Below are 48656 nucleotides of genomic sequence, written 5' to 3'. Positions count from 1 at the left end.
GCCCTATTTGCGCAGGGCAATCTGGTTGGCTGCGAGCGTCGCAAAAACACACAACCCAATTCTAAAAGCCTTTTACGAACAGAAGCGGGCGGAAGGAAAGCATCCCCTAGCCGCCACTGGAGCCGTTGCACGCAAGTTAACGTATGTGATTCATGCGGTATTGCGAGATCGCAAACCGTATGAACCGATAGCTTGAAAAAGTGCAAATGAATATTCGGATCACCGTCTGTTTCCCTGAAACAGGCTTGGTTCCGTGCAACCTAAAACTCATCCCCTTCATTGCTCTAAGACTCGATAAAGGACTTGACATTACATAGCTGGTCTACTCGATTGGAAACGAACGTGAGAGCAGCGCGGCAGAAGGTGTTTACAAAAATAAAACAACCAATAATAACCTCATCCAAACATATTATGGTACACTGCCGCTATCATGTATAGAGAATACATTGTGGGTTGGGGAGGGTTTCTATTTATGGTGGTCGCGCTTTCTGTCTTTTATATGATTGCTGCCTATCTCATTCACAGTGCGACAAGTTTTCTGTTGTATCGTAAGGCGGGGACGGCTTTACGGTGGTTTGCCTGGATTCCCTTGTTAGGTGCGATTCCGTACATGTGGACCATCCGAAAGTCGGCATGGAATCTGTTGTTTCTCTTAATCCCGATTGCCAATATCGTGTTTGCAATCATCTGGTATGTCAAATTCCTGAACGCCTTCGGGAAGAGTGGTCATTGGCTGTGGTTCATCCTGTTGCCGTATGCGGGTGAAATCGTTCTGTTCATCTTGTGGATCTACATGGCCGTTTCCGATAAAGTGAAATACGTGCTTGGTGAACCAAGGCATAAGGGTGGCAAAGGGAACATTTCCATTTCGATTACCATCAACTGAATGCTGGCACACAGTGGCAAGCGATGATGACCCCAGCCGGTGACGGGTGGGGCTTTGTGATGTTGAAGCAATGTAGGAGAAAGGACGCGTGAGCGCGATGGCGTTATTGGACGCGGCACGGAACATGTTGGTGCATGCGATGGACTTGAAGGCGGGGGAAAGCCTGCTGGTTGTATCGGATGGGACGCGTGATCACATTTGCCGGAGCCTGTGGCAGGCTGGTAAGGAAATCGGCGCCGAGGCGATGATCATAGAAATGGTGCCGCGTGACAAGAACGGAGCAGAGCCACCTGTGGCCGTTGCCGTTGCGATGGCCGCGGCGGACGTCGTCGTTTGTCCGACCCTGCGCTCCCTCACGCACACACAGGCGCGCAGGCGCGCATCGGAATGTGGTGCGCGGGTCGCGACAATGCCTGGCGTGACGGAGGATATGTTTGAGCACGGCCCGATGACGGCGGACTTCGATAAGGTGGCCCAATTGACCGAGTGCGTGGCGAAACGGCTGACGGCAGCGAGGGATGTGCGGATCGAGAAGGATGGGGCGGTATTTACATGTTCGCTGGCGGGGAGGCGTGGAATTGCGAGCACGGGTGTCTATCTCAATCCAGGCGAGGCTGGCAATGCGCCGTCGGGGGAAGCGTTTATCGCGCCAATGGAGGGATCGGCACAAGGTGAACTCGTGGTGGACGGATCGCTCGCTGGTCTGGGGCTGGTCAAAAGTCCGCTTCGCCTGGTGGTGCGAGATGGACTGCTCGTCACGGCGGAGGGCGATGGGGCAGACAAGTGGCTGGAGATGCTTGGAGATACGCCTGCAGCCAGGAATGTGGCGGAGCTGGGGATTGGCACGAACGATAAAGCCAGGCTGACAGGTGTCATTTTGGAGGACGAGAAGGCACTTGGCACCGTACATGTGGCGTTTGGCAGCAATGCGACATTTGGCGGTACGGTCAGCGCGGGGGTGCACTTGGATGTGGTCATGCTGGCGCCGACGCTGTACCTGGATGGGGAGATGATTATGCAGGAGGGGAAACTGTTGGTGTGACAGGGAAAGACGCCGCTAGAGGATGTGGTCTGTGCGTGATGGTGCAAAGATGAACGCGTCATTCACACTCTGGCTAGTGGATGGCGCGTTTCGTTACAGGCTGCTCATTTCGTCTGCTTTCCCAGAAGCGGCATGTGACACGTTACCATCCTGCCGTTGCTGTACGATAAAGGCGATCACGGCACCAGCGCATGCGCCGACAGCGATCCATAGAATCGGTGGTAGACCAGCGTGATCGAATAACGTTCCAAACAAAACTGGGCCAATCAGGCGGCCAATGCTGCCGATGCCTCCGGAAACACCCAAATAAAAGGCGGCGTTGTTGCGTGCGGTGTCGGTGATGAGTGCAGGAATGGCGGGTGCCATTAGCATTTCGCCAAATGTGGCCACCACCATACCAACGACGAGCAACGCATAGGTGGCATGGGTTGCCCAAATCATCACGTACGCGCATCCATACAAGACAGCGCTTGCAGTGAGCCGGGATGCAAGGGACTGCGTAAGGCGCCGGTTGAGAAAACCAATGACCGGTTGGCCCACGAGAATGAGTATGCCGTTGACCGTCCATAACAGGCTGTACACAGCAGGTGGCTGCCCCGCCTGATTCAGATACGGCGCGACGCCGGAGTTCCAGGTGGATGTCGCCAAATTCACCAGCATCGAGCCAATACCAATCCAGGCGTACAGGTGGTATCGCGAGAGCAAACGCGCGGGGCTGTCCTGTCGCGTGGCGCCAAAGCCCCCTCGCCACTCCTCCAACTCATCGTTTGCGAAACGGCGCATGAATATCGTGAGAAATGCGGCAAACAACAACGTTGAAACGCCATTGATGAAAAACGTTAATGAAAATGAGATGGACGCTAGAATCCCCGCAAGTGTGGTGCCGATGGCCACGCCTACGTTGTTACTGACATACATCACATTAAATAGCCGCGTGCTCACCGTTTTCCACCTTTGTCCAACAAACCCGTTCACTGCGGGCATCGTGATCGCAATCAGAAAGGCATTGGCGGTCATGGCGCAGACATAGGTCGGCCACGTGTGGGCCAAGATGAGCGTCCACTGCGCGCAACCAGTCAATACGAGCGAACCGATGATCAGTTTGCGGGGACCAAGGCTGGCATATAGCGATCCGCCGATCACCTGGCCGACGATGGAAGCGAGTGATTGGAAGAAGAGCGCAACCCCAGCATCCGCATAGTTGCGGTGGAGAACATTGTGCACATAAATGGTCGTAAGCGGCCAGATGAGGGCACTGCCCACTGAATTGACCAGACTTGCGAGAACAAACGCATACGACTCTTTCGGAAGTGGTTGTGCATGGTTTTGGCGGCGTAATCCATTCATACGTGTGGGCTCCCACATCCCAAATTGACACCACGACCTTTCCGTGAGTGCCAGCTTCCAACTTAGCGTTTGCTGACGCCAAGCGCAACGGGGTACCGCAAATCACCTTGGTTTCCTGTTCAAAAACAAACGTGTCGATTCGCCGTCAACATGCGTCCAGAGGGTGGTTGACACCCTTCAATCGCAAGCTTATATTGGGTCTATGGAACCGGTTTCATGCATTCGCTTGCAACGCAGATTGACATAGTCCAACGAGAATGCAGCCATCCACACCGAGGTGATTGTCCTGTGCGGGAGAGCCAGCGGCGACCTACCATTGCCGACGTAGCAAGAAAAGCGGGCGTGTCTAAGACGACCGTGTCGCGTTTTCTGAGCGATCAGGCCGAATATATTTCTGAAGAAACATATCGTAAGATTGAGCAGGCCATTCAAGCTTTGCATTACGAGCCGAGTCAAATGGCGCGCGGGTTGAAGGCAAAGCAAAGCAGGCTGATTGGCATCCTCGTCGCGGACATTGCCAATCCGTTTACAACCGCCATTCTTCGTGGTGCAGAGGATGTTTGCCACAGGCACCATTACAGCCTGCTCGTTTGCAATTCTGACAACGATCCCATCAAAGAGCAAAACTATATTCGCACCCTCCGGTCGCATCACATAGACGGTCTGATTCTTCATACAACAGGCGCCAATCAGAGCGTGTTGCTTGCTTTGCAAAAGGAAAAAACGCCAGTCGTATTGCTCGATCGCGAGGTTGCCGGCATGCATGTCGATCTCGTCGGCATGGACAATGCGCAAGCGACATATGATGCTCTCAACTACTTGGTTTGCCAAGGTTACAACAGCATAGCCTATGTGACAGCGCCGACTGCCGATATCAGCACGAGAATGGAACGCGTTCAAGCATTCCAATCTTTTATGGCGGACCGCAAATTGCAGCATACAAGCATTGTCTTCCAAATCGAAGGCAAGGCATCTGCATTACCTGATTTCCTAACAACATTTATGGAACGCGAGGATGCTCACGCAAAGGCGATATTTACGGGTAACGCGGTGATATTGCTGCAAGTGGCATTGGCGATGCAACAACTTGGCTATCGTGTTCCGGACGACGTGGCGCTCATCAGTTTTGATGACCCGGATTGGGCTCAAATTGTGGGCATCACCACGGTATCTCAATCCGCGTATGAAATGGGCGTCCTGGCGGCGGAGCGGCTTGTTGCACGGTTGGGTGGTGATGCGGGTGATCCACAGCGCTTGTATGTCACCTCCACACTGCAAGAAAGAGACTCAACCCCAAAGGTTGCCAAAGGATAATCACTTTCCCTTAGCAAGGTGAAGGAGTGGAACAGGCCTTTTCCTCTATGGAACCGATTCCACAAAAATTGCGGAACATCGTCTGAAGGGAGGTGAGCAAGTATTTGCTGAACCATGCGCCAGTTGGTGTGTGATGGTACTTCATCAGGGGTTCCTGGTGTGGCTCTGAAACATTGGTCAAAGGGGCGAGAACCATATGGAGCATCAATCGTTGCCAAGCTCAAGATGGTCAAGACTAATTCCCGTGATATTCATTACGTACAGCTTGGCATACCTCGATAGGTCCAACTACGGGTTGGGTGCGGCGGCTGGACTGAAGCAAGCTCTACACATGAGTGCGGCATCATCATCGCTATTGGCCTCCTTATTTTTCTTAGGATACTTTTTCTTCCAAGTGCCCGGCGCTCACTACGCAAAGAAACACAGCGCCAAAAAGCTGGTCTTCTGGGCACTCATTCTATGGGGGATCTTTGCATCGTTGCAAGGCGTGATCACCAACTTGCCCTTGCTCTACGTGGATAGGTTTTTGCTCGGTGTGGTTGAAAGCGTTGTCATGCCTGCGATGCTCATCTTTATCAGCCACTGGTTTACCAATGGCGAGCGATCGCGCGCGAACACGTTTCTGATTCTTGGCAACCCCATCACGGTTTTATGGATGTCGGTCATATCCGGATATTTGATTCAATGGTTTCATTGGCAAGGCATGTTCATCATTGAAGGCGTACCCTCCATCATTTGGGCGGTGATTTGGTGGGCGGTGGTCAAAGATAAACCAGAGCAAGCGAGGTGGCTAAATCAAGCAGAACAACAGGCGATTATCACTACTCTCGCTGCCGAGCAAGAGGGTATGGCACAGGTAAAAAACTATCGGGAAGCGTTCTGTTCCCGACCGGTTATTCTGCTCAGTTTGCAATACTTCTTTTGGAGCATTGGTGTCTATGGCTTTGTTCTGTGGTTGCCCTCGATGATTAAGGCGGCGTCACACGTGGGCATTGTGAGCACAGGCTGGCTGTCGTCCGTGCCGTACTTATTGGCCGCGATTCTCATGTTGATGACCTCGTTTCTGTCCGACCGGCGGCCACATACGCGAAAGGCTTACGTTTGGATCTCGTTGCTTATCGGTGCGGTGGCATTCTATCTCTCGTATTTGCTTGGATCTGGGCATTTTGCGATGTCATTTATTCTTCTCGTTATCGCAGGTGGTGCGATGTATGCACCTTACGGACCGTTTTTCGCGATTGTCCCAAGCATTTTGCCGAGCAATGTCGCTGGTGTGGCGATGGCGCTCATCAATTGCATGGGAGCTTTGGGTTCGTTCGTTGGTTCATACTTCGTTGGTTATCTGAATAACGTAACCGGTGGCCCGAATGCTTCCTACATCTTCATGGCCCTTTCTCTGGTATTGGCTGTTTTGCTAACGATGGCGGTCCGCGTTCGCAAATCAGGCTCGGGATTGAACCAAGTGATGTCCGAGCGGCAGATGTTTCGGTGAGGGTGGGGTTCCTCACAAACGACCTATGCGGCAAGGGATGAAATCTATGAAAGGGCTACCTCGAGGCCGATACAGGCAAAAGAGGTAGCCTTTTCGCTGGCACTCGGTAGACAAGGGCGACGTGTTTCGGTTGTGCCAGCGACTATGCAAGAAACACTTTTTCGCGCAGGCGACCAATCTCTGCCGCATGCCAGTCGAGGCGCTTTTCCGTAAGGGCGAAGGTCTCGTCCATTCGTTTCATGGTTGTTTGCACGGAACCTATAACATCTGCCGAGTTGGTCACCTTGTTATCCAAGTTGTAGACCTGTTGGCTTAGGTTCGTGACTACGTTTGTCAGAGCGTCCGAGCAACCGTTCAGACCATCGACGCGCTCAGTGAGTTGGTCAACGCGGACTGTCAGCTCATCGACGCGCTCGGTGAGTTGGTCAACGCGCACAGTCAGACCATCGACGCGCTCAGTGAGTTGGTCAACGCGCACGGTCAGATCATCGACGCGCTCGGTGAGTTGGTCAACGCGGACTGTCAGATCATCGACGCGCTCGGTGAGTTGGTCAACGCGCACGGTCAGACCGTCGACGCGCTCAGTGAGTTGGTCAACGCGGACGGTCAGACCATCGACGCGCTCAGTGAGTTGGTCAACGCGGCCTGTCAGGTCATCCACGCGCACTGTCAAGTGATCCACTTTTGCGGATAGTTGATTCAATTGAACCGTCATGTCTGCCTTGGTCTTTCCGACAAAGTGGATAAGTCCTTCAATCATCTCCTCTAGACGGTCAAAACGCTGTTGTATCATGCATCATCACTTCCCGTTTCACGACGTTCTCGTCTTGTGGCCATAGTAGCCAATGCCGCAATCATTGACCAGTAGATATTGTGTGATTTGATTAGATCTTGTAGAGCATACATGGCTCTGCATTTGGCATGGATGTCTGATTGTCGACCGCTGGTGAGATTACCGTCTCTTCTGACTTGTCATAGGGCGTAGATGGGAGTAAGATGGCCTGAGGAAAACGCCGCGAAATGCGGTTTTCAGCCTTGACGACAGCACAGAATGGGAAACGGAGGGGTTGGCGTGTTTCGCACGATGATGAAGTCGAAGATCCATCGCGCGACGGTGACGCAGACAAACCTCAATTATGTCGGTAGTATCACCATCGACACGCAGCTCATGGAAGCTGCTGATTTATTGGAAAATGAGCGTGTGCAAGTGGTCAATATTAACACGGGCGCGCGCTTTGACACATATGTCATTCCAGGCGATGCGGGGACGGGCGTCATTGGCTTAAACGGCGCGGCGGCACGTTTGGCAGAGCCAGGGGATTTGGTCATCATCATTTCGTATGCGATGTACGAAAATGCGGATGCTCTGCAGCATGAGCCAACTGTGGTACTGGTCGATGAAAACAATCGCATACAATTGCATTTGGACAGCGAGGCAGAGGAAAATCGGCGCTTGGCCGAAGCTCGGACGTAACAGGTGCAAACGGGCCAGTGACTGGGTGAAGTGGAAGGGCATCCCGAAGGGGTGCCCTTTTTTTAATAGAGCATTGACCAGGTATGGTCTTACATAATGGAGAGAGGCGGCGAGAGGCGGTTGGCAAATCAGGTGCGATTGGGGATTGTTGGATGTGGTGTCATAGGAAGCGGCGTGTTGCGAGTGCTGGCGGATCGGAAAGGGGCGTGGGAAGGCGTACAACTAGCGGCCACGCACATCGCCGTAAGGCATCTAGAGCGCCCGCGACCAGAGTATGTACCGCGCCACCTGTTGACAGATGACTGGCGGATCGTCTGCGAGGCAGACGACGTCGATATCGTGATCGAGGTCATGGGCGGGATTGACGTGGCGCATGATGTCGTGCGACACGCGCTCGAAAATGGCAAATCCGTCGTGACGGCGAACAAGGCCCTGATGGCCCTCTACGGCGAGGAATTGCGCGATCTCGCGAGCAAGCGCGGTCTGTTCTTGCGCCATGAAGCGAGTGTGCTTGGCGGCATTCCGGTCTTGCACACTTTGCATACATACTTCGAACTCAATCGCGTGCAATCCTTGCGGGGGATTGTCAACGGCACCTGCAACTACATCCTGACGCGCATGTGGGAGACGGGGGCGCCGTTTGCCGAGGCGTTGCAGGAAGCGCAGGCCTTGGGCTATGCGGAACCGGACCCGGCGGCGGACGTCGAGGGCTTCGACGCCTACTACAAGTTGCAAATTCTCCTGCAGGCACTGCGTGTGGATACGCATTTGTTGCAAACCGAATTCGTCGCGGACGGTCAGCCTTTCGTTGGGGCGGCAAACAGCGGAAAACCTTTGGCGACATTGACCAAGCCGCGGCGTGGCATCGATAGCGTCGATGCGGCACAAATCGAAGCGGCAAGACGGGCTGGTGCCAAGGTCAAGCACGTTGCGTCGGCGGTCTGGGGAGAGGATGGCATCGTCCATTGCACGGTTGGCCCGCAGGTGCTGCAGCCGGACGATCCGCTCTATTTCGTCGATGGCGTGAACAACGCGATTGCCATCACTGGGGACGTGGTGGGCACCATCACCTTGATTGGCCCTGGGGCTGGAGCCTTGCCAACGGCGAGTGCCGTGTTGGAAGACGTGCTGCAAATCGTGCGCGAATCCGCAGACAAGGGCTGAAAGGCGATAGGAGTCGGTAAATCCCAGTGGCAGTCGTGCAGGAAATGACCAGTTTGACACAGAATTACCCTACCAATCAAATTACGTAGCAGATTGCGTCTGAAGGTTATGTCCTTTGGACCATCTCGAGAAGGTAGGCATTCTTTGTGAAGACAGCTCGTTCTTTTTGGACTTCCCTGGTGGTTTCAGGACTTCTTGTGGCAACACCCATGGCTGCGACCGTCTCGGCCAAAACGGTATCTCCGCACACGGTGCAACATCGCGTAGCAGGTACACACGCGGCGAAGCCGTCAGCGAAGCGCGCGGCCGGCAAGGCGGTGCAGAAGGCTCCGACCAAGGCCGCTCTCGTAAAAACCAACGCGCTCGCGCACGGACATGTGCGCGCGCTCATTGGTGGCAAGCAGTACGACGCCATTGCGGTTGGCGATACGACGTATGTCGCGCTAAGCGGCATGGCGGCCATGAAAACGCCCTATGAAGACCTGGGCGGTGGCAAAATTGCGGTGACCGGCGGCTACGTGCAGGGCGTCGTCTACGGGGGCACCACGTATGTCCCTTGGCAAAAGCTTGCCGCGAAGGTGAAGGCTACGCCTCTTAAGGGCGGCGGGTTCACATTTAGCAGCTTGCCCGTCAACCATCATTATCAAATCGAGATCGATACCCAGAATACGACAGTGGGAAGCCCTGCTCCGCTGCAAATTGCGACCTTGGACGGGATGAACACTGTACCTAACCAGAACATCACCATCACGACGACTGGTTTTAGCACATTGACGCCTTCCAGCGGCAGCGCGACCTTGCATACAGCGACCGATTATTCGGGCATGTGGTTCAACGGCGTCGAAGATAACACGGCGGAAACGGCGTATGTCACGGTATCCTGGGTTGATCCGGCGGGGAAGACGGTGCAGCAGACGGCGGCGGTGAAGTTTGCACTGGCTGCATCGAGTCAAACGGCTGCGCCACAGGCCGCAGGTGAGACGTTGCTCGCCTCGGTGCCCATCACGACTTTCCAAAACGGCGTCTTTTTTAACGCTAGTAGTGGCAAGGACAATCTGACCCTGCAACTGGACACCGGCGCCTATGAACCGTTGTTCACAGCGGCCGATGCCAAACTGTTGCACCTGCCCAACCTCGGTAGCATTGCTGTGTCTGGCATTGGTGGCCAAGATCAAGCGTATATGAGCGAGGTTTCGCTCGACATCGGCGGGCAGCACTTCGCCGACATTCCCTGCATTGTCGATCCGAGCTATACCGGCATCTCGTTGCTCGGATTTGGTTTCTTTCAAGCGAACGGTTACGACTTGTTCGTCTCGCAAAAATACAATACGCTGTCCATCTTTCATTGATCGATAAGCAACCGTCATCTGGCCGCCACGGCGGCCGATTAGCTTCCTATTGCATCCGGTTAAGGGGTGAATGCCGGTGGCGCGCAAACGAATGGGCGAAATTCTCGTCGAGGCAGGCTTGTTGACGCCGGAGCAACTGCAAAAGGCCTTGGCGGATCAGCGCGAGTCGCAGTCTCGCCTTGGCGATGTGTTGATCAACAATGGCTATATCAGCGAAAGCCAACTCGTCGAGGTACTTGAATTTCAGCTCGGCATTCCCCATGTCGTGCTCAGCAACATGCGGATCGATCCCGCCGTTTTACATCTGGTCCCCGAACGGCTGGTTGAATCGTATCAAGTCATTCCCTACCGTAAAAGTGGCAATCGACTGTATGTCGCGATGGCAGATCCGCTCGATTACTATGCCATCGACGATTTGCGGATGACGACCAACCTCACCATTGAGCCTTCCATCGCGACGCGACACGATATCCAAGGTGCGATTCGCAAGTATTATCACCTGCAAGAGACATTTGACGAGGCCGTGCGCCGGGCGCAACCGGAGCCGACACCTGCCGCAGCCGAACCGGATCCGATGCGCAGCGATTCGCCAGTCGTGCGCATGTTGAATCAGATCCTCGTCGAGGCCGCCGCTGCGGGCGCGAGCGACGTTCATCTCGATCCGCAGGCGGACGGCGTGCGCGTGCGCTACCGGATCGACGGCTTTTTGCGGACGGAGCGCGTGGTGCCACGGCACCTGCAGAGCGCTTTGACGGCGCGCGTCAAGGTATTGGCGCAATTAAACATCGCGGAACAGCGGTTGCCACAGGATGGGCGCTTTGAGCTTGAGGAGAGCGGCTACAAACTCGATGTGCGCGTGGCGACGATGCCGACGGCGCACGGTGAAAAGGTTGTCATGCGCGTCTTCGATCTCTTGGGCCAAACGTTCGAATTGCAGAAGTTGGACTTCTCGCATGCACATCTGGCAGCGTTTGAACGGATGCTCGCGCGGCCGCACGGCGCCATTTTCATCACCGGCCCCACCGGATCGGGCAAGACGTCGACGCTATATGCGGCGCTTAAAGGCTTGGCCACGCCCGAGATGAACGTGATCACGATTGAGGACCCGATTGAATACCAACTGGATGGCGTCAATCAGGTGCAGGTCAACATAGCGGCCGGATTGACGTTTGCGCGCGGCTTGCGCGCCCTGTTGCGCCAGGATCCGGATATTGTGATGATTGGCGAAATCCGCGACGAAGAAACCGCGGAGATTGCCCTGCGCGCGGCCGTGACCGGGCATCTTGTGCTTTCGACTTTGCACACCAACGATGCGGTGAGCACCGTCACTCGGCTGCTTGACATGGGGGTTGCGCCGTATATGATTGCCTCGGCGCTGACCGGGGTCGTTGCGCAGCGCTTGGTTCGCCGCGTCTGTCCGCGCTGCCAGCAAGCGTATCGACCGACGCCGATGGAAGAAAAGCTATTGGCGCATTACGGAATGTCTCATGATGGACTCGTGGTGGGCCGCGGCTGTCCCGCCTGCGGCAACACAGGCTTTCGCGGGCGTATGGCGATTCACGAGGTGTTGGAGGCGGACGACGAGATGACGGGTCTTATCTTGACAGCGCAATCTGCCGATGATTGCAGGCAACGTTTGCGCGAGCGGGGGATGACGACGATGCTCGAAGACGGGCTGGCGAAAGCGGCACAGGGCCTGACCACGGTGCAGGAAGTGCTGCGGGTGACGGCCGTTGAGGGAGCGCTGGAATTTGTTTGATTCGGTCGTAGGTTGAGGAGAGAACGAAGTTGGGTGTGTATCAGTACGAGGCGATGGCTGTTCGTGGCAAGCGATCGCAGGGGCGCATCGAGGCCGAAGACGAGGCGGCGGCCGTGCGTCAGTTGAGCGAGCAGGGCTTGTATGTCGTCGAACTGCGGCCGGTCGACGAATCGCTCTGGACGCGCGAGATCAACGTCGATTTAGGGCTCTTTAGCGGCGTAAAGCGGGAACAGTTTGTCCCGTTCTGCCGGCAGTTTGCGACGTTGGTGCGCGCAGGGGTACCCTTGGTCACCGCGCTTGAGGTGCTTTACGAACAGACGGAAAAGGGCGTCTTACAGAATGCCATTGCCCAGGTTGGGGCAAGCGTTCGCGACGGGCGTCCGCTTTGGGAGAGTCTGGCTGAGTACCCGCGCGTTTTTCCGGCTTTGTTTGTGCAGATGGTGCGGGCGGGCGAGGCGAGCGGTACGCTTGACGAGGTACTCGAGAATACGGCGGGGTATCAGGAACGCCAGCGGGAGACGGTGGAGAAGATCCGCTCTGCGATGATCTACCCCATCGTGGTAGCCGTGATGGCGATTCTGGTCTCCATTTTCCTGCTGTTGCGCGTCATCCCGACCTTTGTCACAGTATTTGCGGCGCAACACCTGCAACTGCCCTGGCCGACGCGAGTGGTGCTTGGTGCTTCGAGTCTCGTCTCGCACAGGTGGTATATCGGCCTCAGCGTGTTTGGGGTGTTGGTGGGCGCTATTCTGTTTGTCAACCGACATGGTCCGAGTTTGTACTGGCGGGATCGGCTGCTGTTGCGCGTGCCTGTGTTTGGGCAGTTGTTTGAAAAGCGAGCCATGGCACAGGTCTCGCGAACTCTGGCAATGCTCTTTCATGCGGCACTGCCGGCTCTCCAAGCCATCGCGCTCTCTGCCGATGCAGTCGGCAACCGCTATGTGGCCAGGGCCTTGCGCCAGGTTCGGGACGCTTTGGGCGATGGCGGATCGCTCTCTGGGGCCTTGCGTGAAACGGGCGCATTTTCTCCGATGATGGTGCAGATGGTGCGGGTTGGCGAGACAACGGGGCATCTCGACGAGATGCTCGGGAAGGTGGCAGACTTTTACGAATCGGAACTTGCGATGTTTGTGGACAGGTTGAAACAGCTCATGGAGCCGCTTTTAACCGCATTGTTGGCGGGAGTTGTTGGCATCATCGTCCTGGCGGCGCTGTTGCCGATGTTCTCGTTATATCAAGGAATGAGCAGTGCGACGGGCATGTGATACCCTTCGATGAAGTCGGTGGAGGAACGCATACGAAGATAGTGTACAATTCATTTCTTTGCAATTTATAATAGAGACACGGATGGCCAGGATCCGCTTGGATATAGAGGAAATGGCGCGTCCAACGAGGGTGTGAAAGGGAGAGTGTTATGCAAATATTAAAGGACAAGCTACAAAACCTATTGAAAAAACTAAAAGAACAGGAAGGCGTCACATTGATTGAGCTACTTGCCGTCGTCGTCATTCTGGCCATCCTGGCGGCCGTGGGCGTACCTGTCGTCATGGGGCAAATCAATAAGGCGCGTGTTGCCACAGATAAAGCAAATGAGCAAATGATTGCCGACGCTTTGCAGCGGGCGGAGTTTGATTATCAGTCGACAGCCGGCAACGCGGGGGCCCTGGAAATTGGCTCTGCTGGCGCTGTGGCGGATAGCGTACCTCCAGGCTCGAAGGCGTCTGGAATTGCAACCATCCTGCCTACGAACTCAGCTTCCACGAGCTCTTCCGGTTCGTCGAGCAATGTATATGACTTGCTCGTGTACGGGCTTTCTAGTTCGGTGACTGGTGGTACAGGCAACGGTACAGGCAACGGTACCAGTAGTTCAAGTGGTGGGTATCTCAATTCGGTGCCAACACCCCAATCGCAACAGGGGGCGTTTACCATCGTCACGTCGCTGAGCGGGTATTCAGGTCCATCTGTTCAATTTTCGTATCCAAACAGCAGCGGCGTTATGACAACTTATTATATTGTCATTCAGTAATAAAAAGTTGCGTGGAAGCCCCCGCCGAGGGGGCTTTCGTCTATTATTTGCCGGGGGCTCTGAGAAAGTGGGAATGCTCATCGATCGTATACGCAACGCCTGGAGAGCGAACAACTGTGAAGCCGAAGCGGGCCTGACCCTGATTGAGGTCATGGCCTCGGTCGTGATGATCGCGCTTGCCGGGACTGCAGCACTGCTTGCCGTCGGCGGTGCGCAGGCAGGAACGCTCAAAATGGCGCAGTATGATCAGGCTTTAGGACTGGCCACAACGATTGCTGAGGAAATCAAGGACAGGCCGCAAAACATCATTGGCTGGGTCATCGAAGTTCCGGGTGATGCGCTTGGCAACGAGGCGCAGTCGTCCATCATCCTGATTGTACCGCCGCCAGGGATCACGTTCTCTTGGACATATCCGCTGTACAACGGATTTCAGTGTACCATCTCTTCGAACGCCACCAGTAATTCTGCAAACGTGGACTACAAGGTGCAAGTGCAGACGCCGCAGGGGCTCACCGCCACCGTAACTGCACCCGTACTACCTTCGTCGTGAGGAGATATGCGGTGATGACGATGCAAACGCATAAAAGAAGCGGTGAGGCAGGGCTCACCTTGATCGAGCTGCTGGCGTCTATCGCCATCGCGGCGATGGTGGCGGGGGTTCTTGTCAACCTGGTGTGGATGCTTGCAGTGCGGGCGCAGCGACTGACCAGCTTCAACGTGGCACAAGAAAAGGTTCTCACGGTCAATCACGCGCTGAATCGCATGTTGCGCAGTTCTGATTTCGTACAGATGCAGTTTAGTGGCAATCCAGCCTCCTCCTCAGCGGTCGTCGTCCTTTGGCTTTACCGCGGAGGCTATCCGACGACCGCGGCTGTCGATGCGGACAGGCCCTGGATGTACAACACGACGACCGTCGTTCCTACGGTCTCCGGGGGACAAACTGCACAAGCGGCCATTGTCGGGGCAACATGTTTCAAAGTATTCGAGTTTATCCAACGATCCGCCTCCTCATGGGACGTATACAGCCTAAATGCAAACACTGCACAAGCGCAGACCCAAACGCCGCCTATGGTCAATGGGACGCCGCTTGCGAGTGGGGTGAACATCGAATGGATGTTCCCGGTCCTCTACCCGCAGGGAAGTGGGGCCGACTTTTCGTGGACGAACTATATTCTTGGGTTTTTGCATCCGTCCACCATCTCGTCCGGTACTTTTGTCAACAGTTTCATCATGCGATTGTCAGCGCCGTACCAAAGCAGCACAGGGCAAACGCTGACCTATGATTTGGCGAGTGGCTACCACGATGCGGATGTCCGCTGATGGAGGAGCGTGAAGTGCGTGTGGCGAAATGAAATACCGGAGAGGCGATCCGTGTCGATTTCCGCAGAGTCCGGATTTACTTTGGTTTGGTCCGTCGTTTTGGTCGTGCTTTTGGCCACTGTGGTGTCTGGTGCCATCGCATGGACGGATTATGCTTTGCATACAGGGGGACGCACGATGGTCAGCGAGATTGCGGCGCAATATCAAGCGGATAATCAAGTGGAATCCAGCTTCAATCAAATCGAGTCTGTCATTCAAAACATATTGCAACCACAAAAGTTCGTTTCCCCGGCTGCGGCGAATCTCGCGGTGCAGACAGGCGTGATCGGCGCCCTCAAGGTACAAGGATACGCTTCCGTCTACTTGGGGTCTTACTCAGATGGACAAGGCGTGTTGCATGAGATGGTACGGTCAACGCTGAGCGGTTCCTCATTAATCCTGGATATTCAGTTGCAACAGCAATCGCAGAAAGGGCCAAGCTCTTTGTTCTATACATATTCTTCCGTGCGTGCGGTGTAGGTGGGTGATGTTAGTGGCTTTGCGTGGCAAAAGCGTGTCGATTGGCGTCGAAGTGAGTGACACGAGCGTTCGCGTCGCGGAATTGGAGTGGGCAAAAGGACCCCGTTTGCGCCGTCTTGAGACCTATGAACTCGATGGCGAACCTGGCAGCAATTCCTCCGACCTTGATCTCGCGGCGTGGCAAGGCGTTTGGCAACGCGTGTTCCCACCAAGCGGTCGCAAAAAGCGGAAGTTGCACGTCGCGGTCCCGAACCGTTGGACGGTCATTCGCCAGTTAGGATTGCCGGACTTCTCCGATGAAGAATTGCGCAGCGTGATCGAATTCCAGTTGCAACACAACATCCATCTGCCTTTCGACGAGGTTACGTTTGATTTTGTGCGTTGCCCACGAGAAGAGGCGGCAGGCGAAGCCGGGACGGATGCGGAGACGAGTCTCATCCTGGTCGCGGCGGACAAACAGTTGGTCGCGCCGCTTGTGGAATCTCTTCGCCATAGTGGTGTGCGTCCCATTTCCGTCGACATCCATCCGCTGGCCGTGTATCGCTTATTGCGCAGATTCCATGGCGGCTTGCCACAGACGTTTCTCTTCATGGAAGTCAACGGCGATGTTGCAGATATGCATGTCTTTCATCAAGGGTTGCTTTATTTGACGCGCCAGTTCCCATTGCCAGTGCCGGCTACTGACGTATCCGCGGGCATGTTCGATAATCTCAACCAAATTGGCGTCGAGATCGAGCGGACGATGAACTTCTTTCGCTATTCGCTCAATCAGAGAGGTGTCGAGTTCGCGCAACTGTTGATTGCCGTGCCAGAGGGTGCCACAAGTGAGTGGTCGGCCCTTGAGGGGCAACTGGGCATCCCTTGTGAGATTATGTCTTTGTCGTCGCTCATCCGTAGCCACGTTTCGTTTTCGCGCAAAGTGACCATCCGCCCAGACGACCCATTTCTTCACGACTATGCGGCTGCAATTGGCCTGGCGCTTCGCGAGGTGTGAGACTTGGATATCAACTTATTGCCACGACCGCAAAAATCACACGGTAACCGTTTAGCGGCCGGCGGGCGCGGGCGCCTGCTTGTGTTTGGCGTGGTGACGCTGGCCGCCGCGGCTTGCGCGGCCTTGTTGGTCGTTTTACATGAGCAGGTCGCGCAGGTGGCTACACAGGTCGCCACCTTGAACGGCCAGGTGCAGACGGCCGAGCGTGGTAGCGCGCCTGCACATAGCGGGGGGGCTTCGGCGTTGCAGAGTGAACTTGCACAGGCGTCGGCTGCGCGGGTCGATTGGGCAACCGTTTTGCAGGAAATCGACGCCGCCTTGGTGGCCGATATGACAGTCGATGAGATCAAGTTGGCGGGCTCAGCGATGGAGATTCACGGGCGCAGTGCGAGTGTCGCCGAGGTGGCAGCTTTTGAGCAGAACTTGCAGAAGGATCCTTTTGCTGCATCGGTGACGTTCCAGGTTGCCAAAGAACCAAGCCAGTCGCCGGGGCAAACGCCTCAAGCTGTATTTGTCGGTGGCGGATCGAATCATTATATGTACGCGTATACCGTGACGTTGGCGATGGCGACGGGAGGGACGGCACAGTGAAGCGACAGCTTTCGAGGCGCGAACGTGTGTTGCTTTACGGCGCTGGCGTGTTGGCCGCCGTGGCGCTCGTCTATGTGTACGGCTTGGCGCCGATGCTGAATCGGTTGAGTGCGTTGCAGACGCAGCGACAATCGCTCGTCGCCACGATGAACTCGCTCTCAGAGCATCCCGCTACGAAGGCGAGCGGCAGCAAGGGCGGCGCGACCGTCGACATCCACACGGCTCTGCCTGTGGGGGAAAATGAGCCAAGCTTCCTACAGTTGTTGGCGGCGGCTGCGAATGCGAACAACGTCACTTTGCTGAGCGTGGCGCGGATGGATAGCGCAGGTGGGGCAGTGACATTAAGCAATGGTAGCTCTACAGCGGCGGCCGCGGCGGAGCAAAGCGCTTTGGCCAACAGCGCGCAGGCGCAAGCGGCGTTGCAGGCGTTAGAAGGTCAACTGGGCGACACCGGTACAAATAGCACTGGCCCGCTCGAGGTCGGCAGCGCGGGCATCCCCAGTCTTGATTACGCGGTCACGGTCAGCGGATCGGCCAAAGACATCGAAGCCCTGTTGGCCAATCTCTACCATAGTCAGCGGTTGCTTGACGTGTATGTCGCTGACCTTAAAGGGCTTGACGGAGCAACAGCGACGGCGAATTTGCAAATCGCCGCGTATTACCAGCCGGCCAATTGAGTCGACGACGTCCACTGCTTGAGCACGCTCGCTGCAATTTTGCCTTGCTGGACGAGCTCTTGCATGCTCATCTCCATCGTCTGCATCCCAAACTGCCTGCCGGTTTGCATCAGTGACGGAATCTGATGCGTCTTGCCTGTGCGGATAAGGTTTGCCACTGCTGGCGTATTGACGAGCACTTCAAATGAGGCGACGCGACAGGTTCCATCTGCGGAGCGGTGCAGGCGCTGCGAGACGACGCCCTGTAGCACGGAGGCGATTTGCAGGCGTATTTGTCCCTGTTGTTCGGCTGGGAAGACGTCGATGATGCGCTCGACGGTTTGTACCGCGTCACTTGTATGCAGTGTGGCAAACACGAGGTGGCCCGTTTCCGATGCGGTGATGGCCGTGCTGATGGTCTCGAGATCGCGCATTTCGCCGACGAGCAGGATATCCGGGTCTTGGCGCAGCGCAGCGCGCAAGGCAGGTGCGAAACCAAGCGTGTCAAGGCCAATCTCGCGCTGATCGACAATGGACATTTTGTGCGTGTGCAGATATTCAATCGGATCTTCGAGTGTAATGATGTGGCGGCGCTGTGTTTGGTTGATGGCGTCGAGCAGTGCGGCAAGAGAAGTGGACTTGCCGCTGCCGGTTGGCCCGGTGACGAGTACGAGGCCGTGTGGCTTTTCCATAAAGGTGCGGAAGACGCGGGGCAGGCCAAGCTCGTCCAGTGTCGGGATGCGCGCGGGGATGAGTCGAGCCGCCACGCTGATGCAACCGCGCTGGCGATAGGCGTTCACGCGATAGCGCGAGACGCCGCGGATGCTATATGAGAAGTCGATCTCGCCGCGCTCTAAAAACCGTCCCCATTGTTCCGCATTCATCATCGATCTCGCCATGGCATCGAGATCGTCCGGCGAAAGCGGCTCTCCTTGCGGCTCCAACTCGCCGTTCACCCGATACATAACTGGCGCATTGACGGAGAGATGCACGTCGGAAGCGTTTCGTTCTTTAGCCTCTACAAGAAATGCATCGATGTTCATGGAACTTCCCCCTGTGTTCATGGCGTGAGGTCGATGGCGGCATGTGCGCTACCATCCGACGAGTTGCATGTACACCCTCAGCAACGCGTGCCCGTACCAAGCCGTGACGATCACGCCGAGTGCGATAAACGGTACAAATGGCACGAGTTGTCCGGCTTTTAACTTTCCAGCAAGCCGCAAACCAAGGCCGATCACGCTGCCAAACAAGGCGGCGAGGACGAAGGAGAGCAAGCTGAGCCAAGGCCCTAGCATGGCGCCGACGGCGAGATACAGCTTGGCATCGCCAAGCCCCATGCGCCCACCCGACAGCAGACGTACGAGAAGTACCATCGCAAAGCCGACAACCAGACCCATGGCGGCATTTGGCCATGACTGGATGTGCGTCAAGCCGGAGGCGCAAAGAAAGATGACAGCAGCCGGAAGTGACAACACATTCGGGACGATCATCGCCGTCAGGTCCGTCCCGACAGCCATCATGATGTATAGCCAGAAGAGCGCCCAGACGACCACTTGCGCGATGGTATGTCCCTGCCACCAGGCGCTTGCAAAAAGGACACCGGTCAGCAGTTCGAGCAGTGGGTAACGCACGGCAATGGGTGTCCTACACTTTCGGCAGCGCCCTCGCAGTGCGAGCCACGAGAGGACGGGCACCAACTCCCACCAGGCCAACGTGTGATGGCAGTGTACGCAGTGCGATCTCGGCCAGACAACCGATTCGCGGCGTGGCACGCGATACGCGATCACGTTGGCAAACGATCCAAAGACCAGTCCATAGACAAACAAAAGCGCGGCAACGAGCCAGGTCACCGCAGGATATTGCACAGAAATAGCCATCTCTCCTTAGGTAAAAACCACTTTGCAAAGCGGCTTCGGCGTTGTTCATCCGCCAACCTATGCCTCACATCTACGCCCTGGCGGCGTCGAAATCCTGCTGTCTACGTCGACAAATGGCACATTTCAGGCTGATTCACTACAATTTCATAAAAAGTTTACTTGCAAAAGTAATGTACCCAAGCGAGGATAAAGGTCAGCAGGGGTGAAGGTGTACCCTTCGCCCTTCCCATCACATGATACAAAGGAGCCGATTCTGTGCGGATCGCCAACTTTTCTATTCGCCGTCCCGTTACCATCACGATGTTGATGGTGGCCGTCGTGTTGGTCGGCGTTTTTTCGGTGTTTCATCTGCCAGAGGAACTGTACCCGAAGCTGAACCTGCCGATTGCGGCCGTTGCGACCTCATGGACAGGGGCATCACCAGAGGAGGTCGAGCAACAAGTCTCGCATCCGATTGAGCAGACGTTGGAAGGTCTGTCCGGCGTGCAACTCATCGAGTCGACGTCGACGCAGGGCAGTTCGCTGGTCATCGTCGAGTTCAACTATGGCACGAATATTGACGAAGAACTCAACCAGATGCGCAGCCTCATCGCGCGCGTACAGCCAGGGCTGCCGTCCGATGCAAGCGCGCCAGCGGTGGAGCAGTTTGATCCGAGCAGCTTGCCGATTGTCAAAGTGTCGGTATATGGCACCGGGCACGTTTCGCAGCAGGTGGTCAGCGATGCGGCCACCCATATCGTCGAGCCCGCCATCGAGCGTCTGAATGGTGTCGCCGGTGTACAGACCGCAGGCAACCTGACGCGCCAGATCACCGTCGATGTCGATCCGGACAAGCTTGCCAAATACCACTTGAGCATCGAGCAAGTGGTCCAGGCCATCGCCGCTGATAACATGTCTGCAGATGCAGGGCAGGTGCAAAAGGGCAATTTGCTCATACCTCTCCACATCGACGGGCAGTTTGCAAGTCCAGCGGATTTGAACGACGTTCCCATCTCGCTTCCGCTCGGCGGCAATATTCCGCTCAAGGACATTGCTACGGTGAACGACGGGGACAAGACGGTGACACTCATCTCCACGGTCAATGGCAAACCAGCCGTGACACTTTCGATCTCTCAGGCGAGTGACGCAAACATCGTTCAGGTCTCCAATGCCGTGCGCCAAGAGGTCGCAAGTTTGGAGTCGCAATTACCGGCAGGCGTCCATCTGCAAATTTTGAGCGACAGTGCGCAGCCCATCCGTGACACGATTGATACCGTCGTCAATCACACAGTCCTAGGCTTTATTTTCGGCGTGCTCGTCATTCTGCTCATCCTTCGCAGCATTCGCACGACCGCCGTTGTCGCGGTTGCCATCCCGATTGCCACTCTGTCGACGTTTGCACTGATGGCCGCGGCTGGGCTGTCCATCAACTCGATCACGCTGGGGTCACTTGCGGTCGGCCTCGGATCGCTCGTCGATTTTTCGATTGTCGTGTTGGAATCCATCTTTCGCGCTCGTCAGCGGGGGCTGTCGGCCTTGGAAGCGGCCAAACTGGGGACGGAAGAAGTGGGGATGGCGGTGGTTGTCGCCGCTTGTGCGCAGATTTGTGTGTTTGCGCCGTCCATCTTTGTCCCAGGGCTAGCGGGGCAGTTTTTTAAGCCGCTCGCGCTCACGGTGTCATTTTCGCATGTGGCAGCTTTGTTCGTCGCGTTGACATTCACACCGATGTTGGCATCGCGGCTATTGCGTGGACGACGGTTTGAGCAGCCGGAAACGGTGCCCGGCGTCGATGCGCCATTTCGCGTGTATGCTCCGTTTGACTGGTCGGCACGCACGATGCACGGTTTGACTGCGGCGTATCGAGTAGCGCTACGTTGGGCGCTTGGGCATCGCAAGACCGTATTTGTCGTGACAACGCTCATGTTTGTGGCCAGTATTGCGATGGTGCCGAGAATTGGGTTTGAGTTGGTTCCCAATGTCGGTGATAACCAGATGACCGTTTCCATCGAGACGCCACAGGGTACATCGCTCACACGGACCAACGCGATCGCGCAACAGGTGGAGGCGATGGCGCGCACGAAGCTCACCGGCATCCAGCAAATCGATGCGCAAATTGGCGGCAATTCGTATAGCGATCTCGGGGCCACGAATCAGGCTACCGTAACAGTTTCATTCGCATCTAGTGTCGCATCGAAACAAGTGGATACAATGAGCCACCAGTTTGGCATCGACGTGCAGAAGGTGAAAGGCGCGCAGATTCAGGTGGCGGCCGGATCTGCCAACGGATCGAGCGGGCCTGCATCGAATCAGATTTCCGTGCAGATTCAAGGGCCGAACATGGCGGAACTGGTGCGCCTGAGCAACCAGGTTGTGCGCTTGATGCAGCAGACCAAGGGGCTTGAAGATATCCAGAATGGCGCAACGAGCGGCGTGCCGGATGTGCAGTTGACATTGAGCCAATCTGCGCTTGCTTCCTATGGACTGACGGAGCAGGAAGTGGAGTCGGTATTGCGAACGGACGTCAATGGAGCGGTGGCTTCGACGTTCAATCAAGGTGGCAATGCCTATGACATCGTCGTCCAGTTGCCGCCGTCTTACGCGCAGAACCTAAACAACCTATCCAAGCTGACGGTCGAGAATCAACGCGGAAACGAGGTGCCCGTGACCAAGCTTGGCACTGTCACCGATTCATCCGAACCGCCGCAGATCGATCACGTCAATGGCGAGCGCACCGTCACGGTGACCGCGACGCCGTATGGCGTCACGTCTGGGCGTGCGCAGGCGGCTCTGGCCAAGAAACTGAAGACGTTGCAGGTGCCAAATGGGTACAGCGTGGGCTTCGGGCAAAATGGGCAGTTTCTGCACTCGACGATGATCGATCTCGCGGCAGCGTTTGCCTTTTCAATTCTGCTTCTGTACATGTTGATGGCGAGCCTGTTTGAAGCCTTGTTGACGCCGTTTGTCATCATGTTCTGTCTGCCACCGACGTTTATCGGGGCGGCGCTGGGGCTATTCTTGACGCATCGATCCCTGAACATCGATTCAGCGATTGGTGTCATCATGGTCATGGGGCTGATTGCGAATAACGCCATCGTGCTCGTGGATTATGCCAACCGGTTGCGGCGCGAGGGGCACTCTCTGTACGACGCGCTCCTGCTCGCAGGCCCTGTGCGTCTGCGCCCCATTCTCATGTCGACCCTGACGACGGTGCTCGCGATGCTGCCACTCGTGATTGGTTATGGCAAGGGTGCCGCGACGCTGGCTTCGATGGCGACGGTCATTGCTTTTGGGCTCACCTTCTCGACGCTGGTCACGCTATTACTTGTTCCTGCCGTCTACCTGTCGTTTGCGGGCAAACGCGATGAACGCCGCCGCGCGAAGCAGCGTGGGGCAGATCCGGGCACAACGGGGGAACCATCGCTGGGGATTTGATAACCTAAGCGAGCACAGACGCGTGTTGGGTATTGAAAACGGGTGTTTGCAGATGCAGGCTGCCGGAGAAGAAATTCTCCGACAGCCTCTTTGCAATTTGCGCCCGATCTGAGGAGCTTTAGGGTGGGCGCATCATCATCCCGGTAGAATATTGGGATTCAATCGAAAGATGTTGTCGGGATCGAATTCGCGCTTGATAGTGGCGAGGCGTGCGTAATTGGCTCCGTACGTGGCGCGTACGACAATTTCGGGTTGTGCCTCAAGGCCAGCCATGTTGAGATAGGTGGCTACAGAATGTTGTTCCTCTGCAAGGGAACGATGAACATGATCCACCCACGCACTGCTCACTCTGGCCTTTTGCACGGCAATGCGGATTGCGCAGCTTGAGATCGTTGAGAAGAAACGTTCGGGCAACGTCGTGCATGACGAGTCCCATTTCCGTCGTCCGGACAAAGGAAAGGCGGCTGAGATCGCGAAAGTGGTCACGAGGAATGTCGACCTGCAGCAATTCGACGAGCATTTCCTGTGTGGCACTGCGCAAAAACGCTAGTCCTTCCACGAGTGGGCTCAGATGTGGAGCCACTTCGCTAAACATACGAAACGACAATTCAAGAACGGCTTCCAAGTCGCCGCCGAATCTCGCCTCGTCCTGTTGTTCAGTCGCTTGCACCGCAAAGGCGAGCGCGAGCGGATAGCCGGCCGTGGCGCGGCTGATTTTTTGTTGTACCTGCAAGTCGCGAATGCCGAATTCAGAGGTGTATTGCATCGATTGTTCCCACGTGAAGGGATGTAAAACCAAGCTCCTCAGGCGCATAACGCAGTTTGGATCCGTGCGCCAGCCAATGGATAAACCTTGGCGCGAGGCGAACACGAGCAATATATTCACCAGCGGCACTTGAGGCGCGAATTCTCTTCGCAAAAAGGAGTCGAGAAACGACATTTCCTCAAAGTGATCGAACAGAATGACGGTTTTTTTGAACTGCGCCCGTTCGTGCCACTGGTCAAGCAATTGGTCCAAAGGGGTCATGGATAAAGCGTCGGAAAACTGTAGCTGCGTTTGGAGATAAAAAAGTAGCTCGGAAGCGTTAGTAAAACCGGTGGTTCCGTCTACGTAAACTGTATCAGCTCCATATTGCCGAGCACAGGCGCGTATCTGCCCGAGAAATGTCGTTTTACCAATGCCGCCAATGCCTTGTACCGACCAGATGGCCGTCCCGGGGCGCGCCTCGGACAACCAGTCGATAAAGGGATGCAATTCTTCCTCACGCGTGATCAGCAACGGATTGCGGAGCCTCGACGCGTCGATGTCGAACGTGTTCATGGACCCAAGTGGACCTCCTTGTTGTACCATACGCTCCGATACCTGTTCGTAGATTTACGACGAGCAGCCACGTTAGTCCTGCATCACGAAGTGAAGCATCCCAACCACGGCAACCTATCATCGTTTATATGCGCGAGACATCCCAATCGGCTATCCTAAAGTGCATCGCCCATGTGCACTTTTTGTCGATTCGTGTACACTGGTGTTGGACAGGCTCAGCCGCAATCGATCACGCCATTAGGAGACCTGATACATGCGGAAAGCAAAGGCGCATTCGCGCGCTTGGATGTGGATTGCAGCCGTCGCCCTTGTGCCGCGGCTGCTTGTCATTTTTACATACGGGCCACACATGTCGTTGCACAGCGACGATGCAGGCTATTATCGAAGTGCCGTCTGGTTTTTGCAGTCAGGCACGCTATCGTATTACACGCCCGAGAAGCCCACTTTGCACATGATGCCTGGCATTACGTTTTTGCTCGCGGCCATCATCGCCCTTTTTGGCCAAGGGGCGTTCGGCTTGTATGTAGGGAAAATCGTGTTTGCCCTCATTGGCGCCGCCGGCGTCGTCGGCATTTATAAAACGGTCGGCAAGATCACGAGCCCGGCCTTTGCGGCCATCGTTGCGCTTGCGATTGCCCTGTATCCGCCGAGCGTCGAAATCGATACTTTGTTTCTCACAGAGCCACTGTTTACGGCCACGTTCGCCTGGGCTTTCTATTACTTGCTCAAGTTGGAGGAGACGAAAGCTCTGCGCGATCTCGTTTGGCTTTCCATCTTCTTTATGCTGGCGATGTATGTGCGACCAAACGTCGCGCTGTGGGCTGTCATCGGCATCCTGTACCTTGCCGCCAAGCGCTATCCAAGGCGGTTGCTCGTTCGCCACGCCGGTATTGCCGCAGCCATCGGCATTGCCTTCATGTTGCCGTGGTGGGTGCGCAACGAGGTGGTCTTTCACAAGTTTGTCTTGCTCACGGACGACAGTTGGAATCCGCTGCTACTTGGCACATTTCAGGGACAGGGCTATCCGCCGCCGGCCAATGAAGGTGCGGTGGAGCATCAGTTGTTGCGCGAGCACCCGAATCTTCGACCACAGCGATTGCACGAGCTGCCGTGGTTTGCCTTAGAAAAGCAGGTCGCGATACAGCGCATGCGCGAGTGGTTAAAGACGAATCCGCAGTCGTTTTGGCATACGTATCTATGGGTGAAGCCGCAGATTTTATGGCTCCGCGCGTATCTTCCAATTCCGATTTTCGGCATGAAAGGTGTGCAGTTGTTCAGTCTTCAGCGGTGGCTGGTCTATGTCTCCATCATTGGGCATGCTGTCGCGATGGTGTTTGCAAAAGGCAGGCGGTTGCAACTGTTGCTGGTTTGGGTAAGCCTGCTTTACTTCACCCTCTTGTTCTGTGTTTTCTTCGCGTTTGAACGTTATAATGTGCCGATTGAATGGTTGATGTTGATGGGTGCACCGGCCGGGCTGTGGGCGTTTGTGCGTTGGCTGTTGCGGCCAATGGCAAAGCATAAACGGCGGCGCCGGCCCGCGGCAGGAAGGGCGTGATGAACCATGGGCGACAGATCTGTTGCGCTGTGGTATGAAAAGCCAGCTGTGGCATGGACGGATGCCTTGCCTATCGGCAATGGCCGTTTGGGCGGAATGGTGTTTGGCGGCATTGAACATGAGCGGATTCATCTCAACGAGGACACGTTGTGGTCCGGCTACCCGCGTACAGTGGCGGTGCCGCGAAAGGCTGAGGAGACCTTGCGTCAGGTGCGAGAGCTCGTCTTGGCAGGCCGCTATCAAGAGGCCCACGAGGCGAGTAGGGGATTGTCAGGCCCGTATAGCGAATCGTATTTGCCTCTTGGGTGGCTGGAATTGGTGTTCGAGCACGGAGATCTTGCGCACGATTACCGGCGTAGCCTCGATTTGCGCACCGCCGTGGCGACGGTTTCCTATCGGATTGGCAGGACGCAGTTTACGCGCGAGATGTTTGTCTCACATGCAGATGAGGCGATGGTCATTCACTTGACTGCAGATGGACCATTGCCTCTGGCGTTCACGCTTTGCATGGGCAGCAAGTTGCGCCATGCCATCGCAGAAATGGCGGGTGATCTCGCGCTCACCGGCCAGGCGCCCATACATGTCGCGCCAAGCTACGAAGTCGATGACCATCCTATTCAGTACGCCGCACCTGACGATCCGCGACCGATACGGTTTGCGGCGCGGATTACTGTCGCTCGATGTGACGGGACGGTCGCTTGGTGCGGGGATGGACTGCGGATCGAAGGGGCGACGCGAGTGACCTTGCTGCTTGGGGCAGGGACCAACTTTCGGAGCTTTGCACTAAGGCCGGATGAGGCCCTGGATGTAAGCGCTAACCTTGGCCGGCAGCTCGCGGATTTGCGGACGACGCCATTTGCGGAGCTTAAGTCTCGTCATGTGGCGGATCACCAGAGGCTGTTTAATCGCGTCGAATTTGTCTTGGCTGATCCACGGCCTGACGAGAACGAAGGCTATCGCGATTTGCCTACTGACGAACTGATTGCGCGCTATGGAGTCCATGCAAAGAGGCTTGTCGAACTGTTGTTTCATTATGGGCGCTATTTGCTCATCGCTTCGTCGCGGCCGGGCACACAGCCGGCGAATCTACAGGGGATTTGGAACGATGCGACGCGCCCGCCATGGAGCAGCAACCTCACGTTAAACATCAATGCCGAGATGAACTACTGGCCTGTCGAAGTGTGCAATATCGGTGAATGCCATGAGCCACTATTGCGCATGATTGGCGAATTGGCGCAGACAGGCCGTGAAGTGGCGAAAAGATATGGGTGCCGCGGTTGGGTGGCACATCATAACACGGACATTTGGCGGATGGCGCACGCCGCCGGAGGAGACGGGCGGGGGGATCCGTCCTGGTCGATGTGGCCGATGGCCGGGCCGTGGCTGTGTGCACACCTTTGGGAGCACTATTTATTCTCGCGCGATCACGCGTTTTTACAAAACGTCGCCTATCCGCTGATGCGGGACGCTGCTTTATTTTGCATCGATTGGTTGGCATCCGATCCGTCAGGCAGAGGCCTCGCCATTCCGTCGACGTCACCCGAACACCATTTCGTCACACAAGATGGGCAGAAAGCTGCCGTTTCCGCCAGTTCGACCATGGACGTGATGCTCATGCGGGAACTGTTTTCCCACTGCATCGAGGCTGCGTCGACGCTTGGCGTCGATGCCGAGCTCTCTGCAGAGTGGGCCGCGTGGCAGGAGCGATTACGGCCCCTTCGTATCGGGCGCGACGGCAGGCTGCAGGAGTGGATGGAAGACTGGCAGGACGGAGAACCTCAACATCGCCATCTATCGCATCTATATGCACTCTATCCGGGATATCAGTTGACAGAGCCCGATTGCGCAAAGTTACGCGAGGCTGCCCGCAAATCGCTGATCGATCGCGGTGAGAGTGGCACAGGCTGGAGTCTTGCCTGGAAGGTCTGTCTGTTTGCACGTTTGGGAGAGGGCAATGCGGCATGGCGCTTACTTGGCAAGATGCTGACGCTGGTCGAGGATACCGCTTATGGCGAGGGCGGCGGGGTGTACCGCAATTTGTTTGATGCGCACCCGCCCTTTCAGATTGACGGGAATTTTGGCGTGATCGCAGGGATTGCGGAAATGTTGGTGCAATCGCACCGTGGGGAGATACACGTGCTGCCAGCGCTTCCGGATGCGTGGCCGCGCGGGCGCGTGCGCGGATTGCGTTGCCGGGGTGGATACACAATCGATATTGCTTGGGAAGGTGGTCGGTGGCACACGGTTGCACTGGACGCGGAGAGATTAGCCCGTTGCGTCGTGCGGCTTACCGATGCACATGACGCTGTAGTGACCACGGACGGGGATGGCGAAGTTGCCGTGGACAAGGGCGACGGAACGCTTGCCTTTGCCGTGACGGCGGGGGGGCGCTACCACATTCGACGCAAATCCGAAAGCTGACGGCAGGAGCGAGGCCGCACCTTGCTCCTGCCGCAAGACTTCCATCATCCTGGATATGGCTGCAGGGACGATGCCATCTGCAAGGCCGATGTGATGGGTGACGAGGCAGAGCTGGTTGTCTGCACTTGATAGACGTTGCCATTGGCACTCCAGATGAGCGTGACGGTCAAGTCGGTTCCCGCAGGATTGGCGTTATCGACGATGACTCGCCCCGTTCCGTCGGGCTTCGGCAGACTCGATGCGGCCAGTTGTGTGACCAGTTTGTCCGCAATCGGCGTCGGCGGTACCGACGTGTTTTCGTTGACGACCTGGCACGTCCAACTGCCGTTTGTCCAGTGAATGACGGTCGATCCACCGCTTGATGAGAGCGCAGCGGACTGGTTGTTCGGCAGAACGATGCCACTGCCGCCCGACGCGGGCTTGCCGCCTTTAAGCGCGCTTGCGAACGTATTGACGTTTTGGATTGCCGTCTGCGTATTTGCAAAATGGTCGATCTCGTAAGACGCATAGGTTTGCCCGCCTGCTGTCAAGCTCACATGGTACCCAGCCAAAAATTGCGGGCCGTTTGTCGTCGGTACCGTCTCATGGGCGTCGTACGAGGGATTGCCACCTGACGTCGGCTGGGGCACGAACGTCGGCGCATCTGCGCCTGGGAATCCATTTGTTCCAAGCGAGGTCATCGCCTGCGTGACGATGGACGGGAAGTTGCCGGAAACTTTCACGGTGCCCGTCCCGTTGGACGAGTCGTTGTTGCTGCCGCCAGACGACGAGTTGTTGGCAGGGCTCTGGCTGCTGTTGGATGTCCCGTTGGTTGTTGCGTTGGATTGGTTAGAGCTGGTGTTGTTCTCCGTTCCGGCCGTATTGTTTGCCCCACTTGCCGAGGGTGACGGCGTGGCCGTATTCGCAGGGCTGGTGGCCGTTTGGCCACCGCATCCTGTCAATACCAGGGCGCTGCCCAAAACGGCGAAGGCGGCAATCGCGACCTTGCGATGTTGTGGCATAGAAAATCCTCCTCGGATAGGGCAGCCTGGGCTGCCGGATGCAGATGTCAAGTCGAAGTACCATCAGCGTGACCTATGTCAGATTCGACATGGTTCGTTGGATTTCCTGTTCGGGTTTCCCCTTGTTGGGTGTGGCCTACCGGAACTTGCAACTCATTTACGTTGTGGTACAATACCCTCCATACACACTTTCTCCAACCAAATGACATCAAGGGCCGAATCCTGCCGCTGGCAGGAACGGGGGAACCAATTATTGGGGTGAATTGCAGGCGAACGCCCAATTCGTTTGCATAGGCACCGAGGGTGCCGAATCCGTCAGCTAACCTCGTAGGCGAATAAGTGTGTGTTTGGATCTTCCGCATCAATACATCTTTCTTAATCTCAGCACTTGTGTGACGAAGATCTCCTGCCTGATTGATTGACAGCTTTGGGGAAGGAGCGGATATGGCAAAGGCCATCGAATTTATTTCTGTTTGCAAAGATTTTAATGGGAAAGGTATCGTTCACGATCTGAACCTGTCCATTGAAAAAGGCAACTTGGTGACGTTGATTGGACCGTCCGGGTGTGGGAAAACAACCACTTTAAAGATGATCAATCGTTTGATTGAACCGACGAGTGGGACTATTTCTGTCCATGGCGTCGATATCTCGCGCATAGATCCCGTGGAATTGCGGCGCGAAATTGGCTACGTCATTCAACAGATTGGGCTTTTTCCGCACCTGACCATTGAAGAAAACATCAGCTTGGTGCCTCGCATGAAGGGACAGCGTAAGGATGTGTGCGTAAAGCGGGCGTATGAGCTGTTGGATGTAATGGGGATGGATCCGGCAGTGTTTGCCTCGCGCTATCCGAAGGAATTAAGCGGCGGCCAGCAGCAGCGCGTTGGCGTAGCACGCGCGCTCGCGGCTGATCCAGAGATCATTTTGATGGATGAGCCGTTTAGTGCGTTAGATCCCATCAGTCGAGAACAATTACAAGACGAGATTGCAAAGCTGCAGGCAGAGCTTCAAAAGACGATTGTCTTCGTCACACACGACATGGATGAAGCGTTGAAGATTGCGGACCAAATCGTTCTTATGCAGCACGGGAAGATCATTCAACAAGATGTACCGGAACAGATTTTGCGGCACCCCAAGAACGATTTCGTCCGGCAATTTGTCGGCGAAAAGCGGTTTGCCCAGGCGGCGACGCGGGCGACCATCGAAGATGCCATCGTGCAGGCTGTCACAGTTCGCCCGCATCGGGGCATTGCCGAGTGCATTCAGTTGATGCGGACCAGAAGAGTGAACGGGTTGATTGTGACGGATCGAAGCGGCCGTTATCTTGGGGTCGTCGATGCGATGCGCGTGCTTGGGTCGTTCGCCGACGAAGGCGCGACGGCGGCGACGGTGATGGATGCCAGCGTTCCTGTCATTCAGCCGGGGACGGACGTCGCACCAGTGATTGCGCTGTTGCAGGCGGACGGCCATGGATTTTTGCCGGTGGTCGACGGCGAGGAGCGGTTATTGGGCGCCGTAACTCGCGGTAGCGTGCTGAAGCTGATGACACCGACCGGCGGGGAGGTGCATGAGGATGCCGCTATGGCAAGCGTTTAACAGCAATTGGGGAGCCTTGGGGACGGCGTTGGGCCAGCACATTTACTTAAGCGTCCTTTCCATTCTCATTGCTTCTGTCATCGCCATACCGCTCGGCGTCTACATCACGGGGCATCCTCGCTTGGCGAACGTGGCGCTCACGGTGGTGTCCATCATTCAAACGATTCCGAGCCTTGCGTTGCTCGGTTTTATGGTGCCGTTGTTCGGTATTGGTACGGTGCCGGCCGTGATCGCGCTCGTACTTTATGCTCTGCTGCCGATTGTCCGAAACACGTACACAGGGATCATGGAAGTGGATCAGAGCCTGATAGAGGCGGCTAGAGGCATGGGCATGACCAAGTGGCAAACGCTCTTTCGCGTTCAGTTGCCGCTTGCGCGCAACGTCATGATGGCGGGGCTGCGCACCGCTACGGTGTTGACGATTGGCGTGGCGACGTTGGCGACGTTTATTGGCGCTGGTGGGCTTGGCGATTTAATCATGCGGGGCGTCAACATGATCGATCCGCCACTGATTCTGGTTGGGGCGATTCCGGCAGCGTTGCTTGCCATCGTGTTCGATCAACTGTTGCACTGGATTGATCGGCGAATGACGCCAAGAGGACTGAGATGAAGAGATAGGTTTACTGCTAGGGAGGTAGTGGTTTGCGTAGATTCGGGCGTTACGGAAGGTCGCTATTTAGGTTTTTCACAGGGCGTCGCCAACTGCGAACCGCCAGTTATTCCGTCATTTCGCTGGCGCTGATCGCGGCCGTTACAGGTTGTGGTACGGGCGGGGCAAGTAACAGCAATACGATTGTCATCGGCGGCAAAAATTTTACGGAACAGCTCATTATGGCGAATGTCCTAAAGTTGTTGATCCAACACGACGATCCGAAACTGCACGTGGTCATGAAAGACAACTTGGATACCAACGTGCTGTGGAACGCAATGAAAAATGGCGATGTCGATGCGTATGTCGAATACACAGGAACAGGTTTGGTCAACATCTTGCACGACAAAGTAACCCAGGATCCAAACAAGGCTTACGACGAAGTGAAGCAGCAGTTTGAGCAGAAGTATCATGTCACCTGGTTAAAACCGATTGGTTTTAACGACACCTACGCGATGGTGATGCGCGCAAGTGAAGCGAAACGCCTCGGCATTTCAACGCTCTCCCAGCTTGCGGCCAAGTCTCCGTCGTTGACGCTCGGTTCGGAGCAGAACTTCGTCGGCCGCGCCGACGGATTGCCTGGCTTGGAAAAGGTGTATGGCGCTCACTTTCAATCGGTGAAGACCATGGAGGTTGGGCTGAAATACGAAGCCCTGATCGATAAAAAGGTGGATGTCGTCGATGGCTATTCGACGGATCCAGAAATCCCTGAGTATCATCTGACGGTGTTGCAGGATAATCGGCACTTTTTCCCGCCTTATTACGCGGTCCCTATCATTCGAGACAGTACGCTAAAGGCGCATCCCGAACTGCGGGGCATCTTGAACAAACTGGCAGGGACGCTAGACGACAGCCAGATGCAGCAACTTAACGCCGAAGTGGATGTCGACAAAAAGTCGCCTTCTGAGGTGGCGAAAGACTGGCTTACCGCGAAAGGCCTGATTTAAAGTTTCAGCGTCACGAATGAGCGTCACGAATGTGAAAGAAGCCCGCCTGCGCGCGGGCTTCTTCGTGCACTCCGGTGGCCATTTGAGAAGCGACGCTTTTGCGAGGTGACAACTTTTATGCAGATGTGGAAAACAGTTCAACATTATGTGGCGACACATGTCACGGGTGCAGAACACATATCCTGGGATGCGTTGCGGATTGTTGTTCTGCTGATTGGCGCAAAAATTTTCATCCATGTAGCTTGTAAGGTTTTGCACAAAATTATTTATTCGCGAAATAAGTTAGACGAGCGTCGGCAACATACATTGAATTCGCTTTTTACCAACATCGTTCGCTACTCGGTGTACTTTATCCTATTGCTCACCATTCTCCCGATTGTGGGGGTGCACATTGAGGCGCTTCTCGCTGGAGCGGGCGTTGCTGGCATTGCGATTGCCTTTGGCGCGCAAAGCTTGCTGAAGGACTTTTTTAACGGGCTCTTTATCTTGTTTGAGGATCAGTATGGCGTCGGTGACTACGTGACGATTAATGGGTTGACCGGCCAAGTCAAATCCATCGGTTTGCGCATCACGGTGCTCAAAATATGGACAGGCGAGGTGGTGGTGATACCCAATGGGCAAATCGCGCAGGTTGTGAACTTTTCTAAGGAGAATTCTATCGCCGTGATCGATGTGAACGTTGGATACAACGCGGATGCAGATCTGGCCATCTCCATCGTGCGCGATGTCATGGAACAACTTCGGGAAACGCAAAGCAATATCGTGGGGAGTATCGATGTCCTTGGCATGAATGCGCTCAACGACTCCAATTACACGATTCGCGCGACGGCCGAGTGTGAGCCGTACACGCAGTGGAGCGTGATGCGTCTGGCGAATCAACGGATCCATCGCGCCTTTGCGGAACATGGAATCGACTTGCCGGCACAAAAGGTCGTGTATATGCAAGGCGGGCACAAGCCCGTGCAGGCTTGATGGGATGAGGGGACCGCCTGCGGCGTCGTCCCCTCGCAAGGGCCTTATGGGTTTGCGCTTACAACACCCGTTTTCCGAACAAAGATTCCACGAGTTCGACGGCCATGCGTCCCGTTTGATTGCGGTGGTCGAGAATGGGGTTGACTTCGACGACGTCGACAGACAAAAGCGTACCGGACTCGGACAAAAGTTCCATGGCAAGATGTCCTTCGCGATAGGTCACGCCACCATTCACCGGTGTCCCGACGCCCGGCGCAAACATGGGATCCAGGCCGTCGAGGTCCAGGCTGAGATGGATACCGTCTGTCCCCGTTGCCGCAAGCTCAATCGCTTTGCGCATGACGGCGTCCATGCCCATCCGATCGATGTCGGCCATGGTGAATACGTGCACGCCTGATTGACGAATCAGTTCTGCTTCGGGCGGATCGATAGAGCGAGCCCCGACCAGGACGACATTCTCTGGCTGCACCTTCGGGCGAATGCCGAATAGGCCCGTGAGCGCCTCGTGCCCGATGCCGATGCTTGCGGCTAACGGCATGCCGTGGATGTTCCCGGAAGGCGTGGTTTCGTCTGTGTTCATGTCGCCATGCGCGTCAAACCAAATTACGCCGAATTGCTTCTTGGCAGCGGCCATGCCAGCGAGGCTGCCCATGGCAATGCTGTGATCGCCTCCGAGAATGACAGGGGTGTATCCGCTTCCGACGGCATCGCGCACCCGCTCAGCCAAGGCCTCGCAGACCGAGACGACCTCTTTGAGATATTTCAACTTTTGATGCTCAATGTGCCGCGTTTCCGGGGTTGGCACCATGACATCGCCAAGATCGCGGACACGATAGCCGAGACGCTCAAGTTTCTCCTTGAGGCCGGCATAGCGGATGGCGCTTGGCCCCATATCGACGCCGCGGCGGTTTTGACCGTAGTCGGACGGTACCCCGATGATGTGAATCTCCTTCATGTCCGTTCCCTGCTTTCCTTACAAATTGGGTGAGCCACTCGCCAGGCGGCTGGGCTTAGAGCCAGCCGCGTAGCTGTGTAGCTTGTGCCGTACGTTCAATGCCTGTCATGTACGCAGAGAGGCGCATATCCACCTGATGGCGCACCGATGTGGCGTAGACCTTTTCAAACGACTGGCGCATGGCTTGTGCCAAACGCTGTTCCACTTCTTCGCGCGTCCAGTAATACCCCTGGTTATTTTGAACCCATTCGAAGTACGATACCGTCACGCCGCCGGAGTTGGCGAGTACGTCTGGCACCAGCAAAATACCGCGATCGCTCAGGATGCGTGTCGCCTCCAGGGTCGTCGGCCCATTCGCCGCTTCCACAACGATGGCTGCCTGAATGCGATCCGCGTTATCTGCCGTGATCTGGTTTTCGATCGCGGCGGGCACCAAGATGTCACACGGCTTTTCAAGCAGTTCTTGATTGCTGATGGTGTTTTGAAAGCGCGTCGTCACGGTGCCAAACGAGTCGCGTTGTTCGAGCAGATCAGGAATTGGCAAACCTCGTTCGTCGTACAGCGCGCCGTATGCGTCGCTGATCCCAACCACACGCGCACCCTGCTCGTGCAAAAACTGTGCCAGATAGCTGCCGGCGTTGCCGAAGCCTTGAATGATGACGCGGGCTCCGGGCAGTTGCATCGCGCGCCGTCGTGCCGCCTCCTCGATGCAAATGAGCACGCCTCGCGCCGTCGCCGTCTCCCTTCCTTCCGATCCGCCGAGCACCCGCGGCTTGCCGGTGATAAAGCCGGGGGAATCGAACTCGCGCAGGTGGCTATATTCGTCCATCATCCACGCCATGATCTGCGAATTGGTGAACACGTCAGGCGCAGGGATGTCTTTTGTCGGACCGACAATTTGGCTAATGGCGCGAACGTATCCGCGGCTGACGCGCTCGAGCTCTGCGAACGACATCTGGCGCGGATCGCAGACAACACCGCCTTTGCCACCGCCATACGGCAAGCCGTTGATGCCGCACTTGATGGTCATCCAAAGCGAAAGTGCCTTGACTTCCGACTCATTGACATCAGGGTGAAAGCGAACGCCGCCTTTGGTCGGGCCAACCGCGTCCGAGTGCTGGGCGCGGTAACCCGTAAAGATCTGTACACTACCATCGTCCATGCGGACGGGAAAGCGCACGGTGAGCATGCGCAGCGGTTCTTTAAGCAGTTCATAGTACTGCGGCCCGTAGCCGAGTTGTTCGAGGGCCGCACGGATCACGGTCTGTGCCGAGCGCAGGACATCCATCTCTTGATTCGCGTCATGGATTAAAGAGTCGGCAATCATGGTGTCACCTCGGTGAGTACGCGTTCAATTCGTGCAAGTGCCCAGTCCAGTTCGTCCTCGCGGATGACGAGGGGCGGGGCAAAGCGGATGGTTGTATCGTGCGTCTCTTTGCAGAGCAATCCTTCTTGTTTCAAGCGTTCGCAATAGGGGCGAGCTTTGGTGGTGAGCTCGACCCCGACGAACAGACCGCGGCCACGCACCTCTTTCACCACCGGGCTGTGCACATTGCGAAGGCGGGAAAGAAACGCCGCTCCGAGCGTGCGCGAGCGCTCGACGAGATCCTCGTCTTCCAACACGTCAAGTGCGGCCACGGCAACCGCGGCGCCAAGAGGATTGCCGCCGAACGTCGAACCGTGCGATCCTGGCTCAAAGACCCCAAGGACTTCTTCGTCCGCTGCGACAGCCGACACGGGGAACACGCCACCGCCGAGGGCTTTACCAATAATGTACACATCCGGAACCACTTGTTCCCATTCACAAGCGAACATTTTCCCGGTGCGTCCTAGACCTGTTTGAATTTCATCGGCGATAAAGAGGACGTTGTTCTGCTTACACAGTTCATGCGCCGCGCGTAGATACCCATCCGGCGGCAACACAATGCCAGCTTCCCCTTGAATCGGCTCCACCAAAAAGGCCGCGGTGTTTGGCGTGATGGCCGCGCGCAACGCCGCGATGTCGCCGTAGGGGACGATGCGGAATCCAGGCGTCAGCGGGCCAAAGCCGCGTTGGTACTCGGCGTCCGACGAGAACGAGATGATGGTCGTCGTGCGTCCATGAAAGTTCCCTTCGCACACGATGATTTCAGCCTGATCCGCAGGTACGTGTTTTACGTCATACGCCCAGCGGCGCGCCGCCTTAATGGCCGTTTCAACCGCTTCAGCGCCTGTGTTCATTGGCAAAATCATCGGCTTGCCGGTGAGTTTGGCCAATCGTTCGTACATGCGCCCAAGTTTGTCGTTGTAAAACGCGCGCGAGGTCAGTGTGATTTGATCCGCCTGATCTTTGAGGGCGGCGATGATTTTCGGGTGGCGATGGCCTTGATTGAGAGCCGAATACGCGCTCAACATGTCCAGGTAACGGTTACCCTCTTCATCCCAAACCCAGACACCTTCGCCTTTGACCAGTACCACTGGCAGTGGGTTGTAGTTTTTCGCTCCATATGTTTGCTCCAAACGCAGTGCTGTGGAGGTCTGTGCCTGATCCGTCATGGGATAATCATCCTCTCTTATCTGAATCTAAAACCCCGGGCCGTTGTGCCCCCCGTTTTGGCAAACGCCTTACTACAATAATTCGGAGCTGGCCTTCGGTTGTGTGAACAACAACAAGTAGTCCGGGCCACCCGCTTTGGAGTCGGTGCCCGACATGTTAAAGCCACCAAACGGATGTACGCCTACGATGGCGCCCGTGCACTTGCGGTTAAAGTATAGGTTGCCCACGTGGAATTTGCGTCGTGCATAGGCAATATGCGAACGGTCATGGGTCAGGACGGATCCTGTCAGGCCGAACTCCGTTTGATTGGCAATAGCAATTGCCTCTTCAAAGCTCGTCGATTTGGTGAAGGCGACAACCGGCCCGAAAATCTCCTCTTGCATCAGGCGCGAAGAGGGTGCAACATTCGCGAAAACAGTTGGTTCAATAAAGTATCCCGTGTCTGCAGATGCGCCGCCGCCAGCCACAAGCCGCCCTTCTTGCTTGCCGATCTCGATATAACTCGTCACCTTCGCGAATGCCTTCTGGTCGATGACCGGGCCGGTGAAATGCGCCATCTCGCGCACATCGCCCACCTTGAGTTCGCGCGTCAATGCGGCGACCCGTTCGACGAGCGGATCGTACAGCGAAGCATGGGCGATGACGCGCGAGCACGCCGAACACTTCTGGCCGGAAAAGCCAAATGCGGATTGAACAATGGTGCGCGCAGCCAGGTCGATATCAAACCCTGCATCGACGACGATGGCGTCTTTGCCGCCCATTTCTGCGACAAATCGCTTGATCCAGCGCTGACCCGGGATGCGCTTTGCCGCAAGCTCATTCATGCGCAAGCCGACATCTTTCGATCCGGTGAACGAAATGAAGCGAATGTCTGCGTGCTCGACCAGCAAGTCGCCAATTTCCTCCGGATCGCCTGGGACGAAGTTGACGACGCCGGCTGGCATACCGGCCTCCAGCAAAGCCTCCACCATCTTGTACGCAATGACAGGCGTTTGGCTTGCGGGTTTAAGCAGCACGGTGTTACCGGCGACGACGGCCGAGACCGTCATTCCTGTGACAATGGCCAAGGGAAAATTCCACGGCGGAATAATGGCGCCGACGCCAAGCGGGATGTACTCCATATGATTGTCTTCTCCAGCAAATGGCGTCAAAAGGGCATCGGCACGCTGGGCCAATGCAAGCATTTGGCGGCCATAGTACTCGAGAAAATCGATGGCTTCTGCCGTATCTGCATCGGCTTCCGCGCGGCTCTTGCCAGCTTCGAGCAACATCCAAGCCGAGAATTCGTGTTTGCGTCGGCGCAGAATGGCCGCCGTCTTAAAAAGGAGCGACGCCCGTTCTACGACGGGAACCTCGGACCAGATTGCAAAAGCCTCTTGTGCGCAACGAAGGGCTCGTTCAATTTCTGGTTTTCCAGCTTTCGCGACACGTCCGATCAATTCGGTCTTTGCGGACGGATTGTACGACTCCAGGTAGCGACCGGTATCGACAGTCTGTCCGCCAATGATGAGTGGATACGTTTGGCCGACCTGCTCTTGCACACGCGCGAGCGCAACTGCAAACGCCTCCTGGTGATGTGGTGCAGAGAAGTCCGTCAAAGGTTCAGGACGGTATGGTATCATGCCAGATCCTCCTTCATAGCGCAGAAAGCAGTTCGAAACGTTTGCTCACTCCATACTGGAAGCAAGAATCGTGCCAACATGAGCGATGGTTGATCGGTTTGGCATGCAGAACGGAAGTCGGTTGCAGAGTCTGTACCGGGCGTGCAAACTGTACTTGCGGGGAAGTTTCACACAACTTTCGTATGAATGGATAGATGTGCTGTATATTGATACACGGCTATCGACGTCGACTTTGCTGCACGCGAAGGCTGGCGTTGGGATGTCGAGTTCGCAATCAACTTGCTGGATAGGGGAACGTGACGTGGAAGACGCTGTTCGCTTGCGACTGCTTGAGGGACTTCTTAAGGGGCTGGACGAAGGTGTTCACATCATTGATGCCAATGGCATGACTGTTTATTACAACCGGAAAATGGCCGATATAGAAGGCATGCGGCCGGAGGACGTGATCGGCAAGCGGATCGAAGATGTGTTCACATTTCCGGATGCCGCAGGCAGTACATTGCTACAGGCCGTGCGCTTGCGCCTAGCTCGCGAAAATGTAAAACAAACGTATTTTAATCAAAGTGGAAAAGCCATCACGACGGTGAACCGGACGTATCCCATCATCGCCGACGGACGCGTTTTCGGCGCTGTTGAGATTGCCCGCGATGTGACGCCGGTCGAACGGCTGCAAAATCAGCTTCTCGGACAGTCGGGTGTTCGCTACACATTCGCTTCAATCGTCGGTAGCAGTCCAGTGCTCCGGGAAGTGGTGGAGCAGGCGATGCGGGCGGCACGCACGGATTCGTCCGTCCTCATCATTGGCGAAACGGGGACAGGAAAGGAGCTGTTTGCGCAGAGTGTACACGCGGCGAGCAGGCGAAGCCAAGGGCCTTTTGTCTCGCAAAATTGTGCTGCGATCCCGGATTCGCTTATGGAAGGGCTGCTTTTTGGCACGGCGCGCGGCGCGTTCACGGGGGCGGTGGACCGACCTGGGTTGCTCGAACAGGCGGATGGCGGAACGCTTCTTCTCGATGAGGTAAATTCGTTGAGTCCGCCACTGCAGGCCAAACTGCTGCGCGTCCTGCAGGAACGGGCGGTGCGCCGAGTGGGCGAATTAAAGGATCGGCATATCGATGTTCGCATTCTCGCGACCATCAATGAGGACCCGCTACAGGCCATCGCGGCAGGACGCCTTCGGGAGGATTTATACTATCGACTGAGCGTCGTTGCGCTGTTGATCCCGCCGCTGCGCGAGCGTAAAGAAGACATTGCGCAACTGGTCGAGGTGTTTATTGAAAAACTGAATCGCCGCTTTGGCTTGGCGGTAGAACGGATGCATCCGACATTGCGACAGGCGTTTCTGGCATACGATTGGCCAGGCAATGTGCGCGAGTTGGAACATACCGTCGAAGGTGCGATGAATTTACTACAGGATGAACGTGAACTCGGCTTGTCTCATGTGCCACTTCATCTACGCCGCAAGTTGGAACGCGCTCTGCAAGTAAACGCATCGCGGGAAGCGCCGGCAGGGGTGGGGGCGGATCGCAAACATGATACGCTCGCCGCGTGGGATGAAACCTCTGGTGCGCGGGGAGATGCGGTGGATGAAGGCACACAGGGGATGGACTTTGCATCTCGTACACGGGACGAGCGAGTAGCGAGTCGAGTTGGGACATGGCGGGAACGAGTCCAACAGGCGGAGCGCCAGATCTTGATGGAGGTGCTCGCGCGCCACGGTGGGAATGTTTCTGCCACTGCACGAGAACTGGGGCTCAGTCGCCAGAACTTGCAGTATTGGCTTCGTGAATTAGCTGTCGATCCGGCCGTGTACCGCAAGTAGTGTGCATGCTTATGCAAACGCACGGCCGCTCACGGTGGTGCAAAGCCTGCTTGCGGATGAAAAACGCGTTGGCACCGTTTTTTTGTCGAGGCGGGCGTATTTTTCCACGGTGGGAGAGCTTTGCTGCGCCCCCGGGCGACTGATACGGCTTTGTGCGTGGTTAGGGAGATCCAGTCATGGCACTTGGCACGATTCTTGCTGTGATTTATGATCACAAAGCTGTGTTTCAGATATAGTTGTAAGCGTTATCATTGTTTTGGCGAGGGAGAGTAGATCGATGCAGCAACTTGATCAGATCATGGAAAAGGAGTCGCATCTGCGGCGAGGCATGCACGCGCGACACATGTTTATGATCTCGATTGGCGGAGTGATTGGCACGGGCCTGTTTTTGAGCTCGGGCTACACCGTTAATCAAGCAGGGCCAGGTGGCGCCGTGCTCGCGTACGTGATTGGGGGCATCATTGTTTCGATTGTCATGATGTGTTTGGGCGAATTGGCGACTGCCATGCCGGTGGCCGGATCGTTCAAGACGTACGCGCAGGAATTTATCAGTCCTGCCATTGGTTATCTGAGTGCCTGGTTATATTGGCTTAACGGTGCGTTCACCATTGGCGGCGAGTGGATTGCAGCGACCATCATCATTCACCAGTACTTGCCTGGCGTTCCCTTATGGGTCTGGTATGCCTTGTTTGCGGTGATTTATTTGGCGCTTAATGTCACCCGGGTCGGTGTATACGGCGAGTCAGAGTTTTGGTTCGCCAGCATTAAGGTGTTTGGTATTGTCGCTGCTTGCATTGCGGGCATCCTGGCCATTTTTGGACTCACCGGTCACCGCGCCATCGGCCTGCACAACTACACGGGCCAGGGTGGCTTATTCCCACACGGTATCGGCGCGGTGTTCATGGCCCTTGTACCGGTTAGCTTCGCCTACAGTGGCACCGAGTTAATAGGCATTGCCGCAGGAGAAAGCAAAGATCCGGCTCGCTCCGTGCCGCGCGCGGTACGTAGTACGAGCGTGCGCACCTTGTTGTTCTATGTCATCGCCATGATTGTTTTGGTAGGCATCATTCCTTGGCAAAAGGCGGGCCTAAATGACAGCCCATTCGCGACCATCTTTCAGGTTGCAGGCATCCCGTATGCGCGCCTGATTATGGACATGATTGTCATTACTTCGGCGCTTTCCGCCGGATCGTCCTGGACTTATGCTTCGTCGCGGCTTCTTTGGTCGATGGCACTCGACGGGATGGCTCCACGCTTTTTAACGCGCTTGAGCAAAGCGCAGGTTCCCGTCTGGTCAGTGCTGGCCACCCTTGTCATTGGCACGTTATCTTTGTGGATTTACCAGGTTTCACCGAATACGCTGTATTTGTGGATTGTCTCTGGCATCGGGTTGATTGCTGTCTTGTCTTGGGCGATTATTTGCGCTTCGCAAATTGGCTTTCGCCGCAAGTATGTACGAGAGGGAGGCGATGTCCGCGCCTTGGCGTATCGCACGCCGCTATTTCCCATCTTGCCGATCGCTGGCGTTGTGTTAAATTTGGCCATCGCGGTGAGCCTTCTCTTCATTCCAGGGCAGCGTATGGCCATTTACGCTGGTGTGCCCATCATTGTCATCGTTCTCCTTAGTTATTATCTGTTCTATCGCCGGCGCAGTCAGGTTTCGGTGAATCAGCAAACGATGACGGAGTGATAGGCATGAATATGGCGTTTCGCGGTGACATGGAGCAGAGTCAGAGGCTTGTCATGACCGCCGATATGCGTCAGGCACTGGCTGTCTTGCAGGCTTCGTCCACTGAACTTGTTGACATGCTGGAAGAGATGGCACAAGACAATCCCTGCTTGGAGTGGGAGTGGCCGTGGGCCATGACTGCAAGCGGGTTTGTCGGATTAGGCGCCGCGAGGCCCGGGCGTGCTGATCTCATCCTGCAAATAGCGGAACGTCCCTCGCTTGCCGACGAGATTTGTCGGCAGTTGCGCACGCTGTCACTCGCGCCAAGCACGCTGCGCGTTGCCGAGCAACTTGCACACAGCCTGGATGAGCGCGGATATTTCACCGATCCCCTGGACGTCACGGCCGTACGCCTCGACGTTTCTGCGGAGGAAGTCGAGAGGGCCTTGTTTGCGCTACAGAGTTGTGAGCCTTTGGGGGTGGGGGCGCGCAATGTCGAGGAGTGCCTGCTCTTGCAACTGGATCGCATCGATCCGCCGTATCGCGCCTTGGCTCGCAAGCTCCTTGCGCATCTGACCGAACTTGCGCAGGGGAAATTTCGCGTCGTTGCACGGAACTGTAACGCGTCAGTGGACGACATCTATGAAGTGTTAGCGCAGTTTCGGCGGCTAACCCCGCGCCCGGGTGCAGCTTGGGACAGGGAGCCGTTCGCCTTGGCTCCGCCAGATGTCATTGTCGAGCGCGCTGGCGAAGCGTTTGTCGTTCGCGTGCAGGAAAGTGCCGAGCCCCGCCTCTGGGTCTCGCCATCTTACCGATCGCTCTTCGCATCCGGTGGTGCGGAGGTGCGCGCTTTCCTGGGCACACGTTTGCGAGCCATCGAGCGGATGGCCAAAGCCATCGAAACGCGTCGCATGACGATTTTACGGGTGGCGGAAGTCATTGTTGCGCGGCAACAGCCGTTTTTCCAACACGGCCCGGGACATATGCGTCCACTTACGTTGCGCGAGGTGGCGCAAGAGTTGGATATCCACGAGTCTACCGTGAGCCGCGCGCTGCGCAACAAGAGCATGAAAACGCCGTACGGGGTGTGGGCGATGGACGCATTTTTCCCGGCCCAATTGGCCACATCTGGCCTTTCTGCAGAAGCGGTGCAACATGTGCTCCGTTCGCTGGTAGCTAAGGAAGATACGCGAAAGCCGTTGTCGGATGCCGAGATCGCAAAGTGCATGGCGCAACAGGGCATTGTCCTGTCGCGCCGCACGGTTGCGAAATATCGCGAGCAGATGGGGATCCCGAGTTCGCAAAAGCGGCGACGATAGGCGGGAACTGCGTGGCGCTACTGCACCCTTTGGCTCCCGCCTTCGATGTGTTAGACGTCGTCTTCTGCGTGGCTGGAGGTTGCAGAAGTTCGTTCTTCATCCAGAGGTCGGTTCTGCTGTGGGTGGGGCGGTTCATTGCGATCCACGCCTTGTTCGGGAGATTCGCGCAGGTCAAACATGGCCATGAACTCGTCTCGTACCATTTCAATGGCCTTCAGCTCACCTGCAATGACAGGATGAACCGATTGCAATTCGGACTGTTCCAACTGTTGCCTAAGGGTTGCACGCCGCACATTGAGTGTTTCCAGAAAGGCGAGTGCTCTTCCGCGGCGGAATGTTTGCGGACCACCACTGTGTTTGTGGCGTTCATGCGAGTCATGCCTGCCGCGTGGACCGCGATGCCTGTGTGAATCATCATCGAAGTGTCGCATGCAATTGCACTCCTTTGTATACTGATGTATGCGATGTTGCGGTATCATTGTATACAAACGAATACAATTGGTCAATAGGAGCCCAAAACGAAGCCAGGGATGGATCTCTCTGCGAGTATCCATCCCTGAATCGGTTGGTTTTGTGTGCGGTTTGTTCCGGAGACTATCTTGTCTCCTGTTTTCTGTATAACCCTTTGACCCCAGTTTGGCCACCCGTTGCTCTAGAGAACATGGATGTCGGATACCAAGGCGTGCAACGAGTAACGCGGACAACAGAAAAACCACCCAGATGTCACATCGGGTGGCCGGTTGCACAACTCACTCCCCTAAGTCTATGTGCCCACTTTACCGACTTAGGATCTTCGTGTCCACGCTCACAGTATATGATGATTGCCAATGACTTATTCACATTATATGGACGAGATATTCATGTTGTCAAGGAATTTTTGATAGATTGGAAATCCAATGCTGGCGTGGTGAAAATTTAGCGGCATGCCCTTAGAAATCACTCTTGACTTTCGAAAAGTATCGTTATCTAAATTGTCGTTCACTGTCGAAGCGATATTGGCAACTTTGCTGTGATGAGGAAGGTGTATTGGTTGTTCAGTAACTGCAAGATGTGGGCGGCGGCGGGAATGGCTCTCTGTGCGCTAGCGGCCGTCTCGCTCGATCCGCCGGACATCGCCTTGGCTGCCGCCGGGACAGGCAATGCGACAGGGGCGGCGGGTTTCGGTAGCGCAAATACCAACACCAACATGACGGATTTGACGCCGCAGGGCGCTCTGTCCATTGCAGTAAGTGGTGTACCGGATTCCACATTCGCCCAGGAGGAAAAGACGTACCAGGGCGATGTGACCCAAACGTCGGCGTGGCGTGGATTCAGTCACCAGGGGAGTCGAACCATCACGCTGGCGTTTAAGTCCCCTGTCGACGTGCAGTCTATTCAAATTCAGGCTCTACAGAACTTCTCGCTCGGTGTCTACTTCCCCAGTTATGTCGAGTTTCAATTCGAGCAAAACGGCCAGTGGTACACGGCGGGGCAGCGCCCGTCTGCGGTGCCGCAAAGTGACCAAAATGTGATGACCCAGACATTCGCGTGGTCGAGTGCGGCCGGGATTGAGGCTTCGGCGGTCCGTCTGGTTATCCCCGTCGACGTATGGGTGTTTGTCCATGGCTTTGACGTGCAAGGATCGACGACAGCGCACGGGCTTGCCGCCAGTACCTTGGCGAAAGTAACGGCCGCATCCGGGAAACCACTCGGCCCACTGCTGCCGTCGGCGTCCAATGCCGCAGGTATTCGCAACATGTTGCTCGTGCAAACAGGGGCTAATGGCAGTCAAGGCGCGTGGTCCGTTCAAGATTTTGAACCCATGCTTGCGTATGTCACAGAGAGTGGGCAGATGACCAAGCCGCTGTTTGACACCATGCTGTTTCTTCCGTACGGATCGGTCAACGATACAGAGCAGGGCTTGTCCAACTACCTTCAGGATTTGTTTGCAAGTGGCAAGCAATTACGTGCGTTGAACGAAGCTGTCGGCATCGTCAACCAGACGTTGCATCGCCCGGGATATCAAGAAAAAGTCGTCCTATCACTGCCATATTTCGCATACGGAAATATTGATTTCGGAGACATCGGTGGGAAGGACGTGCAATTTGGCGGTACGTCTGGCGATCCGAATGGATTACGGAGCCGCGAAGCAGCGGAGACGTGGTATGTCAATCAATTGTTAACCGATTGGAAGAAGGCGGACTTCAAACACCTGAAACTGGTTGGACTCTATTGGGATGAGGAACAGTACCGCCAAACCATGCCTGGGGAAGCGCAGTATATCCAGTATGCGTCGTCTTTAGCCAAGGCAAACGCGCTGCCTTTGTTCTGGATCCCATATTATGGCGCTGGCGGCATATGGCATTGGCAGTCACTTGGCTTTACGGCGGCTTGGATTCAGCCGAATTATGTCGAGCAAGGCCAGCAGGCAGATCTCGCACGCATGACAAACGCGACCGAGACCGCCTCGGAGCTTGGGCTTGGCGTCGAGGTGGAGTTGACAGGGATCGATGCGGCCCATCAGGCCGTGTACGACAGCTCGCTTGCTCAGTTGAGCGCGGACGGCTATGGCACCAATCAGGCGTCGCACGCGTACTACGATGGCTCGAAGCTGCTGTTGACGTCGGAGCGGTCGCATGGCAGTGAACGCATTGCGTATGACACGACGGCAAGTTTCATCGCGGGGGTGGGTATTCATGGCGGATCGTAAGACGTGGATGTTGCGAACTGCGGCGTTTGCGGTGTGCGCGGGGAGCGTCGCCGTGCCAGTGACGCAGGCGTCAGTTGCACGCCCAACCCCGGTGATGGAACAACGGACGATTGTGTTAAATGGGGAGCCAACACAGGCAAAGCCGTATACGTTTTCGCAAAATGGCGTTGTCTACATGCCACTGTGGTATGTGATGAACGTGTTGCAACAATTAGGATTTTTGAATACATGGAAACAGGGCGTTTGGAATGTGACTGTGCCAATGTCGATTCCAGCCGACACAAGTCCGGATACCGAGAGTGCAGGTAACGCCGCGATAGCTCTCAACGGAGCAGTCGTTCAGCGTTTACAGGGGATCGCAGCGACAGATCCGGCATCCGGTAAATTGACTATGTTCTTTCCGGTGGCAAATATCGAGCAATTGATGGGTCGCTTAGGCATTGTAGCGACGTGGGACGGTACGACATTGTCACTGGATACGAGTGCACTGCCGACTCCCTTAGCCGCAGATCAAATTGGCATATGGAACCTGCTTGTTGCGGTGGACCAGGTGTTTGGCGTCGCTCCGGACACGTCGGGTACCAGTCCGTATGCAGATTTGTCCACGAACTCACCTGCTTGGGGTTATGTCCATGCCAGCATCGAGAAGGGGATTTACCAGCCGATCTCGTCGAATCAGGCGGGGGTCTTTGCACCGCTTACCGTGGCGATGGCAGATCAAGTCCTTTGGAACGCGTACGGCATAAGCTCCGACGACGCAGCTTATCAGCCAGGGGGCTCGCCGGTGGCGTGGGCATCGGCTGTTGGGTTGGTCCCAAGCCCCTGGAAATCGACAGATTTCCTTACGCCGCAGGAATTGGCGACCGTGGTGTCGAATGTCCACAATAACCTCAAGGGTTTTGTCGAAACGGGTAAGAGCAGTTGGCAGATTTGCTATCCCATCGGGGACGAGGCTACCGCATCGTTCGCGGGCGACAGCCGCAATGGGCAGCCCTTTTTTCCGTCGAATGCATCCGTGCAAAGTGCCGTGGGGCAAACCTATCAATTTTTTGACTCCCTGCAAGTCGTCAAGCAGGGCCATTCATACGTGTTGGTGGTACCAAACCCGCCGACGGGTACAGGATTTTGCTACATCACCACATTTGGCAATGTCACCTATGAGATTTCCGGGCAGAGTAAGTGGACAAATGCGTTTGTACTCGACACGCGCGATGTCCAGTGGGCCAAGGGTCACACGCTTCTGGTGCAGATTCCATCGTCAGGGCTGACCATCACATGGAATCAAATGTTGCCGCTATTTTCGGGAACCGTTGTGCTCGGTGAACTGCAATTGTCCGCCGGTGCGCAGGGTCTGCAGGTACAGCGGATGAACATCAACTCAAGTACTACTTCATGATGAAATCCAAAAGGAGGATGTCGCTGTGAAATCTAGTCGCCTACTCGCGGTGCTCGCGCTACCTGCCTGGGTTGCGCTGTCCCAGTCGCCCACCGCGTGGGCGCAGACCGCCACAAGCAATGCCGCATTGAATACCCCAAGCGCGAGTTCAAGCGGAACGTTCGGCCTTGGATCATCCTGGCAATCTTATCCGATGCTCCAATATGGGACACAAGGCCCATCCGTCGCCGTCCTTCAGAACGACCTCAACGCTCTTGGTTTTACGGTCGGGCAAGCAACGGGGACGTTTGACGCGACCACAGAAGCGCAGGTCAAGGCTTTTCAGCAGGCAAACCAGTTACAGGTTGACGGCATTGTCGGATCACTCACATGGGGAGCGATAGCGAAAGCTGTCGCGGCTTATGAGGTATCATCGGTTGTCGCTTCAGCAAGCAGCCATGTTGTGAACAACGTGCAGGTCAAACGCATTGTATTTAATGGCAGCACCGTTTCTTCACCAATAGGATTTACATATGACGGCACGACCTACATGCCCATTTGGTATGTAATGCAGGCTCTGAAACAGGCAGGCTACGCAAACGTGTGGGCAAATGGCGTCTGGAACATCACGCCACCATCGACGAGTGCGGCAAGTGTCGATTACTCAAGCATCAAGTATGGTAAAGGAAGCACCTCGATTGCCATCAATGGTACCGTCGTGGCGAATGTGATTGCCGTCGTCTATCCGGATCCGGCCTCCGGGAAAATGACGACGTTCATGCCCATCTGGTATGTCATGAATGCTTTGAAGCGCGCTGGCGTCGGATCGACGTGGCAGGGGACACAGTGGACGATGAAGCCGGCTCCGGTTGTTGTGACGACGTCGGATCCTGCGGGCAACAGCACCGGGAACACGACGGGTAACAGCACCGGGAACACGACAGGCAACAGCACCGGGAACACGACAGGCAACAGCACCGGGAACA

The 48656-nt window shown here is 55.9% G+C and carries 41 protein-coding genes, 1 pseudogene and 2 riboswitches; of the genes and pseudogenes, 30 read left to right on the top strand and 12 right to left on the bottom strand.

The window, feature by feature from the left end:
• From BLU70_RS08055 to BLU70_RS08045, 3 genes and pseudogenes are all read left to right on the top strand, one after another.
• Positions 1 to 196: pseudogene (locus tag BLU70_RS08055) on the top strand (IS110 family transposase); the annotation flags it as partial.
• Positions 197 to 472: 276 nt separating this feature from the next.
• Positions 473 to 886: a DUF5684 domain-containing protein gene (locus BLU70_RS08050; protein ID WP_052012192.1), complete on the top strand. Its 414-nt coding sequence runs from the start codon at positions 473 to 475 to the stop codon at positions 884 to 886.
• 97 nt (positions 887 to 983) lie between these two features.
• Entirely contained in the window at positions 984 to 1928 is a 945-nt protein-coding gene (locus tag BLU70_RS08045) for an aminopeptidase (protein ID WP_074693158.1), read from the top strand.
• A 93-nt stretch (positions 1929 to 2021) separates the two neighbouring features.
• On the opposite strand, the gene BLU70_RS08040 is transcribed toward BLU70_RS08045, so the two are convergent.
• Entirely contained in the window at positions 2022 to 3275 is a 1254-nt protein-coding gene (locus BLU70_RS08040) for an MFS transporter (RefSeq protein WP_244885152.1), read from the bottom strand.
• A 288-nt stretch (positions 3276 to 3563) separates the two neighbouring features.
• On the opposite strand from BLU70_RS08040, the gene BLU70_RS08035 reads away from it, so the two are divergent.
• The gene (locus tag BLU70_RS08035; protein WP_074693146.1) at positions 3564 to 4589 is read left to right on the top strand and encodes a LacI family DNA-binding transcriptional regulator; all 1026 of its coding nucleotides are present in this window, start codon (positions 3564 to 3566) and stop codon (positions 4587 to 4589) included.
• Between the two features lie 196 nt (positions 4590 to 4785).
• Positions 4786 to 6081, top strand: a complete 1296-nt coding sequence (locus tag BLU70_RS08030) for an MFS transporter (protein WP_074693145.1) — start codon at positions 4786 to 4788, stop codon at positions 6079 to 6081.
• A gap of 142 nt (positions 6082 to 6223) precedes the next feature.
• Here BLU70_RS08030 and BLU70_RS08025 read toward each other — a convergent pair whose 3' ends face one another.
• Entirely contained in the window at positions 6224 to 6874 is a 651-nt protein-coding gene (locus BLU70_RS08025) for an LA_3659 family protein (RefSeq protein WP_074693144.1), read from the bottom strand.
• A gap of 279 nt (positions 6875 to 7153) precedes the next feature.
• Here BLU70_RS08025 and panD point away from each other — a divergent pair, with 279 nt between their 5' ends.
• From panD to gspM, 12 genes are all read left to right on the top strand, one after another.
• On the top strand, positions 7154 to 7555 hold the full coding sequence (gene panD, locus BLU70_RS08020; protein WP_006445870.1) for an aspartate 1-decarboxylase: 402 nt from the start codon (positions 7154 to 7156) through the stop codon (positions 7553 to 7555).
• 120 nt (positions 7556 to 7675) lie between these two features.
• Positions 7676 to 8719 carry a homoserine dehydrogenase gene (locus BLU70_RS08015; RefSeq protein WP_074693143.1) on the top strand — a complete coding sequence of 348 codons (1044 nt, stop codon included), beginning with the start codon at positions 7676 to 7678 and terminating at the stop codon, positions 8717 to 8719.
• Positions 8720 to 8928: 209 nt separating this feature from the next.
• The gene (locus BLU70_RS08010) at positions 8929 to 10068 is read left to right on the top strand and encodes a retroviral-like aspartic protease family protein (protein WP_244885151.1); all 1140 of its coding nucleotides are present in this window, start codon (positions 8929 to 8931) and stop codon (positions 10066 to 10068) included.
• A gap of 70 nt (positions 10069 to 10138) precedes the next feature.
• Positions 10139 to 11827, top strand: a complete 1689-nt coding sequence (locus BLU70_RS08005) for a GspE/PulE family protein (protein ID WP_074693141.1) — start codon at positions 10139 to 10141, stop codon at positions 11825 to 11827.
• A 35-nt stretch (positions 11828 to 11862) separates the two neighbouring features.
• Positions 11863 to 13092, top strand: a complete 1230-nt coding sequence (locus BLU70_RS08000; protein ID WP_244885155.1) for a type II secretion system F family protein — start codon at positions 11863 to 11865, stop codon at positions 13090 to 13092.
• A gap of 149 nt (positions 13093 to 13241) precedes the next feature.
• Complete coding sequence (locus BLU70_RS07995) at positions 13242 to 13853, top strand: type IV pilin protein (protein ID WP_074693140.1); 612 nt, start codon at positions 13242 to 13244, stop codon at positions 13851 to 13853.
• A gap of 67 nt (positions 13854 to 13920) precedes the next feature.
• Complete coding sequence (locus BLU70_RS07990; RefSeq protein ID WP_074693139.1) at positions 13921 to 14403, top strand: hypothetical protein; 483 nt, start codon at positions 13921 to 13923, stop codon at positions 14401 to 14403.
• A gap of 14 nt (positions 14404 to 14417) precedes the next feature.
• Entirely contained in the window at positions 14418 to 15173 is a 756-nt protein-coding gene (locus BLU70_RS07985; protein WP_040288613.1) for a prepilin-type N-terminal cleavage/methylation domain-containing protein, read from the top strand.
• Positions 15174 to 15191: 18 nt separating this feature from the next.
• Positions 15192 to 15692, top strand: a complete 501-nt coding sequence (locus BLU70_RS07980) for a hypothetical protein (RefSeq protein ID WP_143027499.1) — start codon at positions 15192 to 15194, stop codon at positions 15690 to 15692.
• Positions 15693 to 15705: 13 nt separating this feature from the next.
• Positions 15706 to 16686, top strand: coding sequence for a type IV pilus biogenesis protein PilM (gene pilM / locus BLU70_RS07975; RefSeq protein WP_176780861.1), 981 nt, complete (start codon positions 15706 to 15708; stop codon positions 16684 to 16686).
• Positions 16687 to 16689: 3 nt separating this feature from the next.
• Positions 16690 to 17277, top strand: coding sequence for a PilN domain-containing protein (locus BLU70_RS07970; protein WP_074693136.1), 588 nt, complete (start codon positions 16690 to 16692; stop codon positions 17275 to 17277).
• Positions 17274 to 17954 (top strand): type II secretion system protein GspM, encoded by a 681-nt coding sequence (gspM, locus tag BLU70_RS07965; RefSeq protein WP_074693135.1) that lies wholly within the window; start codon positions 17274 to 17276, stop codon positions 17952 to 17954. Before BLU70_RS07970 ends, gspM begins: the two co-directional genes overlap by 4 nt.
• Here gspM and BLU70_RS07960 read toward each other — a convergent pair.
• Both BLU70_RS07960 and BLU70_RS07955 read right to left on the bottom strand, forming a co-directional pair.
• Positions 17936 to 18976 (bottom strand): type IV pilus twitching motility protein PilT, encoded by a 1041-nt coding sequence (locus tag BLU70_RS07960; protein ID WP_218129483.1) that lies wholly within the window; start codon positions 18974 to 18976, stop codon positions 17936 to 17938. The two genes, gspM and BLU70_RS07960, sit on opposite strands and share 19 nt — an antisense overlap.
• Before the next feature lie 48 nt (positions 18977 to 19024).
• Positions 19025 to 19810 (bottom strand): prepilin peptidase, encoded by a 786-nt coding sequence (locus tag BLU70_RS07955; RefSeq protein ID WP_052012190.1) that lies wholly within the window; start codon positions 19808 to 19810, stop codon positions 19025 to 19027.
• 255 nt (positions 19811 to 20065) lie between these two features.
• Between BLU70_RS07955 and BLU70_RS07950 the strand changes: the two genes are divergently transcribed.
• A complete protein-coding gene (locus tag BLU70_RS07950) occupies positions 20066 to 23221 on the top strand; it encodes an efflux RND transporter permease subunit (RefSeq protein WP_040288605.1) in 3156 nt (1051 codons plus the stop codon).
• 135 nt (positions 23222 to 23356) lie between these two features.
• Here the strand turns inward: BLU70_RS07950 and BLU70_RS14955 are convergent, their stop codons facing one another.
• Both BLU70_RS14955 and BLU70_RS07940 read right to left on the bottom strand, forming a co-directional pair.
• Positions 23357 to 23494 carry a BBE domain-containing protein gene (locus tag BLU70_RS14955; RefSeq protein ID WP_074693133.1) on the bottom strand — a complete coding sequence of 46 codons (138 nt, stop codon included), beginning with the start codon at positions 23492 to 23494 and terminating at the stop codon, positions 23357 to 23359.
• Complete coding sequence (locus BLU70_RS07940; RefSeq protein WP_074693132.1) at positions 23481 to 24542, bottom strand: hypothetical protein; 1062 nt, start codon at positions 24540 to 24542, stop codon at positions 23481 to 23483. Before BLU70_RS07940 ends, BLU70_RS14955 begins: the two co-directional genes overlap by 14 nt.
• 253 nt (positions 24543 to 24795) lie before the next feature.
• Between BLU70_RS07940 and BLU70_RS07935 the strand changes: the two genes are divergently transcribed.
• Together BLU70_RS07935 and BLU70_RS07930 are read left to right on the top strand one after the other, a co-directional pair.
• Positions 24796 to 26097, top strand: a complete 1302-nt coding sequence (locus tag BLU70_RS07935) for a glycosyltransferase family 39 protein (RefSeq protein ID WP_006445852.1) — start codon at positions 24796 to 24798, stop codon at positions 26095 to 26097.
• Between the two features lie 6 nt (positions 26098 to 26103).
• Complete coding sequence (locus BLU70_RS07930; RefSeq protein WP_074693131.1) at positions 26104 to 28518, top strand: glycoside hydrolase family 95 protein; 2415 nt, start codon at positions 26104 to 26106, stop codon at positions 28516 to 28518.
• A 44-nt stretch (positions 28519 to 28562) separates the two neighbouring features.
• On the opposite strand, the gene BLU70_RS07925 is transcribed toward BLU70_RS07930, so the two are convergent.
• Entirely contained in the window at positions 28563 to 29519 is a 957-nt protein-coding gene (locus BLU70_RS07925; protein ID WP_006445850.1) for a hypothetical protein, read from the bottom strand.
• A gap of 203 nt (positions 29520 to 29722) precedes the next feature.
• A riboswitch (cyclic di-AMP (ydaO/yuaA leader) is annotated at positions 29723 to 29868 on the top strand.
• Between the two features lie 95 nt (positions 29869 to 29963).
• Here BLU70_RS07925 and BLU70_RS07920 point away from each other — a divergent pair.
• From BLU70_RS07920 to BLU70_RS07905, 4 genes are all read left to right on the top strand, one after another.
• The gene (locus tag BLU70_RS07920) at positions 29964 to 31115 is read left to right on the top strand and encodes a betaine/proline/choline family ABC transporter ATP-binding protein (RefSeq protein ID WP_040288603.1); all 1152 of its coding nucleotides are present in this window, start codon (positions 29964 to 29966) and stop codon (positions 31113 to 31115) included.
• The gene (locus BLU70_RS07915) at positions 31093 to 31725 is read left to right on the top strand and encodes an ABC transporter permease (RefSeq protein WP_074693130.1); all 633 of its coding nucleotides are present in this window, start codon (positions 31093 to 31095) and stop codon (positions 31723 to 31725) included. The genes BLU70_RS07920 and BLU70_RS07915 overlap by 23 nt, the downstream gene beginning before the upstream one ends.
• Positions 31726 to 31757: 32 nt before the next feature.
• Positions 31758 to 32711: an ABC transporter substrate-binding protein gene (locus BLU70_RS07910; protein WP_244885150.1), complete on the top strand. Its 954-nt coding sequence runs from the start codon at positions 31758 to 31760 to the stop codon at positions 32709 to 32711.
• 117 nt (positions 32712 to 32828) lie between these two features.
• Positions 32829 to 33683: a mechanosensitive ion channel family protein gene (locus tag BLU70_RS07905; RefSeq protein ID WP_074693127.1), complete on the top strand. Its 855-nt coding sequence runs from the start codon at positions 32829 to 32831 to the stop codon at positions 33681 to 33683.
• 58 nt (positions 33684 to 33741) lie between these two features.
• Here the strand turns inward: BLU70_RS07905 and rocF are convergent, their stop codons facing one another.
• From rocF to pruA, 4 genes are all read right to left on the bottom strand, one after another.
• Complete coding sequence (gene rocF, locus BLU70_RS07900; RefSeq protein WP_006445845.1) at positions 33742 to 34638, bottom strand: arginase; 897 nt, start codon at positions 34636 to 34638, stop codon at positions 33742 to 33744.
• 55 nt (positions 34639 to 34693) lie between these two features.
• Positions 34694 to 35965: a Glu/Leu/Phe/Val family dehydrogenase gene (locus BLU70_RS07895; protein WP_006445844.1), complete on the bottom strand. Its 1272-nt coding sequence runs from the start codon at positions 35963 to 35965 to the stop codon at positions 34694 to 34696.
• Positions 35962 to 37173 carry an ornithine--oxo-acid transaminase gene (locus tag BLU70_RS07890; protein WP_074693124.1) on the bottom strand — a complete coding sequence of 404 codons (1212 nt, stop codon included), beginning with the start codon at positions 37171 to 37173 and terminating at the stop codon, positions 35962 to 35964. Before BLU70_RS07890 ends, BLU70_RS07895 begins: the two co-directional genes overlap by 4 nt.
• Before the next feature lie 72 nt (positions 37174 to 37245).
• Positions 37246 to 38796 carry an L-glutamate gamma-semialdehyde dehydrogenase gene (gene pruA / locus BLU70_RS07885; protein WP_074693121.1) on the bottom strand — a complete coding sequence of 517 codons (1551 nt, stop codon included), beginning with the start codon at positions 38794 to 38796 and terminating at the stop codon, positions 37246 to 37248.
• A gap of 259 nt (positions 38797 to 39055) precedes the next feature.
• Between pruA and BLU70_RS07880 the strand changes: the two genes are divergently transcribed.
• The 3 genes from BLU70_RS07880 (at position 39056) to rpoN (ending at position 43606) form a co-directional block, all read left to right on the top strand.
• Positions 39056 to 40618, top strand: a complete 1563-nt coding sequence (locus BLU70_RS07880; RefSeq protein WP_420865895.1) for a sigma-54 interaction domain-containing protein — start codon at positions 39056 to 39058, stop codon at positions 40616 to 40618.
• 277 nt (positions 40619 to 40895) lie between these two features.
• On the top strand, positions 40896 to 42308 hold the full coding sequence (locus tag BLU70_RS07875) for an amino acid permease (protein ID WP_006445839.1): 1413 nt from the start codon (positions 40896 to 40898) through the stop codon (positions 42306 to 42308).
• Positions 42309 to 42313: 5 nt separating this feature from the next.
• Positions 42314 to 43606 (top strand): RNA polymerase factor sigma-54, encoded by a 1293-nt coding sequence (gene rpoN, locus BLU70_RS07870; protein ID WP_083341209.1) that lies wholly within the window; start codon positions 42314 to 42316, stop codon positions 43604 to 43606.
• A 50-nt stretch (positions 43607 to 43656) separates the two neighbouring features.
• On the opposite strand, the gene BLU70_RS07865 is transcribed toward rpoN, so the two are convergent.
• On the bottom strand, positions 43657 to 44037 hold the full coding sequence (locus BLU70_RS07865) for a Rho GTPase-activating protein (RefSeq protein ID WP_074693119.1): 381 nt from the start codon (positions 44035 to 44037) through the stop codon (positions 43657 to 43659).
• Between the two features lie 295 nt (positions 44038 to 44332).
• A riboswitch (cyclic di-GMP riboswitch) is annotated at positions 44333 to 44416 on the bottom strand.
• Positions 44417 to 44636: 220 nt separating this feature from the next.
• On the opposite strand from BLU70_RS07865, the gene BLU70_RS07860 reads away from it, so the two are divergent.
• From BLU70_RS07860 to BLU70_RS14755, 3 genes are all read left to right on the top strand, one after another.
• Complete coding sequence (locus BLU70_RS07860; RefSeq protein ID WP_244885148.1) at positions 44637 to 46295, top strand: DUF4855 domain-containing protein; 1659 nt, start codon at positions 44637 to 44639, stop codon at positions 46293 to 46295.
• Positions 46282 to 47691, top strand: a complete 1410-nt coding sequence (locus tag BLU70_RS07855; protein ID WP_074693114.1) for a hypothetical protein — start codon at positions 46282 to 46284, stop codon at positions 47689 to 47691. Before BLU70_RS07860 ends, BLU70_RS07855 begins: the two co-directional genes overlap by 14 nt.
• A 25-nt stretch (positions 47692 to 47716) precedes the next feature.
• Positions 47717 to 48656, top strand: a 940-nt coding sequence (locus tag BLU70_RS14755) for a peptidoglycan-binding domain-containing protein (RefSeq protein ID WP_244885147.1), incomplete at its 3' end; no start/stop codon positions are given.

The organism is Alicyclobacillus hesperidum (genome assembly GCF_900107035.1).
Lineage (GTDB): Bacteria > Bacillota > Bacilli > Alicyclobacillales > Alicyclobacillaceae > Alicyclobacillus > Alicyclobacillus hesperidum.
Note: the sequence above shows the minus strand (reverse complement) of the source record. Positions and strands in the feature narration are given on the sequence as shown.

Coding starts and splice junctions, on each gene's coding strand:
- BLU70_RS08050 (WP_052012192.1), top strand. CDS start 473: ATGGTGGTCGCGCTTTCTGTCTTTTATATGATTGCTGCCTATCTCATT.
- BLU70_RS08045 (WP_074693158.1), top strand. CDS start 984: ATGGCGTTATTGGACGCGGCACGGAACATGTTGGTGCATGCGATGGAC.
- BLU70_RS08040 (WP_244885152.1), bottom strand. CDS start 3,275: ATGAATGGATTACGCCGCCAAAACCATGCACAACCACTTCCGAAAGAG.
- BLU70_RS08030 (WP_074693145.1), top strand. CDS start 4,786: ATGGAGCATCAATCGTTGCCAAGCTCAAGATGGTCAAGACTAATTCCC.
- BLU70_RS08025 (WP_074693144.1), bottom strand. CDS start 6,874: ATGATACAACAGCGTTTTGACCGTCTAGAGGAGATGATTGAAGGACTT.
- BLU70_RS08010 (WP_244885151.1), top strand. CDS start 8,929: ATGGCTGCGACCGTCTCGGCCAAAACGGTATCTCCGCACACGGTGCAA.
- BLU70_RS08005 (WP_074693141.1), top strand. CDS start 10,139: ATGCCGGTGGCGCGCAAACGAATGGGCGAAATTCTCGTCGAGGCAGGC.
- BLU70_RS07995 (WP_074693140.1), top strand. CDS start 13,242: ATGCAAATATTAAAGGACAAGCTACAAAACCTATTGAAAAAACTAAAA.
- BLU70_RS07985 (WP_040288613.1), top strand. CDS start 14,418: ATGACGATGCAAACGCATAAAAGAAGCGGTGAGGCAGGGCTCACCTTG.
- BLU70_RS07960 (WP_218129483.1), bottom strand. CDS start 18,976: ATGAACATCGATGCATTTCTTGTAGAGGCTAAAGAACGAAACGCTTCC.
- BLU70_RS07955 (WP_052012190.1), bottom strand. CDS start 19,810: ATGGCTATTTCTGTGCAATATCCTGCGGTGACCTGGCTCGTTGCCGCG.
- BLU70_RS14955 (WP_074693133.1), bottom strand. CDS start 23,494: ATGGCTGGCCTTGAGGCACAACCCGAAATTGTCGTACGCGCCACGTAC.
- BLU70_RS07940 (WP_074693132.1), bottom strand. CDS start 24,542: ATGAACACGTTCGACATCGACGCGTCGAGGCTCCGCAATCCGTTGCTG.
- BLU70_RS07935 (WP_006445852.1), top strand. CDS start 24,796: ATGCGGAAAGCAAAGGCGCATTCGCGCGCTTGGATGTGGATTGCAGCC.
- BLU70_RS07930 (WP_074693131.1), top strand. CDS start 26,104: ATGGGCGACAGATCTGTTGCGCTGTGGTATGAAAAGCCAGCTGTGGCA.
- BLU70_RS07925 (WP_006445850.1), bottom strand. CDS start 29,519: ATGCCACAACATCGCAAGGTCGCGATTGCCGCCTTCGCCGTTTTGGGC.
- BLU70_RS07920 (WP_040288603.1), top strand. CDS start 29,964: ATGGCAAAGGCCATCGAATTTATTTCTGTTTGCAAAGATTTTAATGGG.
- BLU70_RS07915 (WP_074693130.1), top strand. CDS start 31,093: ATGCCGCTATGGCAAGCGTTTAACAGCAATTGGGGAGCCTTGGGGACG.
- BLU70_RS07905 (WP_074693127.1), top strand. CDS start 32,829: ATGCAGATGTGGAAAACAGTTCAACATTATGTGGCGACACATGTCACG.
- rocF (WP_006445845.1), bottom strand. CDS start 34,638: ATGAAGGAGATTCACATCATCGGGGTACCGTCCGACTACGGTCAAAAC.
- BLU70_RS07895 (WP_006445844.1), bottom strand. CDS start 35,965: ATGATTGCCGACTCTTTAATCCATGACGCGAATCAAGAGATGGATGTC.
- BLU70_RS07890 (WP_074693124.1), bottom strand. CDS start 37,173: ATGACGGATCAGGCACAGACCTCCACAGCACTGCGTTTGGAGCAAACA.
- pruA (WP_074693121.1), bottom strand. CDS start 38,796: ATGATACCATACCGTCCTGAACCTTTGACGGACTTCTCTGCACCACAT.
- BLU70_RS07880 (WP_420865895.1), top strand. CDS start 39,056: ATGTCGAGTTCGCAATCAACTTGCTGGATAGGGGAACGTGACGTGGAA.
- BLU70_RS07875 (WP_006445839.1), top strand. CDS start 40,896: ATGCAGCAACTTGATCAGATCATGGAAAAGGAGTCGCATCTGCGGCGA.
- rpoN (WP_083341209.1), top strand. CDS start 42,314: ATGAATATGGCGTTTCGCGGTGACATGGAGCAGAGTCAGAGGCTTGTC.
- BLU70_RS07865 (WP_074693119.1), bottom strand. CDS start 44,037: ATGCGACACTTCGATGATGATTCACACAGGCATCGCGGTCCACGCGGC.
- BLU70_RS07855 (WP_074693114.1), top strand. CDS start 46,282: ATGGCGGATCGTAAGACGTGGATGTTGCGAACTGCGGCGTTTGCGGTG.